Genomic DNA, 57,671 nt, shown 5'->3' with positions numbered 1-57,671 from the left:
CTGTTCTGGATGTAATTTTCTGAAACGAATATGACTAATTAAAATCATAAACCATGGAATCATACCTGGTAAAATAGATGCACTATAAACATACACGAAAATACTATCAGCACCTTTAATAAATACAGGTAAAATAACATTTAATAATGCTCCGATTAAAATACCAATTGCAATAGTTAATACTGGATAAAACGGCACACCATTTTTCATTACACGTGTAAAGATTTTAGGCATTTGCCCTTTTTGAGCAAGTGTATATATCATACGACTTGCACTAAAAATACCAGAGTTACATCCTGATAATGCAGCAGTTAATACAACAAAGTTGATTAAACCTGCAGCAAATGTAATACCAATTTTAGAGAATGTAGCTACAAAAGGACTACCAATACTTTCTAATTGACTCCAAGGGTATATTGAAACGATAACAAAAATAGCACCTATGTAAAAAATTAATATACGCCATATAACGCCATTTACAGCACTTTTAATATTCTCTTTAGGATTCTTTGTTTCACCTGCAGTAATACCAATGAGCTCAACCCCTTGATAAGAACCAATAACGATTGAAAGTGCAAAGAAGAAACCAACTAATCCATTTGGCATAAATCCACCGTGTTTCCATAAGTTAGAAATACCGATAGGATGTCCTCCATTACCAATTCCAAAGAAAATCAATCCTAACCCAGCAATAATCATTAATAAGATTGTTACCACCTTTATCATTGCAAACCAAAACTCAAATTCTCCAAACGCTTTAACTGAAGCTAAGTTTGCTACTAATAATAATACTATTGCAATCACACCTGGTATCCATTGTGGTAAATGAGGGAACCAATAATTCATATACTCACCTACGGCAATGACTTCACTCATCCCAACGACAATCCATTGGAATATATTACTCCACGCTGTCATATAGCCAGCAGCTGGATGTATGTATTCACTAGCAAATGTTGCAAATGAACCTGTTGTTGGATTTAAATAAATCAATTCTCCCATTGCTCTCATTATTAAAAATAAGAATATTCCTGCGATTAAATACGCAAAAATAACTGACGGTCCAGTCCATTTAATTGTACTTGTTGCCCCCATAAATAAACCTACACCAATTGTCCCGCCAAGCGCAATCATTCTAATTTGACGTGCACTTAGTCCCCTGTGTAATTCATTATTATCCATAAAAATACCCCATCTCTATTTGGACTAAGGTGCGATACTTTTAAACTATAGAAAATATTTATTACGTTTTCTTAGTCGACATATCCTTTACCTTATTGAAGTTATTATACTATAATTTTCAGAAAATAAAATATATTTTTTAAATTACATTGAAAGCGTTTTCATTTATTTAATTAAAATATTTTTACTTTTTTACAAAAATGAATAATTTAATATTTGTATTATTGAGTTATTTTTAGTTGAGAATCATATTACTAAATTAATATATTTAATTGATACTTTAGCAGTATGCTATACTGCTTATATAGACTTAAAGGAGTTTAACCTTATGCAGCATTTATTAAAAAAGGATATAAAAATATCTATTATTTTTGCTATTGTGTTCTTTTTACTGAACTTTTTTAGTGAACAACAGCACATGGTAAGTTCGCTTATACTACGAACGTTTTTAGCAACTTTAGCATTTTTCTTACTATACTTAATTGTATTTTCAATCTTTAATTCTGATCAACGTAAAATAAAATTTAGTATTACTTTATCTATCGCTGTTATAATCTTTTTAATTATAGGAATCGTATTATCTTCTCCAAAGTTCGGTGTTTTAATAGGAATCTGTGTAGGTATTATTGCAGGATTTATATGGGAATGGATTGAAAAAAGAAAAGGAGAATAAATATATATGTCAGTCACTATCGGTATAATATTAATTATTGTTTTATTATTTTTAAGTCTCATACCAAATTATAATGCAATGAAACAAGCTAAATCTCAAGGATCTAAAAGCACTAGATTTACCGTAATGGTAGGTATTGATGCGATTTTAATTGTTTTATTAGTCTTTACAATTATTCTAAAAATAATTATTTAATAAAAAAGGAACCTTAGAAAAAGGTTCCTTTTTACTGTTATATTGGTCGATCACTTTATAATTTGCCTTGTAACAAAAAGAAATACGCTATAAAAGCAAGTATAAGATATATCATTGATCCTAACATGAATGAACGTATACGAACTCTAAAAGGAATACGTTTATTAAATATTGGACCTAAAATAAGATTTCCTATTCCAATAATAATGGGTCCAGCTAAAAAGAAGATAATTAATTGCCACGACATTTCATTCACACATGACCCTTTTCAAAAAAACGATTTATAATTTCTTCGTTATTTAAATCTTTACCAATATATGGAATAGTTGAGAAATCTTGTGTTTGAGTCATATAATTTGTATTTACTATAACATCTAATCCAGCGCGAAAAGCAGCTGTAGCACCATTTACAGAGTCTTCAATAGCTAAACAATGCGTTGGAGAATAATTAAGCTGCTGAACCGCAGTCAAATAAAGTTCTGGCTCTGTTTTTACATATTCTACACTTTCTCTCCCAACAATAATATTTATATATTCATCTAAACCTAAACTCTTAAATACTGGAAAAATATCCTTTTTATAACTACTTGTCGCAATTGCCATAGGAATATGACGTTGCTTTAAGTATTTCATCAATTGTTTAATCGTAGGATTAATTTCTAATTGATTGCTTGTTTGATGATGTTCTTTATAAATAGTTTCTTTATTATCATTTCCAATCGTCTGTTCCAAATATTCGTGTAAATCCTTTGCTTCTCCACCAATATTTTCACGGTAAAAATCGAGTGTAATTGGTGTTGCATTATGACTAATTAGATGCTTATTAATAATATTAAATAAGTGTTGTTCAGTATCGACAATTGTACCATCAAAATCGAATACTATTGCTTTATACATGATATTTCTCCTTTAAACTTAATATTATAGGTAAGTTTAACATATTACATTAACGTTTAGACCAATATTTGGCAAGAATAGGTCCAGAAATATTATGAACAAAACTGAATACGGCTCCTGGCACTGCTGCTAGTGGATTAAAATGTACAGTTGCCAAAGACACAGCTAAACCTGAATTTTGCATTCCAACTTCAATAGAAACCGCCTTTTTGTCTCTTCTATCAAGTTTGAATACATGTGCTAAAACATAACCTAATAAATAGCCCACTGCATTATGTAAAATGACTACAATAAAAATAAGTAATCCAGTTTTAAGAATTTGTGATTTACTCCCTCCAACAACAGCCGCTAAAATCAATGAAATCGCTACTACAGAAATAATTGGTAAAATTTTAGTAGCTTCTCGAGTTACTTTTTTGGAAGCAAGTTGTAGAATGAATCCTATGATTATTGGTAATAAAACAACTTGAATGACCGACCATAGCATACTTAAAAATGATACATGTAACCACTCATGAGCAAATAAATAAATTAAAGCAGGTGTTACAAATGGTGCTAATAAAGTAGATACACTTGTAATCGCTACAGATAACGCAACATTAGCATTAGCTAGATAACTCATGACATTACTTGATGTTCCGCCAGGACAACATCCAACTAAAATCACTCCAATTGCTAACTCAGCTGGTAAATGAAATATTTTCGCAATAGTATAGGCCAAGATAGGCATAATAGTGAATTGTAAGATCACTCCGATAATAACAGACCTCGGCTCTTTAAAAACCAATTTAAAATCACTAGGTTTAATTGTCATTCCCATGCCTAACATCACAATTCCTAATAGCCATGGGACGAATTGACCAATCGTCGCTAGTTGAGTTGGAAATATAAAACCTATAATAGCAGCAATAAACATCCACAATAAAAATGTCTTAGTTGCAAATTCACTTACTTTACTTAACATGACGTCACCCTCTTATTTTAAATAATGAAATAAGAGTATCACAGGAGAAAAAGTAAAACAATAAATTTTCAGAATATTTAAAAATATTTATATTTTTATTTTTTCTTTTTTAAATAGAGTTACGAATGTATTACAAAAATATTAAATTAAAATTCATTCAAAAGTCGTAGTGATAATCATAATAAAGAGTGATACAATCAGACTGTATATGGGAACGACGTGTTTTATTTTAAGAATGATAATGACATGAAGACTACATATTATTAAGAATTGGGAGGTTCTTGCATGTGGATAGATAAATTTGAAACTTACATTCTAAACATTGTAGGTTTGCAATCAAGATCGACTAAAAGACAATTAATGAAAATTTGCAGAAATGTTCAATTTTGCGAATCATTTCAATACAACATTATTAAATATAACAATACTCCAGCCCTTGAAATTAGCTTACCTAAACAACAATTACCCTATTTCATTAGTTTTTTAAGTTTTTACCAAATTTCTATTTACCAAATTCTCTCTTCTAGAAATACACACATCTTATTGGATTCTGGACAACATTATTCTTCTTCTAAACGCTTTAATTTATGTATAGATGGATTACAAGATGCTTTTATTAAAGATAAAGTTATTGATATAATGACATATTTCTCTAATCAATATGATTTAACTTATACATTAAACAATAATTATGCTAGCGTATGTTGTAAACCAGAAATATTCTCGAAACTCATTCAGTTTATTGCTTGTCGAAATATTGATATTTTATCAGCCACATATAAAACTCGCGCATTACATAATGCACGTATTTCTTAGAGTAGTTAAAGGGTCGAAACAAAATGTTTCGACCCTTTTGGTATCTTATTTTTTATCATTTTCATCAAACACTAAGTGTTCAAATGCTTCTCGTACTTGTGGTACGGTCATTCCTACAACTACTTGTACATTCTTACCACTTTTTACAAGTCCATGTGACATTTGTTGATGTGTAAAATATGCAGTATCTTCTACTTTTGATTCGTCATTAACAGTTAAGCGTAAACGTGTTGTACAATTTGTCACATCTTTAATATTTTCTTTTCCACCTAAACCTTCTAAATAATAATATGCTTTTTCTTCATATTCATTACTAGGCTCAAAACCTGAAGTATCTGTACTATCTTCTCCTTTTTTCTCTTTATAATCTTTTTTAGAAAATAGTTTCACTTCTTCTTCAGCACGACGTCCTGGTAATGGAATATCAAATTTTAAAATAAGATATCTAAATACAAAGAAGTAAATTGCTGAGAAAATTAAACCAATAATAACTTGAGCTACATAAGTCATCCAGTGATTTTGTCCAAGTGGAATCCAGTTTGTTGCAATAAAGTCAAGTAGTCCTCCACCCATATTACCAACTACTCCAAAACCATACATGATTGTATCCATTGTTGCAGCTAATAATGCATGAATAACAAATAAGAATGGTGCAATAAATAAAAATGTAAATTCTAATGGTTCTGTAATACCAACTACAACAGCAGTTAATGTAGCAGGTATCAATAATGCAGCTACTTTTTTGCGATTTTCTTTAGGTGTTGTAGAATACATTGCTAAAGCAATACCAATTGCACCAAATACTTTACCATTACCTTGAAGCATGAAACCATAATGGAATTGATCTTTTAATGGTTTGCTACTTTCGGCAAATTGATTTAAATGTCTAAACCATTCTGCTTTTAAACCATCTTTTGCTACAACTGGACCTACTTCAATTGGTGCATAAACAAAATGGTGAAGTCCAGTAGGTATTAATACACGTTCTAAGAAATGGTATAACCATACGCCTATATAACCAGAAGCAATAATGAAGTGTTGTAATGATTCAATTCCGCTTTGAATCGTTGGCCACACTACACATGTAATGGCTGCTACTAGTAACATAACAAAGAATGAAATAGTGACTACAAATGTTAAACCTTGGAAAACACCAAGCATTTCAGGTAATTTCTTACTGTAATATCTATTATGTATCCAAGTTACAATAGCTGAAATAATGATACCACCTAAAATATTAGTATCTAATGTTGGAATACCTGCAATTGCTTTTAAACCTGTAACATTTTCAACACCCTTTTGTAAGTTTGCACCAAACGTATGTGGCCATTGCGTTAAAATGGCATTGATAAATGTATTAAACATTAAGTAACCCATTAAAGCTGCTAATGCTGCGTGACCTGGTGCTTTTTTAGCAAGTGAAATGGGTAACCCTACTACAAATACAATTTCCATGTGATTAAAGATAACCCAACCACCAGATTCAATGACTGACCAAAATTTAAACCAAAATGTGTCACTGTCTGCCAAACCACCCATTATCGTTGGGTTTTTAAATAGTGTTGCAAACCCCAATATAATCCCGAAGAATGCAAACATTAATACTGGAACTATCATTGCGCTCCCAAAACGTTTTATTGCGTTCATATGCTGCCCCCCAAATCTAAATATCATCATTAATCATATGATATTGCACTTTTTTAAGCGCTTTCTTAATATCTTAATTCTATTATAGTAAACGCTTTCATATATACAATGGCATTGACTCATTTTGAAATATTTTTGTATAATCAGTTTATATTTTCTATAGATGAAAAAATTTTCAATATTATAACTTGAGGTGTTTATATGTTATTAGATGAGAGAGTTAATGCTAACTTTGATAAATTAAATGACAATGACCTTCATATAGCTCATTTTGTTAATACACATATAGAACAATGTAAAACTTTAAAAATACAAGAACTATCACAATATACACATGCATCAAACGCAACGATTCATCGTTTCACCCGTAAATTAGGCTTTGATGGCTATAGTGATTTTAAATCTTATTTAAAATTTGAAAGTCAATCTTTACATGAAGTTCCTACCGATTCAATCAAACAATTTAAACAAGAAATTGAAACAACATTTACTTACCTAGAAAGGGTAAATTTTAACCTTATTACTGAAAAAATTGATAAAGCTACCAATGTATACTTATATGGTACTGGACGAGCTCAGAAAAATGTATCTGAAGAGGCACAACGTATCTTATTAACTATGCATAAAAATGTAATTGTATTGCATGATGAACATGAGATTAAAATGGTACTTAACTACTCTAATGAAGATGACTTATTTTTTGTGATTTCTTTATCTGGAGAAACTCACCAATTAACTGAGATTACTAATTTACTTCAATTGCGCCAACGTTATTTTATTTCTGTTACAACCATGAAAGACAATACATTAGCACAAAAGGCAAATTATAATGTTTACGTTTCTAGTCATACATTTTATTTATACAATGATATAGATTATTCTAGCTTTATTAATTATCATATCTTCTTTGAAACGCTACTAAGAAAATATAATGAGCGAAAAGAAAACGGTGAATTACAATAAATAAAAAGACCTATTAAGTAATAACTTACTCTTACTCAATAGGTCTTTTCATTTTAATTAAAGTAACATATCATTGTCCTCTACATATTGATCTAAAACTTCATTCATTCGATCAAACATTAATTCTAAACCATGTGCAGTAGAATCATGATATTCTTTCTTTTTATGTTTATATTCTAAAGCCGTTAAACGACGTTCTTTTTCTACTATAGATTGATAGTAAAAGAACATTTGCGTACCGCCTGATTCACGCTCTTCAAATTCTACTTCAATAACATCTTGACTATCGCTTAATTCTGGCATTCCAATAGTCATTTTGATATATTCATCGGATACTAATTCTTCATATTTACCTTGAATTACATTTTGTTTACCATTACGAGCATCTACTATACGATATTGTCCACCTTCATGAATATCTGCATCAAATAACTTATTTGTTCGTTGGGAGGTCATAAACCATTGCTTTAATAAGTTTATATCTGTCCAAGCACTATAAACCAATTCTGGAGAATATTTAAATAAACGCTCAATATGAATCTCAACTTGTTCATTTTCTACATTATATTTTGCCACTCATCTCACCTACTTTCACTCTTAGTTATATTTTAACGCATTTATAAATACTACCAAAATTTCAACTATCAGAAATTAAAAAAAATATAAATTTAGATGATTTTAACTTGTTATATATCATTTATTTCGTCTTAAGACGTGGAAATCTAAATACAATTGCTAGAATTCCACAAATGCCTAATAAAATTGAATAAATACAATATGGCAACATACTAAAAGGAGATATTCCAGCGACACCCGCTGCTGCAATAAGTTGAGGGCTATAGGGTAACAGACCTTGAAAACATCCAGCAAAAATATCAAGAAGACTTGCTGATTTACGAGGATCTACTTCATACTCGTCGGCAATATTTTTAGCCAATGGGCCTGACATAATAATTGAAATTGTGTTATTTGCTGTAGCGATATCCGCTACACTCACAAGACTAGCGATACCAAATTCAGCACCACGTTTCGATTTCACTTTCGATTTCACAAAATTAAGCAACCATTCTACACCGCCATTATGTTGAATAAGACCAACAAGCCCACCAATAAGTAAAGCTATAATTGCAATATCTTCCATTCCAATAATTCCTTTTGATATAGCAGTTAATAAACCTTTCCAATTGAAAGAACCATCAATAAGACCAATGATTCCAGAAAGTATAGTACCACTAATTAAAACTACGATAACATTCACACCAATGACGGCTAAAACAAGCACTAAAATATAAGGAATGACTTTCACTAAGTTATAATCATATTGCTTAGAATGATCAACATGTACACCATTTGTTAAGAAAAATAAAATGATAATTGTTAGAATTGCACCTGGTAAAACAATCCAAAAATTAACTTTAAACTTATCGCTCATTTTTGTTTTTTGAGTACGTACTGCTGCTATTGTGGTATCTGATATCATTGATAAATTATCACCAAACATCGCACCGCCTACTACTGTTCCCATCGCTAACATAGCTGAAATATCAGTTGCCTGAGAAAATCCAAATCCTACAGGTGCAAGTGCTGCGATAGTTCCAACTGAGGTTCCCATAGAGATAGAGACAAACATACAAATTATAAACAATCCTACAATAATAAAATTTTGTGGTATGAGTGATAGTCCTAAATTAACTGTAGACGTAACACCACCCATTTTTTCAGCAGTAGTTGAAAATGCACCTGCTAAGATAAAGATGAAAACCATTAGGACAATATTTGAATGCCCTGCTCCTTGGGTAAATATTTCAATCTTTTTTGAAAATTTTTCTTTTCTATTCATCATTAATGCTACAATCACAGTAATCGTTATCGCAACATTTAAAGGCATATTACTAAAATCTCCAGTAGCGATTCCTATTCCTAAAAATAATGCAATAAATAGCACAAGAGGTAGTAGTGCCCATGCATGCCCTTTATTACCTTCTCCCATATTTAACCTACTTTCATTAATACTAATTGAATTTATATTTAAAGGTACAAGATTCATGTATCATCGTCAATACAATTACATGTAAAATTCATATTATTATGATTCTGGACGTTCAATTGTAAATGTGTCTTCGAGTTTAGAATAATTATTTCCTGCTAAACGTGCTACGGGTTTAAGCTGATTAAAATCAATTTTACTATCCTCAAAATAGACATCTTCATTTATATGATACATAACAACTTCTCCTATAATTAAATCAGCACCATCATTTTTAGTACCTAATTGAATCATTTGATCTAATTTACATTCAAAACGAATATTAGCTTCTTTCACAGCAGGCGTCTGTATAATAGATGAACTGATAAGAGTCAATGATGTGCGTTCTAATTCATTGTCTTCGTATTTTAAAGGTGCAGCCGTCTCATTGATATCTTCAATATTGAATTCATCTGTAATATGCATAACAAATTCTTTTGTTTTTTCAATATTTATAGCAGTATCTTTACGCTTACCATTACTTCTTTGTGCTGCAATTGCTATCATAGGTGGCTTATTATTCACTACATTGAAAAAGCTAAATGGTGCACCGTTTAAATTACCTTTTTCATCTTCCGATGTTACAAACGCAATAGGTCTAGGTATAACTGAACCACTTAATAATTTATAATTTTGAATATCTGATAATTGATTTGGATTAATCCCTTTCATTTTTAATTCTCCTTTATAAAATAAAAAGCGAGAGATTTCTAAAAATCTCTCGCCAGTATACTTAACATTTTACTAAATTAGTCGATTTGAATACCACCAGTAACGCTATGAACTTGACCAGTTAAATAACTACCATCTTCTGAAGCAAATAATACATATGGTCCCACACATTCAACAGGTTGACCTGCACGACCTAGTGGAGTAGCTTGGCCAAATTCTGGTATTGCTGATTGAGGTTGTCCACCACTGATTTGTAAAGGTGACCAAAATGGTCCTGGCGCTACACTATTCACTCTAATACCTTTATCTCCAAATTCTTCAGAAAGACTTTTTGTTAATGAAATAATTGCTGCTTTAGAAGCGGCATAATCATGTAAAATTGCAGCAGGTTTATACCCTTGCACTGAAGATGTCGTTGTAATTGAAGCACCTGGTTTTAAATATTTAGTTGCTGCTTGAGCAGTCCAAAAAATTGGATACACATTTGTTTCAAATGTTTCAGCAAATTGTTCAGTTGTAAATCCATGAATATCATCATGATACTGTTGATGACCTGCAACAAGAGTAATGTTGTCTAAGCCACCTAATTCATTATAAGCTTGTTTTACTAAATCATAGTTAAACTGCTCATTTCTCACATCTCCAGGGATAAGCACTGCTTTTCTTCCAGCTTTTTCGATGACTTTTTTAACTTCTTGTGCATCTTGTTCTTCACTTGGTAAGTAGTTAAGAACTACATCAGCACCTTCTTTAGCATAAGCAATTGCTGCTGCACGTCCAATACCTGAATCGCCACCAGTTACAAGCATTTTATAATCTTGTAAACGACCATGACCTTCATATGATTCTTCACCACAATCTGGTTTAGGTGACATTTTATATTGATAACCTGGTGTTTCTTGTTCTTGTTTTTTATAATCAGAATCTTTAAATTTAGTTCTTGGATCTTGTGCACCCATTAAAATCATCTCCTATTTAATCACTCAATACTGGTTTACCACATTAAATAGTAATTAAATCATAATTCCAAAAATTTTCTAATAAATATTATGCTAATAATTGATAAATCAGTTCTATAAAGTAATCAGGTATTTTTTCTAAAATACGTTCATCTGGATTGTATTTTGGATGATGTAAATCATATTCGCTATTCGATCCAATAAATGCAAATACCCCTGGATGATGCTCTAATAAACCAGAAAAATCTTCTCCAATTGTATACGGATGTTCTAAATCAATTACTGTGTATCCTACTTTTTTTGCCGCTTCTTTAGCATGTTTTGTAAGCTCTACGTCATTAATAACTGCGCCTGGTAAACGTGTATAAATTAATTCAATCTCTATATTAAATAATTGTTCTAATCCTTTAGCAATGTCATGCATACGTTGTTCAATATAATCTTGTACGTCAGGTTTGAATGAACGTACCGTACCTTGAACATAAGCATTATCTGCTATAACATTCCAAGTATTACCTGAAGACACTTCTCCTATTGTAATGACAGCACTATCAAAGGCAGATAAATTACGACTAATAATTGTTTGCAAACTTGTAATTAATTGCCCTAACGCCATTACAGGGTCATTGCCTTGCTCTGGCTTGGCAGCATGAGCTCCTTTGCCATGAATTTTAAATTCAAAACGATCTACAGCAGAAGTAATAGGACCTGATTTAATGGCAAATTCTCCAATATCTAATGTTGGATAATTGTGAAATCCAATAATCGCTTGTACATCATCTAGTGCATTGGTTTTAGCCATGACTTTAGCTCCATATCCAAGTTCTTCGGCTGGCTGAAATAAAAACCTTACTCTTCCATTTAATTGTTCTTCTTCTTCTTTTAACTTGGTAGCAATAGCTAAGATACTAGCCATGTGAATATCATGTCCACAAGCATGCATCACTTCATCATTAGTAGAAGTAAAGTCTTGACTAACTTGCTCCTGAATAGGTAACGCATCAATATCAGTACGAACAGCGATACACTTTTCTCCTTGTCCTATTTCTGCTACTAGACCCGTTTCCATTGGAATGTCAATCATTTTAATATTGTATGAAGTTAATATATCTTTTATACGTTGCGTCGTTTTATATTCGTATTTTGATAACTCAGGATATTGATGAAACATGCGTCTCCATTTTACAACGTCGTTAAAACTTGTCATCAATGTCACTTCCCTTTCTCTAAGTCCAATAAAATGTTGTATAGTCTATAGTATCATAATTATCAAACTTTTCTTATAACTAAATAAGAGTAGATATCCATTACTTAGAATGGTGGACTACTCTTATCTAAAAGTTCACTTCGATTTTTAAAATAACTACTCTATAAAATGGTGAATAAAATTCGCTGCAAGTTGAGCAGTACGATGATCAATATCATAATTTGGATTAACTTCAGCAATACTAATAGAAGACGTTTTTCCACTTAATATGACGCGTTTACCTATATTAAATACAGAATGAGGATTCAATCCGAGTACAGTAGGTTCACTTACTCCAGGCGCAAATGCACTATCGATGGCGTCCATACTAATTGTAAACATAATCGTTTCATGCTGATGAATAAAACGTTCAATTTTATCTTTAATGGTTGGAGACAAATCATTTAAAATTTCATCTGCATATACATAGATAATTCCTTTTTCTTCAGCATATTCATATAAAGAACGTGTATTTCTACCTTGAGATAAACCTAAAACTAAGTAATCAATATTATCATCTTTTTCTAAAATTTGTCTGAACATTGTACCAGAATTAGATTGTACATCAGCACGCGTCTCGAAATGTGAATCGATATTAATAATGCCAATAGAAGCATCAGGATAAATGTGTCTCGTTGCTAGATATTGTGCGTATGCGATATCATGTCCTCCACCAATAAAAAAAGATTGGTGATGCTGTTGAATAACTCGAGCAGCCAAACGCCCCATTTCTTCTTGAACTTCACTTAGAGAACCTTTTGTATATTCTACATTTCCATAATCAACAAGAGATTCACATTCACTTAAATCCGGTAATTGAGCAAAAGCTTTTTTTATTTCGTCTGGTCCTTTTTTAGCACCAATTCTTCCTTCATTCAGTTCTATCCCTTTATCAACGGCATAGCCTAACAAACCTACACCAACTTTATCAAATTGATTTTCTATATTTTCTAAATTATCAAATGTGACGGTCTGAAAATGCTTGAACTGCTTAGGATCATTTTGACTATCTACTCTTCCTTTCCATAGTTTTGGATTGCTTTTACTGTACATAATAATAGATGCCTCCTAATTATTTAAGGTTACCTTAATCATATAACATATTTTATACAATCAATACCCATTTTTATTAAATTATTCACCCTTTAATTTATGATTCAGACATTAAATATTAGTTTCAAAAATTTAAAAATAATTCAATACTATTACATTTTAATGATATTTAAAATGGACAATTTATTTATCCCCTTGTAATATGTATAATATTAAGAAAAGAATATATATATGGTTACCCTAATGGAGGTTACATACATGAAGACGAAACGTATTTCAGGATTTCAATGGGCTTTAACAATTTTTGTATTTTTCGTTGTTACAATGGCATTGTCTTTAATCCTGCGAGACTTTCAAGCATCTATTGGTATTAAACGTTTTGTGTTTAGTATTAATAATTTAGCGCCTTTTATTGCTGCAATAATTTGTATTATTGCATTTAAAAATAAGCGTACTCAACTAGCTGGTTTGAATTTCTCTATTGATATTAGAGTTATTGAACGTATAATACTTGCGTTAATTTTGCCACTCATTATTTTTATTATTGGAATGATGAGTTTCAATAGATTTGCTGATAGTTTTATTTTATTACAAGCCAATGATTTATCAGTATCTGTATTTACAATTATTGTTGGTCATATTTTCATGGCTTTCTTTGCTGAATTTGGATTCCGTTCATATTTACAAAATATTGTTGAAAGTAAAGTCAATACATTTTTTGCTTCAATCATTGTAGGTTTAATGTATTCTATTTGGACTATTAACACAACATATGGAATGCAATATGCAGGTTATCACTTCTTATATACATTTATGTTTTCAATGATTGTCGGTGAATTAATTAGAGCAACTAAAGGTCGTACGATTTATATTGCAATGCTATTCCATGCTGCAATGACATTTGCTCAAGTATTCTTATTTAGCGAAGAAACTGGTGACTTATTCTCTATGAAAGTCATTGCTTTAAGTACTACAATTGTTGGTATTATTTTCATTCTTTTAAGTTTAGTCATTCGCTTTATCTTATATAAAACAACAAACCAATCATTAGATGAAGTAGAACCTAATAATTATTTAGACCATGTAAATGATGACACAGATGATTCAAATAAGACATCTAATAGTGAATTGGACAAAAAAGAAACGTTACATCAATCGTTACAAGAAAATAATGTGACTCATACACAGACTAATGAATCTGAAGTCCAAGACGGTGATCATCATTTAAAATCATCTTCTAAATATGCAGAAGATAGACGCTCATCTGTAGTGGATGATGTAAAAGAAGAAATCAATGATATCAATAAATCTAATAAATAAAAAGAGAGGAACTTAAACATGTTCCTCTCTTTTTTACTTCTTATTAATTACTTTAATTCCTTCTTGAGTGCCAATAATCGCTTGTGTTGTCATATCTAAAAAATAACCTGTTTCTAGCACACCTGTGAGATGAATTAAAAATTCATGTAATTGATAAGGATCTATCTTACTTTTTAATTCACAGTCTAAAATATAATTTCCATTATCTGTAATAAATGGTATATCCTCATTCATTCTTCGTTCGACTGAGATATCATGATATGCTTCAATTTTTTTAGATACAAGTAACCAGTTAAATTTATCAACTTCAATAGGTAATTTGAAGGTTTCACCTAAGTAATTTACCATTTTACTTTCGTCTGCTAAAACGATAAATTTTCTTGCCATTTCATCAATGACTTTCTCTCTGAATAAGGCACCTCCGCCTCCTTTAATAAGGTTTAAATCTGAATCAATTTCATCTGCACCATCAATAGCTAAATTTATATAAGTAATATCATTAATATCAACCACATTAATATTATATTGTTTAGCAAGAAATTCACTTTTATTAGATGTACATACACCTGTAACATTTAAATTATCTTGTTGAATACGCTCTGCAATCTTAGGGATCAATAGTTCAATTGTACTTCCTGTTCCAATTCCAAGAATCATATTATCTTGAATTTGAGCCACTGCATCATCTGTCGTCATTAATTTGAGTTCTTTCGCATCCTTCATCGGTACTATAACTCCTTTTCATATACTCATTTATTATTTTACACTAGCCTTTTTAAAATACCTAGGTCTATTTTACATTCATTTAATTTATCAAAAAAATTTTTATACTTTTTAAAAATATAGTAAAATAACAGATATTATAAAAAAGGAGAGCATAACATGATTCCGATATATGCTATTTCAACTGGTAAAATTGAAACTTTAAACTATGATCAAAAACGTCCAATGCATTCTGCTTTAAATAAAACAATGTTTTCTGGAAAAATGTGGTTATCTTATACAGGGTTCAGTGAGGATGAACAAGCTTATAAAGACCATGGTGGTCCACACAAAGCTGTTTGTTGTTTTAGTAAGGAAAATTATTCAATGTATAAAAATGATATTAATATACTACCTGATTATGCAATGTTTGGTGAAAATTTAACTCTCGTTGACCTTGATGAAAATGATGTGTATTTTGGAAATCAATATCAATTAGGAGAGGCAATTGTAGAAGTTTCTGAAATACGAGAACCTTGCTGGAAGATTCAAAGAAAGTATGGTATTAAACATTTAGTTAAGCGGATGTCATCCTCCGGTAAAACAGGATTTTATATGCGTGTTTTAAAAGAAGGTTATGTGCAGCAACAAGATCATTTATTACTCCTTAAAACTGCCGAATCTCCTACACGCTTATCTGTTCAAAATTTGAATGATATTTATTATAATGACCGCGAAAATATAGACCGTTTAAATCAAGCCATTAATAATCCTTACTTATCTCCTAAACGTATTGAAAAATTGAAATTATTAAAAGAAAAAGCAATGAATAAATAAAAACATACCTCTATCACTTAATGTCATAGTGGTATGTTTCTGAATAAAAATAAAGTTATTTTTCTGAAATATGATATATTGTCTTCGCATAAAATGGAACATTAGCTTTTAGAATTGATTTAGCTTTATTACCCTCATTATTAATATCATTAGGTAAGTATTGTGTTTCTACCGCTACACCTGAATGAGGTTTATAAATATTAAAATCACTCTTCCATTCTGATGTATCGTTAAAAGTAAAAATCACTATATTAGTCATTGTTGTTTCTACATCTAACGCAAACTCGTTATTTTCAACGATAAGACGATGATGACCAATATCAAATGGATGATCGAGTCCTTTATTAAAATGGATTTGTTCTTTAATTTGTTTATCTTCAGAATTAAAAATATCTTGAAATTGAATAGGACGATGATTAAATCGTTCTAATAAATCAATAGGTTGTTGACTGGAAATAAGATGATTCTGATCAATAGGATACATTTTTAATTGTTCACTTATTATAGAGTGATTATCAATGACATTATTATCTCTATTTAGATTAAAGTACACATGATTTGTAGGATTGAATAATGTATCTTCATTTGATGTTGCTTTATATTCAATCGTCCAGCGATGTTCAACATCATATGTATGTATAACCTTAATCATCATATCTCCAGGATAACCATCCTCTTTTGATTGTATCTGAAGTTTAAATATAACTTTAATATTTGTTATATTATTTTGTATTTCATAATCAAACAATCGTCTATCTAAACCATTACTACCACCGTGAAGTTGATTAGTCATTTCATTTGCTTCTAATTGATAATATTTGTTGTTTAAATTAAAAGAAGCATTTTCAATACGTCCTGCATATCGACCAATAGTAGCTCCAAATTTATATGGATTTTCGGGGTAAAATTCATCCGCTTCTACCTTATTACCTAACACAATATTATTATCATGATATTTCCAACAAACAATTCGTGCTCCATAGTTTGTAAATACAATATACGTATCGTCATTATCTATTTTAATTAAATCTATACCATGATTTTGATTCTCTACTTCAACTATCATTACTTACGTCTCCCTCTCAACACGCTTGATCAGGCTCTATTTGGTAAAATCATTATTAATACGCCAATAATGCATACAACAGCACCTAAGACATCATACTTATCTGGAATTTGTTTATCAAATACAAATGACCATATGATACTCATTATAATAAACACTCCACCATATGCTGCATAGACACGTCCATAGGTTGGAAACACTTGAAATGTAGCAATCACACCATATAAGACAAGTACTAGTCCACCAATACATCCTAACCAACTTGATTGCCCTTCCCTTAACCACAACCAAATTAGATAGCCTCCACCAATTTCACAGAGACCTGATAATACAAAAATAAAAATTGAATATATCATTTGTTTATTCACCAACTTTTGAAAAGTTAGTTTCATTGTAGCAAACTGCTTTAAATTTCATCTATTACTTTTAAACTTTGACTTTATCATCAATACATATTGTTACACTTTTTTAATTAATATTCCATAGGTTTTATATAAATTTAAAAATGTAAACGTTATCTATTAGATGTTTTTTGATTCTCTATCAATGCATTTAATATTTTCTAACTCTATCATTTTCCACTATAATAAAATTATTAAAAAGTTTAGACAAGCATCCAAATGATTCATTTAAAGAAAGAGGTATTTATATTGGACTTTGTAAATAAACCAACAATTGAAACGGCTAAATCTTTATTAGGCGTTAAAATTAGTTATCAAGATCATACACAAACTTATAGTGGCTATATCGTCGAAACAGAAGCTTATTTAGGTTTTAAAGATAAAGCAGCACATGGATTTGGTGGGAAACAAACGCCTAAAGTCACTTCTTTATATGAACGTGGCGGAACCATATATGGCCATGTTATGCATACGCATTTACTTATTAATTTAGTAACACGTGAAGAAGGTATCCCAGAAGGTGTCTTAATACGTGCAGTTGAACCTGAAGATGGTATCGAAGGTATGAAAATCAACCGAAATAAATCTGGTTTCGAACTTACAAATGGTCCGGGAAAGTGGACTAAAGCATTTAATATTCCTAGAGCAATAGATGGTTCAACAATTAATCAATGTTGTTTATCTATTGATGTAAAGAATAGAAAATTTCCTAGAGAGATTGAAGAAAGTGCACGTATAGGTATCCCAAATAAAGGTGAATGGACAGAAAAACACTTAAGATATACTGTTAAAGGAAATCCATATGTCTCTAGAATGAGAAAATCCGATTGTCTATTACCAGAAGAAACATGGAAGTAACACCTCATTCAATAAAAAATCGCTTTTGAAAAGGTCGTCCTTCTTCAAAAGCGATTAATATTATCCACGTTCAACTTTTAAATGTCTTTGCTCTATCCAAGACATTAACTTACTATCAAAAACAATTTTACTTTGTTTTAAATCATTAATATCTTTAGCATCTAGCATTGTCATAATAGATTTCATATGGTCTATAAATGATTCTACATATTCAATGGTACTAGTAATACCAGCATGTTCAACTTGATTTAAAAATGGACGTGACATGCCAACAGCTTTTGCACCTAAAGCTAAACTTTTAATTGCATCTAAAGGTGTTCGTAATCCACCACTTGCAAATACATTTAGTTTATTTTGATAACTTATACTTTCAAGTAATGATTCTACAGTCGATTGGCCCCAATTTGAAAGGTAATCCATGTCTTTATTTGAACGACGCTCATTTTCTATTGTGACAAAATTAGTGCCACCTTTTCCACTCACATCTACATACGTTACGCCTATATTTACTAAAGATTGTAGTAATTCTTTACTCATGCCAAATCCTACTTCTTTAATGATAACAGGTACACTTACGCGTTGAACAATTGCTTCCACATTTTCTAACCATGTCGAGAATTCTCTATTCCCTTCTGGCATCACTAATTCTTGTGGTGCATTCACATGTACTTGTAAAGCTTGTGCGTCTAATAATTCAACTGCTTTAACAGCTTTATCTACTGGTACATCTGCCCCTACATTACTAAATATAATGCCTTCAGGGTTTGTTTTACGTACAATGCTGAATGATTCAGCCATCTTAGGATTTCTTAAAGCTGCATGCGTAGATCCTACAGCCATAGCTAAGCCTGTTTCTCTAGCAACGACTGCTAACTTTTCATTAATTGTCTTAGTCCAATCACTTCCACCTGTCATTGCATTAATGTACAAGGGAAATGTCATATCAAAATTTGAAGTATGACTCGTTAAATCCACTTGATTCACATTGATATTTGGAATTGAATGATGTACAAACCTCATACGGTCAAAATCTGATTGAGGGACATCTTGTTGTGCCATTGCAATTTCTACATGTTCATTTTTTCTTTGCTCTCTTTGGATATCTCTCATGTAACAACCTACTTTCCTTAAACTATGTTCTATATTAAAACCACTTTTTCTTTTTAAAAAAGAGAATTAATGCAATTGAAATGAGTAACATTATAGTTAAACAAATAAAATAACCATAGTGCCATTTTAACTCTGGCATATATTCAAAGTTCATTCCATATACGCCTACTATAAATGTTAAAGGAGAAAATATAACTGACACGAGTGTCAATACTTGCATAATACTATTCATTCTAAACGAAGAATAAGATTCAAAATTTTCTCGAATTTCATTTGTCATTTCTTGAGAGGTTCTAATAATATTATTTTGTTTAATAATATGATCATCAATATGTTGAATATACATTGAATGTTTATAATCTACAATTAAGTTACCTTCAGTCTTAATTGTATTCACAAGTTCTTGCATTGGGAATAATACACGTTTTATTTTTATAAGATTAGAACGTAATTGAAAGACATTATCCATTACTTTTTTACTATGTGTATCATCTACATGCGCGTCTTCAAAGTTGTATACCTCATCTTCAATGGTATAAACAAAATCAAAATATTTATCTACCATCATATCAAGGATATGTATAACGATATCAGCACAATCTAAATCTGGATCATGTTTACGAGCATTCATCTTGACAACTTCCATTAACGATTCAAAATGATGTTGATGATAAGTAATTAATGTTTTTCCGTCTAGAAATACGTTCAATGCTATAGGAGTAAAATTATCTTTATGCATACTATGAAATACCATGTATTGGTAATCATCATAAGATTTATATTTAACTCGTGGTACCCCTTTAATAGCATCTTCTAATTCTAAATAGTTAAAATTATAGTTTTCAATCAAAAAATCATTTTCTTCGGATGTTGCATCTTCAAAATCCAACCACACAATAGTAGCATCATTAGGTACATCACTGCTTTGTTCAACTTGAGTTAGTGGTTCGTCCTTAGTTTGATATCGAATAATCATGGTCATCTTTCTGTTTCCTCCTATTTAACCATACGGTTATCATTCTACCATGAATTAAATATTGTGTATGTGTTATTTTATGTTAGTAAAGTATTTTTATAAAATTTTAAAGAAGGGATAAAATATTATGAACTATCCATTTATTATTCATAAGAGTGTAGTATCTTCTCAAGTCGATTTTAACCAACATATGCATGATGCAGAATATAATTCAGTTTTCAGTGAAGTTATTAGTGAATTTAATCATTATAATGGTTTATCATTAAAAGAAAGAGAAGCGCTTAATTATACAACATTTACAGTCGAAGAACATACAGCATATTTAAAGGAATTACACTTCGAAGAATCGTTTTCAGTTCGTGTTCGTATTTATGATTATGATGAAAAACGTGTTCACTTCTTTTTAGAATTATTTAAAAATGATGAAACTTTAGCTGCAACAAGCGAAATAATGATGATGGGTATTAATCGTTTAACACGCCGCCCTGCTTCTTTCCCCGCACATTATAAATCTAATATCCAAATATACTATGATTCTCAATATGATAAGCGTTGGCCTAAATCATTAGGACATCAAATCGGCATTCCAAAGAAAGGAGAGGCATAATGACAGACACTATTTCTGAAATCTTAGAAAACACACTATTTGATCTTAGTGACACACTTAAAATGCATTTGATTGAATTAAATGAAAACCGTTCATTATTTATGAATGGACCAAGTCAAGAGCTCATTCAACGATCATTTAATATCAGTTTTTACCAAGGACAAAAACAAGCGATAGAAGCATTAGATAGAGAAATTAAAACGACTACGGATGAAAATGATTTAATTGCTAATCTAAAAAGACATTCTCAAGACGTTGAACAACAACTTTTAAATGTAATAGAGTTACATACTACAACTTATGAATCCAAAGAAAACTTAAGCTTGGCACAATCTCTCGATACTTATTATCATTGTAAAGGTCAGCATGATATTATTAGTGAATTATTATTGCAAGTCAATAAATACTCAATATAAAAATATAGGACTAAAGTAAAATCTAATTCGATTCTACTTTAGTCCTTATCATTATTCACGAATTGCCTTATTAATTTGTTTAATTACCTTATGAGATTCATGAATTGGGAATAACGCAAAGTCATGAAACATTTTTGGATACTCAAAAAATTGTATAGATTGGTTATGCGTTTCCAATTCATATGCCAAACGTTGCATATCTGGATAATAAATTTCCTTACCCCCGCCAAACATTATAATTGGTGGTAATCCTTGTTTTATTCCATATATCGGAGAAATTAAAGGATTTGATAATGGTTCTTTATCACTCCACACATTCATTATGTTTTGAAGTCCTTGAATATTCACAAAACGATCTTTTTCAACCAAATCTTCAGTAATTTGAGGATTTGTCATTGTTGCATCAAGCATTGGAGAAATTAAACATAGTTTATATGGTAAAGGTTTGCCATTTTCTACTAATTGTTGTACATAACTCAGTGCAAGTGCTCCACCAGTTCCATCACCCATAATAACAATGTTTTCATTATTAACTTCACTTAATAACGATTCATATACATTATTAATTGCTTTAAATGTATCTTTAAGATGAAACTCTGGTGCTTTAGGATATATCGGTAAAACGACCTCATATAAAGTGTTGAGTGCAAGTTTGTCCATTAATCTCCAATGGAATGGAGAAGGTTGTAATGTGTTGTATCCACCATGAATATACAAAATTTTCTTTTTAGTTTCGTGACGAAAATTAAATCTAAACACTTGCATATCTCCTAAAGATAATTTATCAAGATTTGCTTTCACATTTAAAGTTGGAGGTTGCTTATGTTTCGCTCTATTAATATCTTTTCTACGCTCCATAAACGATTCAAATTCGTCTTTACTCTTAAACTGAATTGAGCGATTATGTAGTAAATATTTATTAACAATTCTATTTACCATACGTGTTTTCATAACATTTTACCTACCTTATAAATTTGTAAAATTAATCAAACTTTATTACAGACAGCTAAAAAAACGATATAATACTATTTATATGATTAAAAATGAGCAATCTAGTTCATATAATTGCCTATTACACATTAAATTCAGTATAAATGAGTCAACTATAGAAAACAAATGAATGACGGCAAAGGAGTAATAATAATGCAAAACCCTAATAGATATCAAACAAACCGCCCCCCATATGCTCGTGTTAACCAACAAGCTTATTATGGTAAAAAGAAAAATTCGTGGATAAGTTTAATTATACATATCATCATTCTTATACTTGTAGGGATTACTTGTTATAGCATGTATAAACAACCTATTCTAAATTTTGTTCTTGCAAATCAAGCGATTGATTTCTCTGAGATTAAAAATTTTCAAAATACAACTACTCAGATTGGACCACTCAATATTAATATTAGTGAAGTCGCTAACTTACAAGGTGTAATCGATAAATTTATTCTAGCCTTTAATATATTTTTCGTTTTATGTATTGGCAGCATGATTATTTCAATTTTAACCATTGTATTTAATAGAACGATTTTAAAAGTGATTAATTTCATCATTATCGCTGTTGCGTTAATGATTGCTTTTTCCTTTAGTTATACAATTCAAATGTTAGGAAAGCAAATCTCTCAGAACTTGCATCACTTTTTCTTAGATTTACCACCAAATCAAATTATTACTGAAGCAGATGCTATTCACAATGCACTGATCTTACTTTCAAGTAGTTTAGCGTTATTATTTATAAGCTTTTTCTTTAGAAATCGTCATCCTAGAATCAAATAGAAATGTAATCTCATTTTATATTTAATAAAATAAAAAAAGGTATTGAACGTTTTATATGTCCAATACCTTTTTTATTTATTAAAATTTATTACTTTCTTTACTCATCAATCTCTCATGTTCAGCTTCAGCACCTTTTTTACCTTTTAAGAATAAACTTAAAATGAATGCTAAGACACTTAATGCTGTAGCAATCCAAAACGCATCATTGATACCTTCAATTGAGGCTAATTTATTTACATAAGTCAAGATAACTTGTAATGCGCCTTGTTGACCTCCATATTGCGTTGCCATTTCACGTACATGATCTTGAATGACTGGATTAGTTTTATCTAATTCAGTTGCAAATGCATTAAGATGATTTGTAGATTGAGTTGTCATTACAGTAACAAGAATTGCAGTACCAATTGAACCAGCTAATTGTCTCATCGTATTTAAGAACGCATTACCATGAGAAATTAAGCGAGGTGGTAAAGCATTGATAGCTGCAGTCATTAACGGCATCATAACAAATGCCATACCTAGCGAACGTATTACATAAATACTCATAATATGAAGATAAGAAGTATCCATATTCAGTTTTGTTAATTCATATGTTCCGTAAGTCATCACTGCAATACCGAATAAAGCAAGTGGTTTAAGACCAATAGTATCAAGTAATTTACCAGCAACAGGTCCTAATACACCCATTAATAATGAACCTGGTAATAATAGTAAACCAGAATCTAATGCTGAGAAACCACGTAAATTTTGAAGATATAATGGTAATAAAATCATACCTCCAAATAAACTCATCATTACTACCATATTTATAATAGTAGTAAGCGTGTATGTTGGTGATTTTAGCACTTCTAAATTAAGCATTGGTGCTTTCATTGTTAATTCACGAATAGCAAATAAGATGATGAACACAACACCAATTATAAACATTATAATGATTTCAGTTGAACCCCATCCTTTATTACCAGCTTCACTAAAGCCATATAATAAAGCACCAAATCCAATTGTACTATATACGATACCACGATAATCTGCTTTGGGATTGATTGTTTTTTGATAAATTTTGAACCATGCTAATCCAAATAAGAAAGCAAGTAATCCTAAGATAAACATCATATAGAACATAACATTCCAATGATAATTTTGGACGATGTAACCAGATAATGTTGGTCCAATCGCTGGAGCAAGAATCATTGCGATACCCATTGTTCCCATTGCCACACCACGTTTTTCAGGTGGGAAAATAGTAACAATTACATTAGATCCTAATGGCATTAATATACCTGCACCAATTGCTTGTAAAACACGTCCTCCCATCATAATTGGGAAGTTAGTTGAAATACCACAAACTAATGAGCCGATTGTAAATAATAAAAGCGCTATTAAAAATAGCTTACGATATGAATACTTATTAAATAAAAACGCACTTATTGGTATTAAAATACCATTTACTAACATGAATCCTGTCATCAACCATTGCCCAGTTGAAGCAGAAATATTGAACTCTGTATTAATTCTAGGTAAAGCTACATTAAGTAATGTTTGGTTTAAAATTGCGATAAACATACCAAACAACATAGCAGCTAAAATTTTACCTCTTGTAATCCCTGCACCGAAGACAAAATCTTGTGTTTGGTCTTTTATACGTTCGTTCACACGTCCTTCTTGGGAATCAGGATTAATAGGTTCATAAATAGAATCTTTGGAAAGATGTTGATTATTAACATCTCTATCATTATGGTTTACTGTATCTTCAGCATGAGCATTGTGTTGTTCATCGTCTGAGTAGTGTAAGGAATATGAAGTTTGCTTTTGCTCAGGATGAATTTGTTCTGAAGATGAATCTTGTTGCTCTTGTTCTTCTTCAAAATGATTTTTTCTTTTATCATTATTGATATCGTTATCTTCCTTATAATGAGATTGATCATTATTAAAGTAACGTTTTTTCTCTTCACTGATCTGAGAAGATGATGCATTCTTTGCATCGTTATTTTGTTCTAAGTCACTCATTTTAAATTTAGATGGATTATTTTGACTCTTAGATTCTTCATTTACTTGTTGTCCCTTTGATTGATTTAACTTAGATTTATTACGTGATTTCAACACGAATAAATTAATTAAACCAACTAAAATGACCGCTGCAACGATATATCCAATAATGAAGGTCACTGTCATTTTATGACCTCCTTAGTCTTTATGGATTTTAACTTCAGCGTTCATTCCAGGAACAACATTTTTAGATGGTTGTGAATCTAAAGAAATTTTCACAGGAATCACTTGTGAAACTTTAGTATAGTTACCGTCACTGTTTGATGATGGCATTAATGAGAAACTATTTGCAGTTGCTTTTCCGATTTCTTTAATTTTACCATCGATTTTAGAATCTTGACCGTCGATTGTTACATCAACTTTATCGCCTTTTTCAATGCTGCTTAAATCATTTTCATCGATATTAGCTGTAATGTATAAATCATCTAAATTATATGCATAAGCAATTGGTGAACCTGCTTGAGCGATAGAGCCTTCCATTCCATCAGTTTTAGCAATTGTACCATCTTGTGGCATTTTAATTTTTTGATCTTGAGTTTGACCATCTTGACCTTGAGCAGTTACTTCTGCCACTGTGTCACCTTTTTTCAATTTATCGCCTTGTTTTGCGTCAAAAGATTTAATTTGTCCAGATGCTGGACTCGCAATTTTAATTTGATTGCCGTCAACTTTAGCGTTATCAGTTGTTACATAGCTAGTTGCATTATGATAGAAATAAAATCCAACTACTCCGATAATAACTAAAGCAACGATAGTAATGATATTGATTAACACCATTTTCTTCATTGAACTTTCCTCCTATTTGCTTTTAAAAATCACTTTATATATTATAAAGACATATCAATAAAAAAAACACCAACAAAACTTAAAAAATTGTCGGTTATTCTTTTTAATTTAGGTGACATACATGAAATTAAAAGCGAAATATAAAATTATAATAAGTATGATCGATTTGCTAGAAGATTATCCTTTCGAACAAATTTCAATTAAAATGATATGTGCAAAATGTAAAATTAATCGTTCAACCTTTTATGATAATTTTCAGGATAAATACGACTTATTGTCTACAATCCAAAGTTACCATTTAAATAAGTATGAAAAATTATTAAAAGCACTTTCTAATAATTTTCACAATATAAAAAAAGAGCCTGAAAAAGTATTTAAGTTCTTCCATATTATTCTCAAATATATATATAGAAAGAAATCTTTTTTTCACGCTATTTTTATCTCAAATCCAAATAGAAGTTTAGTTATGGACTACTTAGATATTACCAAGAAATATTACGATAAGATTTTAACTGAAAATGAAACTTTAATTCAAAATAGAGAGCTTTTTATTTCTTATACAATTAGCGGTCAAATTGGAGTAATTCTTTACTGGCTAAGAAGCGGTTGCCAAGAAAGTCCTAAAGAAGTAGCAAATTCTTTATTATCCAATACAATTAAGTTACAAAGATAATAAAGAAGAGAGCAAGACAGAATCAAATTAAATTTTGTTTTGCTCCCTATTTATTTATCTTTTTGTTTTAAACACTTTAAAATTAATAAGGTGTAAAATAATAAGGATCACAATTGCACTAATAATGATTGTTAGATAAGGTGTACTGTTATATTCCCCTTTTACATTTACCAAAGGTGTAACAATACCTCCAAATAAAAATTGCACAAGCCCTAATAAACTCGAAGCACTACCATTACCAGTGGTACTTTCCTCCATCGCAATAGAAAACCCTAAAGTAGCTACACCTGTAACTGGAGCTACTAATGTTATAAAACCAATCACTAAAAAAATGAATGGTCCATGTTGGATGAGCGTTAACGAAACAATACATACACCAATAATTTGGATACATGTCAATAACCTTAAAAGTGTTTGCGTATGAATATAATCTACTAGTTTTCCTGTTAATTGACTAGAGATGATTAATGTTATTCCTATTCCAGCAAACATCCAACTAAAATGCAGTGGGGATACACCATAAATTTTTTGAACTAAAAACGGTGAAGCAGAAATATAACTAAACAATAAAATAAATGAAACACCTTGTATTAGCATGGGTAGTACAAATCGTGGTGTACCTAATAAGCTTTTAAAATTCTGAAATATCACTTTGATACCACTGCTATCTCTATACTCTAAACTTAAAGATTCTGGTATTTTTGTTAGGCTTCCCATTATCATTAATATACCGAAGATAGTTAATATAACAAATACGACTCTCCAAACTGCTACACTTAAAATGATACCTCCAAGCGCAGGCGCAATAACCGGTGCAACACCATTAACTAACATTAATAAAGATAGAAATTTAGTTAATTCATTACCTTTATATAAATCACTTGCAATGGCTCTTGAAATAACTGCCGCGCCTCCCCCGGTAATACCTTGTAAAAGTCTTAAGATAATCATAAGCCATATGTTATGAACAAATATGATTCCGAGACTTGCAAGAGTAAAAATGGTCATAACGATAATTAAAGGTTTCTTACGCCCCACACTATCGGAAATCGGTCCTACAAATAAATTACCAATTCCAAGACCAATCATAAAAAACGATAGTGTCAATTGAGCATTAGCTGTCGTAGTGTTAAAATCATTTTTCAATTCAGGTAAACCAGGTAAGAACATATCAATCGCTAACGGTCCTATAGCAGTCAACATACCTAGAATAATAATAAATAACAAGGAATGCTTATCTTGGTTATGTCTTTGTTCCATTTAAATATTCTCCTTAGAATCTATTTAATGTTTATGATTTGTAATATTCCATTATCTTTATCTTCTTCTATTTCATAAGTGACATATTCTATTTCTCCGCGTTGATTAATTTGTTGTACTTTAGCTTTAATAATATCTCCACTTTGAGTTGCACTTAACAACTGTGAGAATTCAAAATGCTTTGAATCACTTAAATGATTTTTTATATCTATATATGCATCAGACTTATTTTTTAGAAATGGACTTATTATCTCAAAATTTTGTTGATTAATAGCATAATTTAGCGCATAGGTATATTGATTAAAAAATGGTTCTAACGTAACTCTAAGTATGTTTTCTTCTTCAGTTTTCTTTGAAACATAATCAGAAATTTTATCTTCATCAAAATCTAGTATTGCACTATTAATGTTTCCTAAATCTTTTGCTTTTATTGTTTTACTTGTAGACGTAAATGTTTTGTCTTTAACCATACCTGTAGCTGAAACACTAATGTCTTTATTTTGAGGATATGGACCATATATTTTTGATGCATCATATTTCATTTCTTTATCATTAATAGTTACTTTCAATGTATTTTTATCTAAGTCACTTTTACCCTTTAATTTAACTTTAAGTGAAGCTTCGTTAAAGTTCTCATTAACCTCCACAGTATTTCCTTTAGCATATCTAAAATCAAATTTCATTTGACCTGTAAAATGACCATATTCTGTGTCTTTTTCAGCATCGATAGCATAAACACCTGGAATGTATTTACCAATAGAAGTTGCTTGATTCGCCTTTGCATGAATGACTCTACGTTTTCCACCAGCTTTAAATTCATATTTTGTATCTATTTTCGGCTTAACAATAACAGTTTTTGTAGGTGGTCTATAACTCATATTATTAAAGATTAAAAAACGCGTTCCATTTTTACTAATTTTTAATACATTTTTATCTGTTTTTGTTTGTATATAGGCAGAATCATGATTACTTTTATTTAATTTATCTGTTGTGTGTTTGACATCATGAATAAATTTCATCATTCCAACTTCATCTTTAATATATTGAATATAAACACTTGCTTCTTCATCATCTACAGGAACATCTTTAGTACTAATTAACGTAGCTACTTTTTGAGCATCGTTGTTATCAATTGCGTTTACAAGAATTTTGGTTTGAGCTTCGGGAGAATTGAAATTTTTTAATAGTATGAAAACAATACCAATTAAAATAATAATGAAAGTTATAATGACCCAAGGAATAAACTTTTTAAATTTTAAATTAGATTGTTCTGATTGAGAGGACGATGTTGCTTTATTTTTTTCTTTAGGTATCATATTTCCGCAATTAGAACATTGCCTATCACTTTTATTTAATTCTTGTCCACAATAAGGACATTGTTTCATTTTGTCATCAACTTCCTCTCATAAGATGCAATGTCATTTATATTTTTCACACAAATATTATAACTCTTTTTTCTTGAGGAGATAATTTCCGATTAACGTTTATTTTACCTTAGCATTAAAATGCTTCACACGTTCATCTATAATATAAAGCACACTCAGAGCTTTTTCTATATCCTTACTAGATAAGTCTTTAACCATATCATTCACAATTTGACTTATAATTTCGTTATTTTCTTCCGTATATTGGCGCCCTTTCTCTGTTAAAACAATATACTTTAAGCGTTGATCTATTTTATTGTTAGGCTTCTGTAATGCAACAAAGTCACTTTCTATTAATTTTTTTATACGACGACTTACTGCCGCTTTATTAACCCCTTGTTTTTCAGTAATTTCCGTTATAGATAAAGCTTGATGATGACTGAGTAATCGTAGTACATTCGATTGTTCAGTAGAAACACCATATTTTACTTGTTGATCTTTTAAAAGTTTAGACGTTAATGTATTTGTCTCATCTATGAAATGTTTCATAAATTCAATATGATTTTTTGAGATTCTACTCATTACAAATCTCCTTACTTAAATAATTTCATATATTGTGCAGTTAATTTTTATACTCTGTTAAATAATATCAATAATTTTCCACGTTGAAAACAAATAGAAAAATATAATAGTTGCTAAATTGTGACCCTTTCATTACATTTAAATATATAAATAGATATGAGGTTATCAAATATGCTAGCAATCATTTTATTATTTATTGTTTTAATTATTATCCTAAGTGTTTTGTTTAATATAAGACACTTTATCTCTCTTTCTTTTTTTATTACAAGCGTGATATTATGTTTCACCATTAGTCTCATTAATATCATGACCATGACCCTACCAACTGGATTGTTTATATTAATTATCATTTCTACCATCGGTTTGCTTGTCAAACATTCTCATCTATTCAAAATTAAAAAAGGAACCTGTTTCTTAAATAAAATGTTTCGTAGATTAATAAATGGTGTCTTATTTATTGGTATATTTATATATCTTAGTACAATACCATTACCTATTTTAAATGGCATGTTTTTATGGATTGCTTTAATTTTATTTAGTGCTTGTTACGCTTTCATTATATATTTAATTTTTTCTTCTGCATTTGAACGTGCTAAAACCCATAAACAATATGATATGATTCTTATACTTGGCGCAGGTATATTCAATGAAACAGTCACTCCTATGCTAGCCTCTAGACTGGATAGAGCTTTAGAAATCTATAAAGTACAGTCGCATAATTGCAATATATTGGTAAGTGGTGGTCAAGGTCCTGACGAACCAATTTCAGAGGCCTTAGCAATGAAGAATTATCTCATTAAATGTGGTGTATCATCTTCTTCAATATTGATGGAATCACAATCAAGCAGTACATATGAGAACTTTTTATATTCTAAATCTTTCATTAATACATCGTTTGAAAATGTCCCTAGTATTTTATGCGTGACGAGTCAATTTCATATTTTAAGAGCCTTACGTTTTGCACAAAAGTTAAATATAAAAATAATAGGATTAGGAAGTTCAACGCCTTATCATTTTCTAGATAAAGCGCTCTTACGAGATTTTCTTGCACTTATATATCAATATAAATTACTTTTGACTTTGTATTTAGTCGGAGTATTTATAGCGTCAATTTGGATATTACTTTAATATACAAAAAGTCTGGATCATTTTCTTATATGATCCAGACTTTTCCATAGTATGAATACTATTCACTTTTTAATTAAGTATTTTGCCGTCTTCTAATTTTACAACGCGATCAGCATAGTCAAATAATCGCTCGTCATGTGTAATCATAATACCTACCATCTGTTCAGATTTTATACGTTCCTTAATCATCTCTACTACTTTCGTAGCACGACTTGCATCTAAACTTGCTGTTGGTTCATCTGCAAGAATGATTTTAGGATTATTTGTAAAGGCACGCATAATTGCTACACGTTGCTTTTCTCCTCCTGATAACATATGTGGAAATGCATTCAAACGATCTTTGAGACCAATTTCTGTTAATAAATATTTAGCATTTGAAACGGCTTCTTTTTTATTTACTCCCGCTTCCTTAGCAATAACAGTGAGTTGTTCTTCAACCGTTAGATAAGGCACAAGATGTGACGCTTGAAAAATAAAACCAATATCATTAAGTCTTAATTCTGTACTATTTTTATAATTTGAATATAAGTCATGACCTTCATATAATATCTTACCATCAGTAGGTGTTAACAACCCACCTAATATATTTAATAATGTCGATTTACCTGAACCTGATGCACCATTTAAAATAATAAACTCTCCTGGTTGAACTTCTAAATTAATATCTTTTAATACTTTTGTCTTCGCTGAACCTTCTCCAAATGTTTTACTAATATGTTCGAGTTTTAATGTCATTATTCCATACCTCCAATAGCATCAATTGGATCCACTTTTACTACTTTGATAAATGATAGTAAGGCACCGATAAATCCTACAATAAGAAAAATAACAATCATTAATAAAATTGTACCGTAACCTAAATAAAATGGCATCGTAACTGGCATAATTAAACTTAATATTAAAATAAGTACTGTGGCTAAAATAACACCAACCATGGTAGTTAAAATAATCTCTATAATTAATGAGCTTAATAAATGTCTCGTTTTAATACCTACTGCTTTTAATATACCTATTTGTGAGATTTTTTGAATGGTCATAACATAAAAAAATGCACTTAATACAATTGCTGTAATCACGAACAAACTAATGATCATTAAATTCAATGGCATTTGTTCTGCTTGGTAACTTGCAATGTTATCAGTCAATGTTTTTTCACTAACAGTTGTTACATTAGAAATATCATTAATTCTATTTTTATCTTTTTTACTTAATTCTTTAACTGGGTAGAATGTAGAATAATTTTTATTAAGTGCTTTAAAATCTGAATGATTCATCATAACCATTGAGCTATGAGAATACATTGTATCTTCAATAATACCACTTACTTTATAAGCTTCTTTATGACCTTTAAACTTAATCATATCTCCTTTTTTTACATCTTGTCCCGTTAATTTATCATTTATTGCAACTTCATATGAATGATTAGGATAGCGACCTTCTTTTAAAGAGGGACGATCTTCTTTAGAAGTAGAGAACGTAAGAATATCTTGATCTTGTTGTTTTAATTTTAATGTTTGTGGTCCAAGATGTGTTGCTTGTTGATTTATAATATCTTCTATCTTATTTTGTTGATTTGAATCAAGTTGTGATTTTTCAATTTTAGGTTCTTTCATTTTTTCAATAATATATGTTTGTGCATTTTGATTATTTAAAAATGACACATTTTCTCTCGCTAAACCTTGAGCTAAACCATTAATAAATAATACCATACTCCCTAGTAAGAAGATGATTAGCATAATTAATATATATCGAAACTTATAAAATTTTATTTCTTTCCAAGCTAAATTCATTTCTTTTTCCTCCCTATTTATCTTTATTAAACAGTATAGAGAGTAAATATGAACTGAATATGAACAACAAAGAAAATTGTCTTAGATTTTAAAGATTCGTATAATAATTAGAAAAGGAGCGAAAAGTAAATGATAAAATGTTTAATTGTAGATGATGATCCAAAACTCTTGCATTACGTTTCTAAACATTTAGAAGCGGATCATATAAAAACCGTGACACATTCGAGTGGAGAACAAGCATTAAAATATCTTAATCATCATCGCGTGGATATCGCAGTTGTAGATATTATGATGACAGGTATGGATGGATTTGAATTATGTCAATTATTAAAAGATCGCTATCAATTACCAGTTATTATGCTAACAGCACGAGATGCATTAAGTGATAAAGAACGTGCATTTGTCAGTGGCACAGATGACTATGTAACTAAACCTTTTGAAATTAAGGAATTATTATTTAGAATTCGTGCCGTTTTGCGTCGTTATCAAATTAATACGCAAAATAAGATTGAAATAGGAAATGTCATTTTAAATGATGAATTTATGGAGGTGAGTGTAGCATCTAAAAAAATGAATCTTCCTACTAAAGAATTCCAACTCCTATTTTTATTATGCACTCATCCAAGACAAATTTACACAAGAGAGTCTATTATTGAAAAAATTTGGGGTTTCGATTATACAGGCGATGAAAGAACAGTAGACGTTCATATTAAGCGTTTAAGAACACGGTTAAAAAAATTAGAGGCAACTATTGAAATTCAAACAGTAAGAGGCCAGGGATACAAGGTGAATAAAGATGTTTAAAACACTATATAGTCGCATTGCAATTTATACTATTACTGTGATTATTTTTAGTGCATTAGTTAGTTTTTTCATTGCAAATATACATTATCATTTCAATCTCAAAGAAAATAATGACACTAAAATTATGCGTACGTTAAAAGAAGCTCGTACTTATGAACATCAACTTCCTTCAAAATACGTAAAATCTTATTTTCAACATTTAGGACAAATGAATTATCAAATCGTTACCGTCGATAAACAAGGACAAAAAACATTTTATGGTGAACCTTTTAGAAAAGATACACTGTCCTCATCATCTATTAACCAAGTTATGCGTGGTCATGATTATCACGGTATAAAAAACAAACCTTTTGAATTATTCGTGACAGGTTTCTTTGATAATGAAACTGATAACACTGTGGGCATAAGATTTTATGAAGACCATGAACCTATAGCAGTATTTATGCGACCAGATATAGGTAAAACATTCGGCGAGTTTAGAATATTTTTATTGGTATTACTTATTTTCTTATTGCTGATATCTATTTCACTTGTTATTGCTTCAACATACTCAATCATTAAACCTATTAAAAAGTTAAAAATGGCGACCGAACAATTAATGAATGGGAATTTTGAAACACCCATTTCTCATACCCGTCATGATGAAATTGGAACTTTACAGTTTCGTTTTGATACCATGCGTCAGTCATTAAAACAATTAGATGACATGCGTCAACATTTTGTTCAAAATGTTTCACATGAAATTAAAACACCTCTTACACATATTGAAAGACTATTAACTGAATTACAATTTGCGCATTCAGAAGATGAACGTCATAGCTTAATCAATGATATTCATTTAGAAATTACACGTCTTAGTAACTTAATAAAAGAACTACTATTACTATCTGAATTAGATAATGCGAATCACTTATCTGTTGACGATAATTTAGAATTATCTTCACTCATTACTGATATCATTCGACATGAACAATACACGATTGATGATAAATCATTGATGTTATTATCTGATATGCATAAAATATATTTTCAGGGAAATCGTCGCCTTTTACATCAAGCATTTTCGAATCTAATTCAAAATGCTATTAAATATTCAGATATAAATGGCATTATCGATATTACTTTGAATCAAGAAAATAATCATATTATGTTTGCGGTCACAAATGAAGGACAAACTATTTCTAAACAAGCGATACCACATCTATTTGATCGTTTTTATAAACTCAATGCTAGTGATAATAGTAATGGTTTAGGACTAGCAATTACTAAGTCCATCATTGATTTACATCACGGTAAAATATGTGTATCTAGTGATTCTAAAAATGGCATGACATTTAAAATTCTATTTCCGCATATCCTATTTTAACTTAATCGAAAAAACAGGCAGTGTTAAAAATGACACTACCTGTTTTTTCGATTATTTCACATTTAAATATTTTCTTACTTCTTTATTTACTGCGTTATAAACTTCTTCGTGCTCATTAAGTTTAAGTCCGTATGATGGGATCATCTCTTTAATTTTTGGAATCCAAGCATCAAATTCATTTTTGTAACAGCGTTTTAATACATCTAGCATGATATCGACAGCTGTTGAAGCTCCTGGAGAAGCACCTAATAATGCTGCAAGTGATCCATCATCAGAAGTAATGACCTCTGTACCAAATTGTAAATTTCCTTTACTATCTTCTGTATCTTTAATCACTTGAACACGTTGTCCAGCAATAACAACTTCCCAATCTTCGTCTCTAGCATTCGGTAAAAAGATTCTTAAATCATTCATTCGATCTTTATGACTAAGCATTAATTGAGAAACTAAGTATTTAGTTAAATTAAACTCTTTAACTCCTGCTGTTAACATCGTCACAATATTATTCGGTTTAACAGAACGAATTAAATCTAAATTGGATCCTGTTTTCAAAAATTTAGGTGAGAAGCCTGCAAACGGTCCAAATAATAGAGATCGTTCTCCATTTACAAATCGTGTATCTAAATGTGGTACAGACATCGGCGGTGCTCCAACATCTGCTTTACCATATACTTTTGCATAATGACGTTCAATAACGTCTTTGTTTTTACAACGTAAGAAAAGACCACTTACTGGGAAACCACCTACATGTTTAGACTGCTTAATTCCAGTTTTTTGTAGAAGTGGAAGACTTGCTCCTCCAGCACCAATGAACACAAACTCAGATTCAAACGTGTGAATTGTATTAGACTTCAAATCTTTGACAGTCACTTTCCAATAACCATTATTTAATCTTTCAATATTTTGAACTTCTTGATGATACGTAACATCTACTTTATGTTCTTTTAAATTAGAAATTAATTTTTTAGTGAGTGCTCCAAAGTTTACATCTGTACCAGTTTCATCCCGAGATAATGCAATAGGAACGGGTGATGTTCTACCTTCTACCATTAACGGCACCCATTCAACAATTTTATCTCGATCTTCTGTGATTTCCATTTTTTGAAATAAAATATTTTCTTTTAAAGCTTTTACACGTTTTTTCAAAAAGTCTACGTTTAAAATACCTTTAACAAAGCTCATATGTGGCACAGATTGAATAAAATTACCTGGATGTTCTAGTTGACCAGTTCTAACTAGATAAGCCCAAAATTGTTTAGATACTTGGAACTGTTCATTAATTTTAATTGCTTTTGTTACATCAATACTGCCATCTTTATTTTCTTTTGTATAATTTAATTCACATAGAGCTGAATGTCCTGTTCCAGCATTATTCCATACATTAGAACTCTCCTCACCTGATTGTTCCAATTTTTCGAAAATTTTAATTTCTTTTTCTGGAGATAAGTCTTTTAGTAATGTTCCTAATGTTGCGCTCATTATTCCGCCACCGATTAAGATGACATCTGTTTTGCTATGTTCTATACTCATAACAACCCAGTCCCCCTTTTATAATCACATCTTCAGTCGAAATAAACACGACCATTTTTAATTTAAAACGCTTTCTTTTATCGATAAAAAAATAAATATTAATTTGACGTTAAAAGCGTAAATAAAATTTTAATTACTATAGTAATTATATACATAATTTCTCTTTGAAAAAAGTATTTACACGAATTATCACATTATTTTATCTCTATTTTCAAAAATATTTTAATTTTATTATAAAGCTTACAATATTTATACAGTTGGTTTATTACATGCTATAATTTTTATAATATTATTAATAACGAGGTACAATCATGAAATCATTTACTTTTTTAATGCATAATATATACGCCTTAGGTGGCACAGTTAAAGCAATGACTGAATTAGCAAATACCTTAGCGGACAAAGGTCATAACGTTGAAATTATCTCTGTTTTTAGAGCTAAAGATATACCTTACTTCAAACTTAATTCTTCTATTAAAATAAAACACTTAGTTGATTATAGACTAAAACCACAAAATGTTATTTCTATCTTCATGAATCGACTTAATAAATACACTCCTTTAATAAAGCCTATCTACCTTTCAAAACATGAGCCTGGTTTAAATCAATTCTCGAAGTATATTGAACATAAACTGATACGTGCAATTAATGATATAGATACCGATGTACTCATTGGTACAAGAGCAAGTTTTAATATATTTATTTCTAAATATTATCATGGACATGCAATAACAATAGGTATGGAACATATGAATTTAAATGCCTATCCCAAAGCGTATCGACAAGAAATATTAGATGCTTATCAACATCTAGACGCGCTAACCACTTTAACTCATACTGATAAAAACCATTATGAATCATTCATTGAAACACCTGTATATGTCGTTCCTAATATTATTCGAACTAAAAAATTAAATCTACCTAAAAAAAATATTATTTTAAGTGCCGGACGTCTAGAATATGAAAAAGGTTATGATATTTTAATCGAAAGTGTCCAACTCATTAAAGATACGCTTAGACAGAAAAACTATAAAATCGAGATTTATGGTGAAGGTCAAGAACATCAAAATTTACAAGAAACTATTAATCATTACCAGCTTAATGACTTAATAACCATACATCCAGCCACTCAACACCTTAATGAAAAATTGGCACAAAGCCGAATGACTGTCGTTCCTTCACGAAATGAAGGGTTTGGAATGGTCATATTAGAAGCAATGGCTCAAGACAATATTGTTATTAGTTTTAAAGATACACTTGGACCTTCACAACTGATTCAACATAATAAAAATGGTTATTTAGCAGACTATGCGAATGCACAATCATTAGCAAAATATATTAATCTTGCTATTCAAAAGAGAACGCATTCAGAAAATATGATTAAATCGAGTCATCAAACTCTTGAACATTATTCTCCAGATAAAATTTACGATTATTTTTATTCTATTTTCAAATAAAAAAGGATTGCAATCGGAATTCTCCGAGTTGCAATCCTTTTTATTATAACTACATAAACATTGATAAAATAAATGTCCAAATACAGATAAATATCAATAAAGCAACACTGTATTTTAATGTCATTTTAAGTAATTCTGATTCTTTACCCACTTGTTTTACAGCTGCTGTTGCAATCGCAATTGATTGTGGAGATATAAGTTTTGCAGCCACACCACCAACAGTATTCGCTCCAACAAGTAACGGTGCACTTGTACCAATTTGTTGGGCAACTGAAGCTTGAATTGGTGCGAATAATGAGTTGTTATTTACAACAGAACCAGTCATGAACACACCAATCCATCCTAAGATTGGAGATAAAATTGGGAACACGCCGCCTGCTTTTGCGATACCTTGACCCATTGCAGCACTTAAACCACCATATGTAGTGATTTTAGAAATTGCTAAAATGAAACAAATAGTTAAAATTGGTAACCATAGTTCTTTGAATGCTTCTACGAACAAACGTCCTGCATCACCGAAATTAACTTTTTTAGACATTAAAACTGTAATAATAATTGTAAGTAAAATGGCTGTACCAGTTTGACCAATAAAATTAAAACTTAATGTAATAGGTTTATGTGCTACATCACTGTATGTTCCTGGTAAATTAAAGTTAAATACCAATGCTGATAAAGGACCATTTGGTGCAAATAAGTTTTTAAAGAATGTTGCACTCCAAATCATTACAATTACAGTTAAGATAATGAATGGGCTCCATGCATATAAAATTTCTTTACCACTATGTGGAGTAACTGCTTCTGGTTTAACATCTTTTTGTATTCTAAAAATATTTTTAGGTTGGAATTTTTTAGAGAATACTGCTAACACACCCATAGTCACTAATGGTGGAATGATGTCAGCTAATTCTGGACCAACAAATACTGTAATTAAGCCTTGTAATACTGTATAAGTAATTGAAGCTACTAAAATTTGTGGTAATGTTTCCTTAATACCTTTAAAACCATCAATAATAAAGATTAATAAGAATGGAATAATAAAGTTAATAATTGCTAAAGTAAGTGTAGACACTTGAGACACGCTCATTGCTTCAACATGTCCTGGTAAATGAAGTGTATTCACAATACCAACTGGAATACCAATTGCACCGAATGCACCTGAAGCAGCGTTGGCAATTAAACATAACATTGCTGCTTGTAAAGGTTTAAAACCTAGTTGTGCAAGTAATAATGCACAAATTGCAATTGGCACACCGAAACCTGCAGCACCTTCTAAGAAGCCATTAAAAGCAAAACCAATTAATAATAATTGAATACGTTGGTCTTGTGAAATGCTCATAATGCTATCTTGAATTGTACTAAATTGACCAGATTCTTGAGTCGTTTTATATAATAAAACGGCCATAATAACGATATAACCAATTGGGATAATACCTTGATAGAATCCTTCTATTACACCACCTGTAGCAATACCACCAGGTAATTTAAAGAATGGCAATGCAATAAGTAAAGTAACTACTAAAGTAGTGATTGCTGCATAAATCCCTTTCATTTTAAACACAGTTAAACATAACAAGAATAAAATGATTGGAATTGCTGCAATTAAACTAGATAACGCTAAGTTACCAAAAGGGTTAAAAGAATGTACTAACATAGTTTAAACGCTTCTTTCCTTAATATTTTATTATATTGATGAATTATCTAGCTAAACAACTAAAAATTCACTTTTCTAATTTTAACAGGTATTCACAAAAATTAACATATTGTAATCAAGTTAAAATTAGAATATTACACTTTTTATTTTTGTGAATATTTTCACAAAAATAATATAACATTTCTTATCACAATTGACAATACTGTAAAAATAATTTATGTCAACAATAGTAGTAAGATCTATTTGAATTTTCATAAACATATGATTTTATATTATCATTCATGTAAATATGAATTTTTTAAAAGTGCATGGTAAAATAAAAATATGAAATTTAGGAGTTAAAGGATAATGCATAATGATTAAACAAATAAATATATCTAATATGTCACATCTAGATATACAACTTAATAAAGCTAAATCTGCAGGGTATTCACATTTTATCCCCTATTCTAACGAAATAAAAATTAATCAAGACATGCTTAATGCTGTCTCATTAGGTGAACATTCTATTGCGGTTGATTACACAATCCATGGTGTTTATCTTAATGATTGTCGTTATTTTGGGAATGATAAATTAAGTTTTCTCGCTTGGATGAATAACATTAATCATTATCCAAATATCATTTATAATATTGATACTGCGCTGATTTACCTTTCAAAATATCAAATTCAATCTATTATGGATCTAGCAGTCATCACTATTTTAAAAAATGAGATTGATATAGATGGACATGTGGTTTTTGATTTTATTGAGGAATTACAGACATCTAGTTCATTTTGGAATTCGTTAGATACAAGAGAAATTAAAATTGCCAATCACTTTGATTTAAATAAACTAGCTTATATCCACGGCCATTCGATTCCATTTCCTAAATATAAGCATCCATTAGCTGACGAAACTCTTCGTTTTGCTGATAGCTGGCTTGTAACAACAAAATTTAAATTACCTAAATGGATGTACAATAAAATTCATCAACGTGCGATTCAAAATCATAAAAAACTAAGTTATGTCTATACTAAAGATACATCTAAATTGAAAAATCATGTCGTATTTTTAGGATTCGATTATGGCTATAGAGGTAACTCTAAATACCTTTTTAATTACTTTGTAAAACGAAATCCAACAACAGAAGCTTATTACATTACAGACGATAGACATGGACCGTATTTCCTTCCCATTGATGCAGAACATAATAAAGAACTTATTGAAACTGCTAAAATTGTAGTTATTGAAAGTTATATGCCTGAAGCATATCAACCTAATGGTACAGTCATTCAATTATGGCATGGTACGCCTATAAAAGAATTATTTTTAGATAGTAAAGAACCCTATCAAAATCAAAATATTTATAATTACAGAGCAAGAAAATATAATAAATGGAAACACCAATCATATGTCTTATTAGATTCAAAAGCTTCAGAAGGTTTATTTGAGACTGCTTTTCCTAATGAAACGGTTCAATTTCTTCCTTTTGGTTATCCAAGAGTAAGTTATTTACTAAACTATAAAGATAATCAAAATCAGCAAAGAAAAATACGTGAAAAATTAAAACTTAATCATACAAAACCTGTTTTATTATATGCGCCAACATGGCATAAAAATACAGAATCATTTACACCTTTAACGATGACACCAGAGTTACTAGAAAAATACTATGTGATATATAAGGGGCATATTGAAGGTGATGATGCTATTCCAGAAGGTGTCATTGAGGCTCCTATAGATATCGAAACACAAGACTTAATCTTAATATCAGACATCGTACTTACTGATTATTCTTCTATCATTTTTGATGCCTTAACTATTGATAAAAAAGTTTGTTTATATACTCCTAATCACAAAGAATATAAAGAAGAACGTGGCGTCTATATTGATGTGCTGAACAGTCTAGCAAAAGTTTGGTACACAAACGAAGAAATGTTACTAAATCATTTAATACATGATACGATTCCTACCATTCACCGACATGCACTTATAAATCATAATAATCAATCTCTAAAAAAACTAACTCAACTTATGAGAGATATTTTAGATAAATAATAAAGCACTAAGAGGACAGAACTTTTCTGTCCTCTTAGTGCTTTATTGTGTTATTTTAAATTTCTTTTTCCATAATTAAATCCATGTCTATTACATTACCATTAATAAAGTCATGGTGTCCTGTAATTTCAAATCCTTGCTTTTTATAAAAGTCAATGGCAGAAGGATTATTTTCCCAAACACCTAACCATATTTTTGATTTATTATACTCCCTTGCTTTATCAATAGCTAATTGAATAAATTGACTTCCTCTTCCTCCACCTTGGTAATCCTTATCAAAATAAATGCGTTGAATTTCTAAATATTGATCACCTTTTGGTTCAGTTTGTGTTTCATTAATATTTAATTTTAAATAACCAGCAATCTCATCATCTACCTTATAGAAATAGTGAAATGATTGATGATGTTCGATTTCTGATAATAACTTCGTTTCATTATAGTTTTCTTTAAAAAATTTTTTAAAGTTTTCATCAGTATAACTACCTTTAAAAGTATCATAAAACGTTTTTTCTGCAATTTTTCTTAACTCACTTACATTATCTTTTTTAATTTCTTCAATTTCTTCTTTCATATTTTCCCTCTTTTTATTGTACTTATTTTTCTCAAAACCAGATAATATCTTATTCCTTATCAAACACATTTCAAACACTATATTAAATTATTTTTTTATAAATTAAAATATGTATTGATAATAATTATCAATAAGTATAAAGTAAAGATAGACTATATTAAAGTGAGGTGTTTAAGATGTTTCATGAGTTATTTATATTAGGCATTGCTGGACCTACCAGTTTAGTCATTATTAGTATTGTTGCATTAATTATTTTTGGTCCTAAAAAATTACCACAATTTGGTAAAGCGATTGGCAGTACTTTAAGAGAATTTAAGTCTGCAGCTGAACACATTGATTCAGATGAGGTGGAGGCAACACCCAGTAAACATTCTAAACAACAGCGAGACAAATCAAACTAGTTCGACCTTACTCGAACACTTTGAAGAATTAAGGCGACGTTTAATTAATATACTTATTTCATTTTTAATTACTTTGCCGTTAGTATACATATCATCTAAATGGTGGATCACAACTTTTGTTTACCATATTAAACGCACTCAAGTTGTTTTACATACTTTTTCATTCACTGAAATGATTCAAATCTATATACTAATCATTAGTTTTGTAACTTTGTGCTTAGTTCTTCCTATTATTTTCTATCAATTATGGGCATTTATATCACCAGGGCTTCATCAACGTGAACGTTTTTTTATTTATAAATATAGTTTATTATGTACTGCGTTATTTATCATTGGTGTCGGTTTCGCCTATACTATCGGATTTCCATTAATTATAAAATTTTCATTAACATTATCGAAAACAATGTATATTCAACCAGTGATTGGTTTTAATGCTTATTTACATGAATTAATAAGGTGGTTATTTATATTTGGTGTCGTCTTTCAATTACCTATGTTTTGTATGGGACTAGTTAAAATGGATGTAATAGATATTAAACAATTACACCAATATCGCAAATATATTTATTTTACTTGTTTCATTATTGCTAGTATTCTTGCACCACCAGATATCACTTTGAATCTATTTTTGACTTTACCACTCATTATTTTATTTGAAATAAGCATTCTTTTAACTAAAATAACTACTCGACATTAATGAATTCGAATCAAATGCAAAAGTCTCAAACGAGTAAATTAATCTACTCGTTTGAGACTTTATTTTCAATTTAGATATGATGCTTTGTTTTAGTATGTTTTAAAGTGAAATAAGCAATTAATAGTATATAAATTAATTGTGCACTCATCGTTTCAATACTTGGATAAAAACCAATGATATTAAGTGTTGGAATATGCTCAATACTATGTTGTGTTATCATTCCAAGTAATTGTAATTTTTGAATACTAATTCCTAACATTTTAAATGCCATAATAAATATTAAAATAGAAAGTACTCTAAAAATAAAATATATAGGTATCAATCGTATAACTGTTTTGAATAACAATGTAAATATGCTTAATATAACAATGGCTAGTATAATTCCTATAACAAAATCTAAAGTTTTTATACTTCCCATCATTCCCATATAAAAGATAATGACTTCAACGCCTTCTCTCAAAACGGATATTAATCCAATTGTACCTAATAATGCTAAGTTTCGATTACTTATTGCATGGTGATACATTTGTTGAATCATATCATTCCATCGCTTAGCACTTGAACGTCTATGCATCCATATACCCACAATATACATTAAAACAACTGCTATTATTCCTAGTGCTGCTTCCATACCTTCACGTATTAATCCATTATTTCCTAGTACTTGAATAAAGATAAGTGCTAATGCGAGACTTAAAATCAAACCTAATATAGCGCCACCAATGACACTTGTTGTTCCTTTAGTGTCTCTAACATTTCTTGTCATAGTTGTTAATGTCAATATGATTAATAATACTTCTAATCCTTCACGTAAAAATATAATCATTACATCTATGGATGAATATGCGTCTTCACTTACAGTATCTTTAATTTCAGAATTTATTTTTATTAAACTTTCTTTAATACGATCTTTATTACTACTATCTAAAATACTTTGATAATATGGAATTTTATCTTCAATTTTTGTATATAAACTACTGTTTTTAGTTTGAATTTTGCCTTCAACATAAGGCCATATTTGTATAAATTTAGTCAGTGCCTCATCTGATTGTTTTAACTGATGACTCTCGATACCTTTGATTGCTTTCTCTAATTCAATATTAAGTTGGGTAACTTTATATTGATTTTTTTCAGTATTGGATTGCTTTTTATCAACAGTATCAATACTTGTTTTAAATGTCTTCCAAGCATTATCTACTTTTTTTATGTCTAATGGTTCTTTTTGAATAGCTACACGTAACTGCATCAAGTACACTTCTATTTGTCCATATTTATTTTCATCATAATTTCTGATGGTCGTTTCATGTTTTTTCCAAATTTGATTTAACATATTATTAATAGACTGTAATTTTGATCTATCTTTATTTTTTACAGCTTCTTGCATGATATTATCTTTTGCGTTAATTTGTTTTTTTAAATTTCTAATATCTTTATCAATATCATCAGTCGATACAGAACTTTCGTAAACGATGAGAGATTTTGTTAACTCCGATAACGAGTCGATTTGTTTATTTGTAGTCGTTGCTTGATCAATCATATGAAGTTTCGATTTAACATCTTTTCCTTCTTTATTTCCTTTAATATTTAAAGACATTATTTTATGTTTTACTTCATTCAACACGTTTTGTTTTTCGTTATAATTTAATTGTTTGTGCTCTAATGTCGATTTCGCATCAGAGATAGCTACATACGCATCATTTAATTGACTATCATTTGCAACACTAACTGAAGTCAATGAAAACAAACGTGTAATAATGATTAAGAGAGTAATTATCGATATCTTAACTAAATAGTGTTTCACCGATATAGCCTCCCTTTTGTATCCCTGGTAATACAAGAAATGATGCAGAACCTCGATGTGTGATATATTCGTTTAATTTATCATTGTGTCCTAAATTATTTTGAATATCGATAAACTGTTGAATAGATTTTTGGAAACAAATAAACATGAGTCCAGTATCTAAGTCACCTGTTTTAGCATTTGTACCATCATTATAATTATATGCTCTACGTTTAATAGAAGTTTTTACTTCACGAGCTAAACGGGTATGCGCATTCTCATCGATAATATACTTACCCTTATTATTTTTAGCCTTTAAATCAATATTATCGAATTCTTTCTTACCTGTTAGAGGGGCACCTGTAGAACGTTTACGACCAAATGTTGCTTCTTGCTCTTCTAATGCAGTACGATCCCATGTCTCAATATGAATTTGGATTCGTCTTATAATGCAATACGTCCCATTTTCTGCCCATCCATTATCAATAAATACATATTTTTTTAAGTCGTTATTGTTTCGTGGATTAACTGTACCATCTTTAAATGCCATCAAATTTCTCGGTGTTTCATTTTTTTTAGTAGAAATAAAACCATGTTGTGACCAGCGAATTTTAATGATGTCTCTAAAAGGTCGTATTAAGTTATGTATGGCATGAAAAGTAACTTGAGGATCATTTGAACAAGCTTGAATCATAATATCTCCATCACTATACTCTTCATCTAATTGATCATTAGGAAAATGAGGTATATCTCTAAAATCAAATGGAATTTTAGATGATAATCCTATTTTTTTCAAAAAAGACTTACTCACGCCATATGTTAAAGTGAGTTTGCTAGCATCTAATCCTATTGATTCACCAGTATCTACAGGTGGTAATAGTGTATTGTTACTATTTTCCCTAATAATAGCACCGTCAGTCATACTAACAGACATTTGAGTCCATTTTTTAAACATATCTTTAATTAATGTTTGATCTTTGGACTTTAAATCTAATGCAATGAAATTACAATTTTTTTGAGTTGGTGTAATAATACCAGCTTGAATATGTCCATAAAATTCATATGAATCGTTTTCTTCACTTTCAGGAGTATCAAACATAGATTTAAACGAAAAGATACTGCCTACACTACTTGCTCCAATAACAGCACCAGCACTTCCTATCCCTAGTAACTTTAAAAATGAACGTCTAGTCATTTGAGGATGATTTTTATGATTTATATTACTCATTCTGTAACCACAGCCATTTTACTTAATGGTTCTCCTAGTGAGTTAACTGCATCTGATAAAGCTTTTCTATCTTCTTTAGTTACTGCACTATAATCTTTATAACCATCATTATTTTTATATTTATCAAGTAATTGATTCACTTTATTAAAATTATCCTTAATTGTAGAACTCAATTTTTTGTCTTTCTTTTCTAATTCAGGTTTAAATAATTCATAAATTTTTTGAGCCCCTTCGATATTTGCTTTAAAATCATATAAATCGGTGTGAGAGTATACCTCTTCTTCTCCAGTAATTTTTGATGTAGATACTTCATTTAATAAATCCACTGATCCTTGTAGCATTAACTTAGGTGTAATATCTAATGTATCTACTTTAGCATCTAATTCTTTAGCATCTTTTAGTAATTGATTAGCATCCTTCTTAGTCATTTCATCTATTTTATTTTCTTGATAAAGAGATTTTTCAATTTTATGATACCCTGTCCACTTATCTTCTTTTTTCTCTTCTTTCATATCAGCTAGGCGGGCATCGATTTTAGGATCTAAATCGCCAAACGCTTCAGCTACGGGTTCAGAACGTTCATAATACATGCGTACTTTAGGATACAAAGATTTTGCTTTTTCAATATCATCTGCTTTTATTGCAGATACAAATTCTTCAGTTCCTTTTAAAAACTGATCTAACTGTTCATTTGTATATTTTCTATATTCTTTAGCTGCTTTCTGTAATGCTACTTTATTCTCATTTGTAGATTTTTTTGAAGTTTTCTCATTAGCATTATCGTGATTATTATGACCACAAGCTGTTAATAGTAGTGATGATGTTAGTAAAATAGTTGGTAATTTCTTCATAATAAATTCACCTCATTAAAATTTAGTGATTATCTTTTGATGTTAAATATTTTAAAATGTATATTCTCTACATCTAAATTTTAAAATTACAGTTTTATATCTCTATCAACATGATTATTATCAAGTGATAATCATTATCAGTAAAATTATATATTTATGCTGTTTTACTGTCAATATAATTATTTTTTTATCAAAATATAGACTATTTTATATTTAATTTATATAAACTTTTTAACTTAATGACTCGTTTAAAATGTGGTATGGTTATTTAGGATATGCAATTAACATCTAATTTTTTATTTTTAAGGAGTACGATTTTATGAGTGTAAATTTCAAAGCGTTTATGGTTGAAAAAGATAATGATGGCACTGTCACAAGTGATTTCAAAGATTTATCAATCAATGATTTACCTGAAGGTGAAGTTTTAATAAAAGTTCAATATTCTGGTATTAATTATAAAGATGCCTTAGCTACTGTTAAAGATAGTGGTGTACTTAAATCATATCCAATGGTTCCTGGAATTGATTTAGCAGGTACAGTTGTAGAATCTGATGATCCTACAATCGAAAAAGGTGAAGAAGTTATTATTACTGGCTATGATTTAGGTGTCAATCATTACGGCGGATTTAGTGAGTATGCCCGTGTTAAATCAGATTGGATTGTTAAATGTCCTGAAAATCTAACACTTGAAGAAGCGATGATTTATGGGACTGCTGGTTACACAGCTGGTTTAGCAATAGAAAAATTAGAAAAAGCAAACTTTATGACACTTGAAGGCGATAAAGTACTTGTACGTGGCGCTTCTGGTGGTGTTGGCTCTTTAGCTGTAATGATGTTAAATGAACTTGGTTATAAAGTTGTAGCAAGTACTGGAAATAAAAAAGCTACGAATAAATTAAAAGAATTAGGAGCAAGAGAAGTTATCGATCGTATTTCTGAAGATAGTAATGAAATATTAGGAAAAAGAACTTGGCAAGCTGCTATTGATCCTTGCGGTGGTCCTGGAACACCTTATATAGCAAAGCATCTAACAAATGGTGGTGGTGTTGCATTAATTGGTATGACTGGAGGTAACCACTTTGAAACTTCAGTATTTCCATTTATTCTTCGTGGTGTAAGCGTCGTTGGACTTGATTCAGTTATGACACCAATGAAATTACGTCAACGTGTATGGAGAAGATTAGCAACTGATTTAAAATCTAATAAATTACATGAAATTAAAAATACAATTGCTTTTAAAGATTTAAAACATTCTATTGAGACAGTACTTAATCATGAGAACGCTGGAAGAATTATTATAGATTTTGAAGCATAGTTCATATTTATTTAATAAAATAGAGCAAGAAACCCAGTTTATAGTGGTTTCCTGCTCTTTATTTTTAAAGATACTAAGTTATATCTTTTTTATCTTTTATTCTTGTTATTTTTTTGTTTTTTTCTACGATTTTTTAATACTAATCCTAGACCAACTAACAGTGTCATTAATTCAATCTCTAATTGAATAGATGTACTTTCTGAACCAGTATCAGGTAATCTATGTGATTTAGATAAATGACTGTTATTAGATTGAATACCGTCAACATTTGATTGATTTTGATTATTGTCTTTATTGTTATGACTTAAGATGTTTTCAATTTTATCAATATCAAGCATATTCAATTTGTCCATTAATTGTTGGATAATTGAACCGATATCATCAATATGTGATTTATCAATTTCTTTTAACGTATCACGTCTAAGTTTTTCAAGATAATCAATTAATTTAGCTTTTTGTTCATCTGTTAAATCTTTGCGTGCTTTAATTTCTTTAATTTTATTATCTATTAACGCATTAGTAATTTCTTTTGCAACAATTTTCGCTATATTATCTTTGCCCTCTTTAAGTTTACGGTTAATTTCATTGATGTCATTGGCGTTATCAATGTTTTCAAGCGCTTTTTGTAAAGCTTTATCTATTTCAGCTACCACTTTTTGTTTCTGAGCATCAGTTAAGTTAGAATTATTTAGAATTTCTTGATGTTTTTTATTAGCAAAATCAATAATTTCTTGTTTAGCCAAAGTTTTAGCATCAATTAATGCTTTTAATTTATCGATTTCTTTTTGAGTATTATTTTTAATCTTATTAAGGTCTGTTAATGTAGTTGCATTATTAATCTGACCTTTTGCATTTTCAAGAAGACGCTCTAATTTAGATTTAAGTTTTTCTTTATCTTCTTTAGAAAGGTTAGGATTGTTGTCAATTTCATCTTTCAATCGGTTAACTTCATTTTCTAACTCTTCTAAAGCTTTTTGTTTAGCTAATTCAACTTGATATTTTCCATCTAAATCATATTTTGCTTTTTTAATATCTTGAATTAATTTATTAATTTCTTCAAGTGATGCATTTGTACCAATACCTTTATTTATTAAGTCTTCAGCTTTTTTAATAAGTTCATCGTAAGCGGATTTTTTATCTGGTGAAGCTTCTGAATAATTAACAGAATGTTTGATATCTAAATTATCAGCTATTTCATCAATTAAATGTTTCATAGCTTTATCCACTTCTTTAGCTTTATTAATAATTATATCTAAATTATCACGTGAATTTTCATTATCTATCATATTGTTAAACGCATCTTTTTGCGCATTGTTCAAATGTTTTAAGCTTTCCAATATGTGTTTAACATTATTTATAGCATTTTGTAATTTTTCTACACCATTTAAATTATTTTTAGCATCAATTATCTTATCTTTAAGTTGATTTATCACGTTAGGATCAATAATAGGATTTTTTGCATCATTAATTAGTTTTTCAGCTTCTTTTAGAGCATCATCATAGGTATCTTTTTTATCTTTATCTCCATCAGTATAATTAATACTTGCTTTGACTTTATCTTTTTCAGCGATGTTTTCTTTTAATTGTTTCATCGCATCATTTAATAAATCAGTATTATGTTTAATATTTTCTAATTCATCAGAAGTTGTAGAAGCTTTTGTCTTTTCTATTAATTTATCCTTTTGAGCATCTGTTAAATCAGTTTGTTGTTTAATTTTTTTAATAATAGCATCATAATCTAATATTAAGTCATGTTTAGCTTGTTCAAGTTCATCTTTAGCACGTTTCACATTTTCGATAGTTTTATTAATTTCATCAACTGTTGAAGTTGGGTTATCAATAACTTTTTGTGCATTAGCTAATGTATCTTTTGCTTGGCTTAATTTATTTCTATAATTTTCAACAGAATCACTAGTCATATTTTTAGTTTCAGGCACCTGATTAATGCTTGTTTCTAAATTGTTTTTAGCATTATTCAATAAAGTTTTGTCTGGAACTAAATCATGTTTAGCTTGTTTTAATGCAACTGTAGCTTCATTTACTTTAGCTATTGCTTGCGCAATTTCCCCAGATGTTGCATCGTCATTTTCAATCACTTTTTGTGCATCTCTGCTTACTTGTTCTGCCTCTACTTTCTTAGCTTTATAATTATTCGCAGTTACTTCTGTCATTCCTGGTGTTGGATCTTGTTCTGCCGTTGCTTCATCAAGTTGGCGTTTCGCTTCCACTAATCTACTGTTATTTTCTTTGTCGTGAAGTAAACTAATGGCATTGTCTAACTTAGGTTGTACCGCATCTATTTTTGCGATAGCTGCTGTCACTTGGGCTGGTGTCGCATTGTCATCATGAATCACTCTATCTGCTTCTGTTTTTGCTGCTTCAAGTTCATCATGGATTTTAATCATTTCATTATTGTATGCAGTCACACTCGCTGGTTTTTTACCTTCGAAAACACCATAATAAATCAGTATATTTCTCACTCTTTCAAAACACTATTAAATCAACGATTATAACCTTATAAAATTAAAATTCACATTCATACCTTTGCCCTTACCATCAAAATTATGCCCTTTTTTCGCCCTTTTTAAATTGTAACAATAAAAAAAGCACTACTTAAATAGTAGCGCCAACACTTTATAAAACTTGTCCATATGTGATTGATTGTATAAATATGAAAATAACTTTGATAAGTGCAATATTATAGATCATTGTTTTTAATAGTTGTGGTTCAACTGAACTAAAACCATTATTCTTAGGGATATAAGCACTTATCAAAGCATAGTGTAGTAAAATAGCAGGAATATGCCTATATTTATTATAATTAACTATTCGGTAAATAGGAAGATTAGAATAAAATAGACACATTATAAAATATAAAATCTTTTTTCTTTCTGTTCTTCTTAGATTGTTTATTATTCAACTCTTATTATTCTTTATATCTTCAATTTTTTCTTCAATATTTCTCAATCTTTCATATATTTTTTTATTATAATTGATATTTTCTGTCTTTTTAACTTTTGTAGTTAAAATATCGTATATTAACCAAAACATTACAAAAAAAAGAACTCGCCCATATGAAATGAACATTAAGACTAGTAAAAAACAATTTAAAATATTCGAACTATATAAAATTCCATCTAATAAAGAATTAATTATATATGTAAACGAACATAGCAATCCTATAACTATATACCTAAATGAAATTAAGTAATTTTTTTTACTTAATTTATCTAAACCTCCGCCATTGATAAATGTTGGATACATTAATGCTAATGTAATATACATGCTAATAAATATAGAAGCAATGTTCACTAAAATATCATTTTTATTTTTTATAATAGTCTTTAAAAAATTTGTTACATTATTGTCTAAACCGAAAATTAATACTAATAATATAAATAACCCGATAGTTATAACAATGAGATATTTTTCAATACAAGCTAAGATTTTCATGTAAATACCTCTTTTATAAATTATTTTAAAAATTATAAACTCTCTCGCTATAATTTAGTTCTTCTAAAAGCTGATTTACTTTTCTATTTAACAGATCATAATGATTATTTCTATAATCATTTTCAACCATGTCAACTATATATTCCCATCCATCCAAATCTTCATTTCTATCAATTTCAGAGGTATATTGCCCATAATCACTTAAGTTAACTGTTGTTGTTTTTCCGTTAACAGGTTTATATCTTACATTAAATTTTGAAAAATTTTCGTTCAAATGATTTTGTAAGATTAAGTCTATAAAAAACATCATAACTTCTTGATCTAAATGATTATCAGCTAACCTACCATTACTTATTTTTATATCTGCTATATTTCCTCCATCATTTCGTAAAAAGTTATTAACTGCATTTATTAATTCTATTATTGGAGTTAAATCATTATTTCCATTTAGGTCATTTAACATATTTAAATTATTTTCCCTACTAAAACTTGCTTCAATATATTTAATTTGTTCAGCATTTCTTAATTCATTGAGATTAAAATTTTTTTCGATGGGAAGTAATTTCAATTCCCAAAATTCTTCATTATCGTCTCTAAGAAAAGAAGATAAATAATTTTCAATTTTGGTTTTTCTTGGTCCAAAATGGTTATATTCATACATAAACAAATGATTTACATTACAGTAATATATGGAGATAGGCTCAATAATATCATAATCAATATCATCTAATCTTTCCGTGCCTTTTTCGCCTTGTTTTGGCTTTTTATCTCTATATCTACCCATACAAAAATAACCATCATTTACGTCGTTTTTTTCTAATTGGTTTCTATACTGAATAATAGAATAAAGTTCATTATCAATTTCAACTCCTCTATTGTTTATATTTAAATTAATAATATAATTAATTAAATCAGTAACAGATGTTGTGGTTGGCTCATCATTACAATATATAATAGGTACATAAAAATTCACTTTTCTTGTCATTTCCCCTTAACCTCTTTCATGTGTAGTTTTTATATTATTATATATTTAGTTGCACAAAATAAAAAGATAATATCTAAAAAAAGCAGCCAATATCGGGGAAGACATTAGCTGCAACTACACACTTATATTATAACTTATATGAGTTGAATAACCTAATATCATAAACTTTCATACTTAACTATTTATAAATATCCTATCATCATTTAACTTCACAGATGGCACTATTCTTCTATCTACACCATTCTTCACTAACATTAAATTAAAAGACAGTATAATGCTTAATCGTTCTGCTGCATTTAATTCATTCCATATCGTTATTTCCTTATCCGTCATTAGATCAGTATATTGTATATTTTCATCAATAGAATACATAGTTATTATAAAAATTTCACATTTAACTTCTTTATAAGTTTCTTATATATACAAAAAGACCAGCTCAATGCTGATCTTTTATTTTTATTCTATCCTATTCATAATAACTTAATAATTGTTCCCAACTAACTTCTATACCAGCCTCTTTTAGTTTATCTTTTCTTTGTTCATATAAAATTTCAAGTAATTGTTTATAATCTTTACCATAATGAATAAGTTTATGACAATTACTACATAAAGAAACTATATTAGCCTCTACATCTAATGAATTTTCAAAATCTTTATGATTACTTAATGGAATTAAATGATGTGGCTCAGTGTATGTTATTTCTGGATCAGCTTTTCTAGCAAATACAAAATGTTCTTTTTCGCCCTTTTCTTTATTAACACCTTCACATTTAAAATTAGCTAATTTTAGTGCATTTTTAGCAACTTTAATATCTCTAGGATACTTAGTGCCACTTGAAGTAGTTACTAACTCTTTTTTGGCTCTTGGCTCATTTTTAATATGAGTATCTGCATTTTCTGCCAAATTCTCATCACTATTGATCGCCTCTAATTCGCGTTCGTCTTGTTTGTGTTCGTTTAACTCATTTAAATCAATATCTAATATAGATAATTTATTTTGTGTTTTATTATCATTGATTAAAATCGTTTCACTTAAGATATACTCTAGCATTTTAGTATTTGCTACAAATAAATAACCTTGTTTTCCTTTATGCTCTTTATTTAAAGGGCCATTTTCTTTCGGCTGTAATGTAAATAACTTATCTCTATGATCAGTCATATCAATAGGATGAGGAATAACTAAATATTCGCAATCTACTTTCCAGCCTTTTTCTTCCCAATCAGTTTCAAAAGTACTTGGTTTATTATCCTCATAAACATCTGCCTTTGCTACACTTATAGCTTTAATTTGTTTGTTGGCACAATGAATAATAATGTCATTTTTGTTGATTTCTGCCATTAAACTCCAGTGTCCAAATTTTTGCCCCTTTTTGTTTTCTTTTGGCGCCCAAAGAAAGCCACCTTCACTTTCTTGTTTATAAGTTTTGTTTTGAAAAACAAAAAAGATATTTCTTGAATTATGTACTGTTGTATTTTCTTTAGCCATATTATCACCTTTTGACATTAGTTTTTTACAACTTAATATTATCAAAATAAGGTAGCACTTTCTAATAATTTTAAAATATTATACGCGCCTTATGTTATATTTTAATCAAAATATAAACCACATTGCTAAATCGACAAGCTGGTTAACGCTGCAATCCTAATTTAGGACTGCACTCGTGTATTAATATATTCCTAAATCGTGAATGTGCTTATGTATCGAAGCCGTTGCTGTATTCACTTACCTAACGTTGCAAGTTGCGACATATGGGGGAACGTTTTGTTCACTCATCTATGGGGTAGCGTTTCACGACCCCATGAATAAGGGGGAACGTTTCGTTCAGTCCTTATTTAGATCAACTAATAAAAGGCGTCGTGTTTCTCTACTCCCTTTTATATATGACTGAATGAATTGTTCATGCAGCTACCGTAAAGAATGGTTACGTTAGTATAATACAAACGTAATTGTATTAATAGAAGCGGCTGTATGTTAATATAAGTTATAGATAACATTACTTTCATTGAAACTTAGTCTTACTAGTCACGTACTAGTGAGACTTTTTCGCATACAAAAAGGGGCTTTACGCCCCTAAAGAGTTATGCTATTTATGAAAGCTTTTAAAATGTCGAGATTGCCTAAGCATACAGTATTTTTTGGAGAAGAAATACTTAACGGAAAGGAAAGAGTCGTCAGTTAGGCAATCTCTAATATTATTATTACACACTAATTTTTATTTAGCCACACTATTATAATAAAAGTTATTGATTTGTATGTACAAATGTAATAAAAACGTTTCACTCCTTACTTTTCATCTACACTCTCACTTAGTCCGTCATAAGCTAAGTTGAGAGTGCTTTTTTATGCAAAAAAGAAGCTAACCAATTAAGGCTAGCTCCTATGTAGTCTAGGTAGAGTAAAAACTCTATGTATATAAGGATATTCGAGATCATTAAATCTCTTTTGCTATTATCTCATTATTTATATATTTGTCTACAATAAAATAAAAAGCTATGCCCAATGGACATAGCCAAGAAAAAATGACTCACATATAGAAAAATATAGAAGTGCTTCATAAGGGAACAACTTCTAATGTCATTATACGCATTAAATTTATTAATTGTCTACAATTTTTATGATATCTATACATTATTTACATACTTACTCCTCACATTTAGGGAATGGAATTCGCTATTAGATCATTTTGTTGCTGTGTACTCAAGTTGAATACGCAACTATCAGTAATTATTTATCCTCTTTTTTCCTTTCTTCTCTTACTTAATTTATATATCAAATAAATAACTACAACCGTAATCGAAAATAAGTCAAAAGACGATAAAAGTGATTTATTAAAAGATTGATTTATCCCAAAGAAGCGGATTAGAAATAATAAAATTGATTGTATTATTAAAGCAAAGAAAATATTAATGACTGGTTTATCTTTAATGAAGTTATACACAATATAAGCCACACAAACAATAGTTATGATTAACATTAAAGCTTTTGCCATTGCTAATACTCCTTTTTAACTTTACATTAGCATATCATTGTATTATTTGTATTTTAATAGTTTCATTGCTCAAATTTAGATTGTGAGGTTCACTCCGTGAGATCGTAAATCATAAACGTGTGCTGCGTTGCCATTTTGACTACGCAGAGAAGCCACAAATGGCTTTTCTGAAGTACTAAACTAGTACTTCAGATTAGATAACCAACATGCCTGTTTTCTATTTATATTCTATTGAGCCGACATTTCGGCTTTGTTCGTCTTAATTTTAGAGAACGAATATTTTCGTTTTCTAATGCACTAACTTGGTGCGTCAGTTATTAATTTGATTAATAAGCTCACATTTGAGCCGGTTAAAAGAAGCGGCTAATAAGTTTACATTGGGACTGGTTAAACCATTTCCCTATTTTAAGGTACTGCTTACAAGCGGACTTTTAAGTACGGTTGTAACTGTATGAAATGTAAAGTTTTGACAAGTTATAAATAAAAAGACTGCACCCAAAGGATACAGTCATTTTAAAGGATACTCGATTTTGAGTAGTAATTTCAGTAGCTGTATTTATTATCTTATAAAAGCCTCTAATTGTAAATAGAAAACGCTTACTTTTTATAACTAAAAAATAAGAACACTCAAATATGTATATCTTACTTATTTCTTTTTCTTAAGAGTTTTAAAGACTAGAACTAAAATTAAGAGTATTAAAGCAGCAGTGAGAACTGATCCCATTTATATTCCCCCCTAGATACCTTTAAATTAGATACTAACAAACTAATCCCTTAATTAAAACTAAATATACAAAATAAAGGGTACTGCAAAATACCAATACCTTAATTATTTATTAATAAAAAGCACCTACTCAAAATTGAGTAAGTACTATTTTTGTAATCATTCTTTAATCTTCTTCTGGCACATCATCAATGAATATTGGCGTAGTGATTTCTATTTCTTGTTTTTCAGTCCACATTCTATAACGTTTGCCTAATAACTCTGCTGCTTTTATTCTATCTTTTGCACTAGGTCGTATTGTTTGGATTTCTTGCATACCGTCGCCCACATATACCAATATTTCTTCTTTTTCTTCGCCTCTAAGCACTCGTGTTAAGTAACGCATGATTTCATCAGTTTCTGCTATGCTTTCTTTTTGAATAATTTCTAAGTTGTCATCTATATATTTATTTATACTCACATTTTCCAACAATTTTATCGCATTACCTCGTGCATAACTTACACTATAACCCGCATTTACTGCCGATTGATAGGCGTTGCCAGTTCGAATATATTCATCAGCGAATTGTTTTTGTTTTAGCGTTAATGACTTCATTTTATCCCTCCTAACAAATTATCGCCTACTTTATTAATCTTGTTAAATAACGCATAACTCCGTATTTCCCGGTCATATTATCATTCTTTATTTCTTCTAAACGCTCATGTATATAGGATTTCACACTAGCATTTTCCAATAATTTCAAAGCATTATCTCTTGCGTATACTTCACTATATCCCACTTTTATGGCTGAATAATAAGGATTACCCGTTTCTATATACTCTTCCGCAAAACGTCTTTG

The 57,671-nt window shown here is 29.7% G+C and carries 56 protein-coding genes (1 of these 56 only partly in view); 19 read left to right on the top strand and 37 right to left on the bottom strand.

Annotation, left to right across the window (positions count from 1 at the left end; genetic code table 11):
* Positions 1 to 1,182, bottom strand: partial view of an amino acid permease gene (locus tag HMPREF2881_RS10730; RefSeq protein WP_002488730.1) — the 5' portion only. It extends 207 nt beyond the left edge of the window; the window shows 1,182 of its 1,389 coding nt (coding positions 1-1,182); the start codon lies at positions 1,180 to 1,182; the stop codon falls past the left edge of the window.
* 328 nt (positions 1,183 to 1,510) lie between these two features.
* Here HMPREF2881_RS10730 and HMPREF2881_RS10725 point away from each other — a divergent pair, with 328 nt between their 5' ends.
* Positions 1,511 to 1,855 (top strand): hypothetical protein, encoded by a 345-nt coding sequence (locus tag HMPREF2881_RS10725; protein ID WP_002448336.1) that lies wholly within the window; start codon positions 1,511 to 1,513, stop codon positions 1,853 to 1,855.
* A gap of 6 nt (positions 1,856 to 1,861) precedes the next feature.
* Positions 1,862 to 2,050, top strand: coding sequence for a hypothetical protein (locus tag HMPREF2881_RS10720; protein ID WP_002448560.1), 189 nt, complete (start codon positions 1,862 to 1,864; stop codon positions 2,048 to 2,050).
* A gap of 55 nt (positions 2,051 to 2,105) precedes the next feature.
* On the opposite strand, the gene HMPREF2881_RS10715 is transcribed toward HMPREF2881_RS10720, so the two are convergent.
* From HMPREF2881_RS10715 to HMPREF2881_RS10705, 3 genes are read right to left on the bottom strand one after another with little or no spacing between them, the layout of a single operon-like run.
* Positions 2,106 to 2,297: a hypothetical protein gene (locus HMPREF2881_RS10715; RefSeq protein WP_002448619.1), complete on the bottom strand. Its 192-nt coding sequence runs from the start codon at positions 2,295 to 2,297 to the stop codon at positions 2,106 to 2,108.
* A gap of 5 nt (positions 2,298 to 2,302) precedes the next feature.
* Positions 2,303 to 2,947 carry an HAD-IA family hydrolase gene (locus HMPREF2881_RS10710; protein WP_002488814.1) on the bottom strand — a complete coding sequence of 215 codons (645 nt, stop codon included), beginning with the start codon at positions 2,945 to 2,947 and terminating at the stop codon, positions 2,303 to 2,305.
* A gap of 49 nt (positions 2,948 to 2,996) precedes the next feature.
* On the bottom strand, positions 2,997 to 3,911 hold the full coding sequence (locus HMPREF2881_RS10705; protein WP_002488728.1) for a bile acid:sodium symporter family protein: 915 nt from the start codon (positions 3,909 to 3,911) through the stop codon (positions 2,997 to 2,999).
* Between the two features lie 285 nt (positions 3,912 to 4,196).
* Here HMPREF2881_RS10705 and HMPREF2881_RS10700 point away from each other — a divergent pair, with 285 nt between their 5' ends.
* A complete protein-coding gene (locus HMPREF2881_RS10700; RefSeq protein WP_002454979.1) occupies positions 4,197 to 4,727 on the top strand; it encodes a hypothetical protein in 531 nt (176 codons plus the stop codon).
* Positions 4,728 to 4,772: 45 nt separating this feature from the next.
* Here the strand turns inward: HMPREF2881_RS10700 and HMPREF2881_RS10695 are convergent, their stop codons facing one another.
* The gene (locus tag HMPREF2881_RS10695; RefSeq protein WP_002488820.1) at positions 4,773 to 6,374 is read right to left on the bottom strand and encodes an alpha-glucoside-specific PTS transporter subunit IIBC; all 1,602 of its coding nucleotides are present in this window, start codon (positions 6,372 to 6,374) and stop codon (positions 4,773 to 4,775) included.
* A 201-nt stretch (positions 6,375 to 6,575) separates the two neighbouring features.
* Here HMPREF2881_RS10695 and HMPREF2881_RS10690 point away from each other — a divergent pair, with 201 nt between their 5' ends.
* A complete protein-coding gene (locus HMPREF2881_RS10690) occupies positions 6,576 to 7,337 on the top strand; it encodes a MurR/RpiR family transcriptional regulator (RefSeq protein WP_002488786.1) in 762 nt (253 codons plus the stop codon).
* A gap of 57 nt (positions 7,338 to 7,394) precedes the next feature.
* On the opposite strand, the gene HMPREF2881_RS10685 is transcribed toward HMPREF2881_RS10690, so the two are convergent.
* From HMPREF2881_RS10685 to hutG, 6 genes are all read right to left on the bottom strand, one after another.
* Positions 7,395 to 7,913: an SRPBCC family protein gene (locus HMPREF2881_RS10685; RefSeq protein ID WP_002448616.1), complete on the bottom strand. Its 519-nt coding sequence runs from the start codon at positions 7,911 to 7,913 to the stop codon at positions 7,395 to 7,397.
* A 121-nt stretch (positions 7,914 to 8,034) separates the two neighbouring features.
* Complete coding sequence (locus HMPREF2881_RS10680; RefSeq protein WP_002488813.1) at positions 8,035 to 9,327, bottom strand: Na+/H+ antiporter NhaC family protein; 1,293 nt, start codon at positions 9,325 to 9,327, stop codon at positions 8,035 to 8,037.
* Between the two features lie 96 nt (positions 9,328 to 9,423).
* Complete coding sequence (locus HMPREF2881_RS10675) at positions 9,424 to 10,035, bottom strand: flavin reductase family protein (protein ID WP_002488732.1); 612 nt, start codon at positions 10,033 to 10,035, stop codon at positions 9,424 to 9,426.
* 77 nt (positions 10,036 to 10,112) lie between these two features.
* Entirely contained in the window at positions 10,113 to 10,994 is an 882-nt protein-coding gene (locus HMPREF2881_RS10670) for an SDR family oxidoreductase (protein WP_002488817.1), read from the bottom strand.
* Positions 10,995 to 11,082: 88 nt separating this feature from the next.
* Positions 11,083 to 12,201 (bottom strand): amidohydrolase, encoded by a 1,119-nt coding sequence (locus tag HMPREF2881_RS10665; RefSeq protein WP_002488744.1) that lies wholly within the window; start codon positions 12,199 to 12,201, stop codon positions 11,083 to 11,085.
* 156 nt (positions 12,202 to 12,357) lie between these two features.
* The gene (hutG, locus tag HMPREF2881_RS10660; protein ID WP_002488819.1) at positions 12,358 to 13,293 is read right to left on the bottom strand and encodes a formimidoylglutamase; all 936 of its coding nucleotides are present in this window, start codon (positions 13,291 to 13,293) and stop codon (positions 12,358 to 12,360) included.
* Positions 13,294 to 13,551: 258 nt separating this feature from the next.
* Here hutG and HMPREF2881_RS10655 point away from each other — a divergent pair, with 258 nt between their 5' ends.
* Positions 13,552 to 14,613, top strand: coding sequence for a peptidoglycan release complex CPBP-like subunit SdpC (locus tag HMPREF2881_RS10655; protein WP_002488800.1), 1,062 nt, complete (start codon positions 13,552 to 13,554; stop codon positions 14,611 to 14,613).
* A gap of 33 nt (positions 14,614 to 14,646) precedes the next feature.
* On the opposite strand, the gene HMPREF2881_RS10650 is transcribed toward HMPREF2881_RS10655, so the two are convergent.
* Positions 14,647 to 15,336, bottom strand: coding sequence for a ribose 5-phosphate isomerase A (locus tag HMPREF2881_RS10650; RefSeq protein WP_002448572.1), 690 nt, complete (start codon positions 15,334 to 15,336; stop codon positions 14,647 to 14,649).
* 159 nt (positions 15,337 to 15,495) lie between these two features.
* Here HMPREF2881_RS10650 and HMPREF2881_RS10645 point away from each other — a divergent pair, with 159 nt between their 5' ends.
* A complete protein-coding gene (locus HMPREF2881_RS10645) occupies positions 15,496 to 16,152 on the top strand; it encodes an MOSC domain-containing protein (RefSeq protein WP_002488720.1) in 657 nt (218 codons plus the stop codon).
* Positions 16,153 to 16,207: 55 nt separating this feature from the next.
* On the opposite strand, the gene HMPREF2881_RS10640 is transcribed toward HMPREF2881_RS10645, so the two are convergent.
* Entirely contained in the window at positions 16,208 to 17,218 is a 1,011-nt protein-coding gene (locus tag HMPREF2881_RS10640) for an aldose epimerase family protein (protein WP_002448396.1), read from the bottom strand.
* A 29-nt stretch (positions 17,219 to 17,247) separates the two neighbouring features.
* A complete protein-coding gene (locus HMPREF2881_RS10635; protein ID WP_002448475.1) occupies positions 17,248 to 17,574 on the bottom strand; it encodes a YnfA family protein in 327 nt (108 codons plus the stop codon).
* 294 nt (positions 17,575 to 17,868) lie between these two features.
* Between HMPREF2881_RS10635 and HMPREF2881_RS10630 the strand changes: the two genes are divergently transcribed.
* Positions 17,869 to 18,477 carry a DNA-3-methyladenine glycosylase gene (locus HMPREF2881_RS10630; protein ID WP_002448554.1) on the top strand — a complete coding sequence of 203 codons (609 nt, stop codon included), beginning with the start codon at positions 17,869 to 17,871 and terminating at the stop codon, positions 18,475 to 18,477.
* Between the two features lie 60 nt (positions 18,478 to 18,537).
* Here HMPREF2881_RS10630 and fni read toward each other — a convergent pair whose 3' ends face one another.
* Positions 18,538 to 19,587 carry a type 2 isopentenyl-diphosphate Delta-isomerase gene (gene fni / locus HMPREF2881_RS10625; protein WP_002448337.1) on the bottom strand — a complete coding sequence of 350 codons (1,050 nt, stop codon included), beginning with the start codon at positions 19,585 to 19,587 and terminating at the stop codon, positions 18,538 to 18,540.
* Positions 19,588 to 19,621: 34 nt separating this feature from the next.
* On the bottom strand, positions 19,622 to 20,569 hold the full coding sequence (gene corA / locus HMPREF2881_RS10620) for a magnesium/cobalt transporter CorA (RefSeq protein ID WP_002448410.1): 948 nt from the start codon (positions 20,567 to 20,569) through the stop codon (positions 19,622 to 19,624).
* Between the two features lie 121 nt (positions 20,570 to 20,690).
* Here corA and HMPREF2881_RS10615 point away from each other — a divergent pair, with 121 nt between their 5' ends.
* Both HMPREF2881_RS10615 and HMPREF2881_RS10610 read left to right on the top strand, forming a co-directional pair.
* The gene (locus tag HMPREF2881_RS10615; protein ID WP_002448563.1) at positions 20,691 to 21,170 is read left to right on the top strand and encodes a thioesterase family protein; all 480 of its coding nucleotides are present in this window, start codon (positions 20,691 to 20,693) and stop codon (positions 21,168 to 21,170) included.
* Positions 21,170 to 21,586 (top strand): hypothetical protein, encoded by a 417-nt coding sequence (locus HMPREF2881_RS10610; protein ID WP_002448421.1) that lies wholly within the window; start codon positions 21,170 to 21,172, stop codon positions 21,584 to 21,586. Before HMPREF2881_RS10615 ends, HMPREF2881_RS10610 begins: the two co-directional genes overlap by 1 nt.
* A 51-nt stretch (positions 21,587 to 21,637) precedes the next feature.
* Here the strand turns inward: HMPREF2881_RS10610 and HMPREF2881_RS10605 are convergent, their stop codons facing one another.
* Entirely contained in the window at positions 21,638 to 22,537 is a 900-nt protein-coding gene (locus HMPREF2881_RS10605) for an alpha/beta hydrolase fold domain-containing protein (RefSeq protein WP_002488799.1), read from the bottom strand.
* A gap of 192 nt (positions 22,538 to 22,729) precedes the next feature.
* On the opposite strand from HMPREF2881_RS10605, the gene HMPREF2881_RS10600 reads away from it, so the two are divergent.
* Positions 22,730 to 23,359: a hypothetical protein gene (locus HMPREF2881_RS10600; RefSeq protein WP_002448359.1), complete on the top strand. Its 630-nt coding sequence runs from the start codon at positions 22,730 to 22,732 to the stop codon at positions 23,357 to 23,359.
* 78 nt (positions 23,360 to 23,437) lie between these two features.
* Here HMPREF2881_RS10600 and HMPREF2881_RS10595 read toward each other — a convergent pair whose 3' ends face one another.
* On the bottom strand, positions 23,438 to 25,531 hold the full coding sequence (locus HMPREF2881_RS10595) for a DHA2 family efflux MFS transporter permease subunit (protein ID WP_002488803.1): 2,094 nt from the start codon (positions 25,529 to 25,531) through the stop codon (positions 23,438 to 23,440).
* A gap of 12 nt (positions 25,532 to 25,543) precedes the next feature.
* Positions 25,544 to 26,191, bottom strand: coding sequence for an HlyD family secretion protein (locus tag HMPREF2881_RS10590; protein ID WP_002448529.1), 648 nt, complete (start codon positions 26,189 to 26,191; stop codon positions 25,544 to 25,546).
* Positions 26,192 to 26,312: 121 nt separating this feature from the next.
* Between HMPREF2881_RS10590 and HMPREF2881_RS10585 the strand changes: the two genes are divergently transcribed.
* The gene (locus tag HMPREF2881_RS10585) at positions 26,313 to 26,864 is read left to right on the top strand and encodes a TetR/AcrR family transcriptional regulator C-terminal domain-containing protein (protein WP_002448470.1); all 552 of its coding nucleotides are present in this window, start codon (positions 26,313 to 26,315) and stop codon (positions 26,862 to 26,864) included.
* A 54-nt stretch (positions 26,865 to 26,918) separates the two neighbouring features.
* Here the strand turns inward: HMPREF2881_RS10585 and HMPREF2881_RS10580 are convergent, their stop codons facing one another.
* The 3 genes from HMPREF2881_RS10580 to HMPREF2881_RS10570 all read right to left on the bottom strand — a co-directional run bounded on the left by HMPREF2881_RS10580 (position 26,919) and on the right by HMPREF2881_RS10570 (position 30,070).
* A complete protein-coding gene (locus HMPREF2881_RS10580) occupies positions 26,919 to 28,124 on the bottom strand; it encodes a putative multidrug effflux MFS transporter TcaB (protein WP_002448360.1) in 1,206 nt (401 codons plus the stop codon).
* A gap of 20 nt (positions 28,125 to 28,144) precedes the next feature.
* On the bottom strand, positions 28,145 to 29,509 hold the full coding sequence (locus HMPREF2881_RS10575) for a membrane-associated protein TcaA (protein WP_002448446.1): 1,365 nt from the start codon (positions 29,507 to 29,509) through the stop codon (positions 28,145 to 28,147).
* 99 nt (positions 29,510 to 29,608) lie between these two features.
* Positions 29,609 to 30,070, bottom strand: a complete 462-nt coding sequence (locus HMPREF2881_RS10570; RefSeq protein ID WP_002448483.1) for a MarR family transcriptional regulator TcaR — start codon at positions 30,068 to 30,070, stop codon at positions 29,609 to 29,611.
* Between the two features lie 171 nt (positions 30,071 to 30,241).
* Here HMPREF2881_RS10570 and HMPREF2881_RS10565 point away from each other — a divergent pair, with 171 nt between their 5' ends.
* Complete coding sequence (locus HMPREF2881_RS10565) at positions 30,242 to 31,198, top strand: YdcF family protein (protein ID WP_002454961.1); 957 nt, start codon at positions 30,242 to 30,244, stop codon at positions 31,196 to 31,198.
* A 69-nt stretch (positions 31,199 to 31,267) separates the two neighbouring features.
* Here HMPREF2881_RS10565 and HMPREF2881_RS10560 read toward each other — a convergent pair whose 3' ends face one another.
* Together HMPREF2881_RS10560 and HMPREF2881_RS10555 are read right to left on the bottom strand one after the other, a co-directional pair.
* Positions 31,268 to 31,933 carry an ABC transporter ATP-binding protein gene (locus HMPREF2881_RS10560; protein WP_002448319.1) on the bottom strand — a complete coding sequence of 222 codons (666 nt, stop codon included), beginning with the start codon at positions 31,931 to 31,933 and terminating at the stop codon, positions 31,268 to 31,270.
* Entirely contained in the window at positions 31,933 to 32,988 is a 1,056-nt protein-coding gene (locus HMPREF2881_RS10555; protein WP_002448471.1) for an ABC transporter permease, read from the bottom strand. The genes HMPREF2881_RS10560 and HMPREF2881_RS10555 overlap by 1 nt, the downstream gene beginning before the upstream one ends.
* Before the next feature lie 129 nt (positions 32,989 to 33,117).
* Here HMPREF2881_RS10555 and HMPREF2881_RS10550 point away from each other — a divergent pair, with 129 nt between their 5' ends.
* On the top strand, positions 33,118 to 33,792 hold the full coding sequence (locus tag HMPREF2881_RS10550) for a response regulator transcription factor (protein ID WP_002448578.1): 675 nt from the start codon (positions 33,118 to 33,120) through the stop codon (positions 33,790 to 33,792).
* Positions 33,785 to 35,158, top strand: a complete 1,374-nt coding sequence (locus tag HMPREF2881_RS10545) for a sensor histidine kinase (RefSeq protein ID WP_002488771.1) — start codon at positions 33,785 to 33,787, stop codon at positions 35,156 to 35,158. Before HMPREF2881_RS10550 ends, HMPREF2881_RS10545 begins: the two co-directional genes overlap by 8 nt.
* A gap of 51 nt (positions 35,159 to 35,209) precedes the next feature.
* On the opposite strand, the gene mqo is transcribed toward HMPREF2881_RS10545, so the two are convergent.
* Positions 35,210 to 36,688 carry a malate dehydrogenase (quinone) gene (gene mqo / locus HMPREF2881_RS10540; RefSeq protein WP_002448361.1) on the bottom strand — a complete coding sequence of 493 codons (1,479 nt, stop codon included), beginning with the start codon at positions 36,686 to 36,688 and terminating at the stop codon, positions 35,210 to 35,212.
* 311 nt (positions 36,689 to 36,999) lie between these two features.
* On the opposite strand from mqo, the gene HMPREF2881_RS10535 reads away from it, so the two are divergent.
* Positions 37,000 to 38,145: a glycosyltransferase family 4 protein gene (locus HMPREF2881_RS10535; protein WP_002448466.1), complete on the top strand. Its 1,146-nt coding sequence runs from the start codon at positions 37,000 to 37,002 to the stop codon at positions 38,143 to 38,145.
* A gap of 49 nt (positions 38,146 to 38,194) precedes the next feature.
* Here the strand turns inward: HMPREF2881_RS10535 and HMPREF2881_RS10530 are convergent, their stop codons facing one another.
* Positions 38,195 to 39,796: an L-lactate permease gene (locus HMPREF2881_RS10530; RefSeq protein ID WP_002448432.1), complete on the bottom strand. Its 1,602-nt coding sequence runs from the start codon at positions 39,794 to 39,796 to the stop codon at positions 38,195 to 38,197.
* Positions 39,797 to 40,151: 355 nt separating this feature from the next.
* Here HMPREF2881_RS10530 and HMPREF2881_RS10525 point away from each other — a divergent pair, with 355 nt between their 5' ends.
* Positions 40,152 to 41,837, top strand: coding sequence for a CDP-glycerol glycerophosphotransferase family protein (locus HMPREF2881_RS10525; protein WP_070653777.1), 1,686 nt, complete (start codon positions 40,152 to 40,154; stop codon positions 41,835 to 41,837).
* Positions 41,838 to 41,892: 55 nt separating this feature from the next.
* On the opposite strand, the gene HMPREF2881_RS10520 is transcribed toward HMPREF2881_RS10525, so the two are convergent.
* Positions 41,893 to 42,408, bottom strand: a complete 516-nt coding sequence (locus HMPREF2881_RS10520) for a GNAT family N-acetyltransferase (RefSeq protein ID WP_002448607.1) — start codon at positions 42,406 to 42,408, stop codon at positions 41,893 to 41,895.
* Between the two features lie 176 nt (positions 42,409 to 42,584).
* Between HMPREF2881_RS10520 and HMPREF2881_RS10515 the strand changes: the two genes are divergently transcribed.
* Positions 42,585 to 42,809, top strand: a complete 225-nt coding sequence (locus tag HMPREF2881_RS10515; protein WP_002448537.1) for a twin-arginine translocase TatA/TatE family subunit — start codon at positions 42,585 to 42,587, stop codon at positions 42,807 to 42,809.
* Complete coding sequence (tatC, locus tag HMPREF2881_RS10510) at positions 42,751 to 43,506, top strand: twin-arginine translocase subunit TatC (RefSeq protein WP_227967776.1); 756 nt, start codon at positions 42,751 to 42,753, stop codon at positions 43,504 to 43,506. Before HMPREF2881_RS10515 ends, tatC begins: the two co-directional genes overlap by 59 nt.
* A 70-nt stretch (positions 43,507 to 43,576) precedes the next feature.
* On the opposite strand, the gene HMPREF2881_RS10505 is transcribed toward tatC, so the two are convergent.
* From HMPREF2881_RS10505 to efeO, 3 genes are read right to left on the bottom strand one after another with little or no spacing between them, the layout of a single operon-like run.
* On the bottom strand, positions 43,577 to 45,307 hold the full coding sequence (locus HMPREF2881_RS10505) for an FTR1 family protein (protein WP_002488812.1): 1,731 nt from the start codon (positions 45,305 to 45,307) through the stop codon (positions 43,577 to 43,579).
* Positions 45,288 to 46,514 (bottom strand): iron uptake transporter deferrochelatase/peroxidase subunit, encoded by a 1,227-nt coding sequence (efeB, locus tag HMPREF2881_RS10500; RefSeq protein WP_002488776.1) that lies wholly within the window; start codon positions 46,512 to 46,514, stop codon positions 45,288 to 45,290. Before efeB ends, HMPREF2881_RS10505 begins: the two co-directional genes overlap by 20 nt.
* Positions 46,511 to 47,365: an iron uptake system protein EfeO gene (gene efeO, locus HMPREF2881_RS10495; RefSeq protein ID WP_002448388.1), complete on the bottom strand. Its 855-nt coding sequence runs from the start codon at positions 47,363 to 47,365 to the stop codon at positions 46,511 to 46,513. Before efeO ends, efeB begins: the two co-directional genes overlap by 4 nt.
* Positions 47,366 to 47,684: 319 nt before the next feature.
* Here efeO and HMPREF2881_RS10490 point away from each other — a divergent pair, with 319 nt between their 5' ends.
* A complete protein-coding gene (locus tag HMPREF2881_RS10490) occupies positions 47,685 to 48,680 on the top strand; it encodes an acrylyl-CoA reductase family protein (protein WP_002448474.1) in 996 nt (331 codons plus the stop codon).
* Positions 48,681 to 48,769: 89 nt separating this feature from the next.
* Here the strand turns inward: HMPREF2881_RS10490 and HMPREF2881_RS10485 are convergent, their stop codons facing one another.
* The 7 genes from HMPREF2881_RS10485 to HMPREF2881_RS10450 form a co-directional block, all read right to left on the bottom strand.
* Positions 48,770 to 51,160, bottom strand: a complete 2,391-nt coding sequence (locus tag HMPREF2881_RS10485) for a DUF1542 domain-containing protein (RefSeq protein WP_070653776.1) — start codon at positions 51,158 to 51,160, stop codon at positions 48,770 to 48,772.
* A 436-nt stretch (positions 51,161 to 51,596) separates the two neighbouring features.
* A complete protein-coding gene (locus HMPREF2881_RS10480) occupies positions 51,597 to 52,133 on the bottom strand; it encodes a hypothetical protein (RefSeq protein ID WP_070653775.1) in 537 nt (178 codons plus the stop codon).
* 25 nt (positions 52,134 to 52,158) lie between these two features.
* Positions 52,159 to 53,118: a DUF6731 family protein gene (locus HMPREF2881_RS10475; protein WP_070653774.1), complete on the bottom strand. Its 960-nt coding sequence runs from the start codon at positions 53,116 to 53,118 to the stop codon at positions 52,159 to 52,161.
* 466 nt (positions 53,119 to 53,584) lie between these two features.
* Positions 53,585 to 54,604, bottom strand: coding sequence for an HNH endonuclease (locus HMPREF2881_RS12120; RefSeq protein ID WP_242267351.1), 1,020 nt, complete (start codon positions 54,602 to 54,604; stop codon positions 53,585 to 53,587).
* A 1,243-nt stretch (positions 54,605 to 55,847) separates the two neighbouring features.
* Positions 55,848 to 56,108, bottom strand: a complete 261-nt coding sequence (locus HMPREF2881_RS10460; RefSeq protein ID WP_070653772.1) for a hypothetical protein — start codon at positions 56,106 to 56,108, stop codon at positions 55,848 to 55,850.
* A gap of 890 nt (positions 56,109 to 56,998) precedes the next feature.
* Positions 56,999 to 57,427 carry a terminase small subunit gene (locus tag HMPREF2881_RS10455; protein ID WP_054105285.1) on the bottom strand — a complete coding sequence of 143 codons (429 nt, stop codon included), beginning with the start codon at positions 57,425 to 57,427 and terminating at the stop codon, positions 56,999 to 57,001.
* A 25-nt stretch (positions 57,428 to 57,452) separates the two neighbouring features.
* Positions 57,453 to 57,671, bottom strand: a 219-nt coding sequence (locus HMPREF2881_RS10450; protein ID WP_070653771.1) for a terminase small subunit, incomplete at its 5' end; no start/stop codon positions are given.

The organism is Staphylococcus sp. HMSC057A08 (assembly GCF_001812925.1).
GTDB classification, from domain to species: Bacteria; Bacillota; Bacilli; order Staphylococcales; family Staphylococcaceae; genus Staphylococcus; species Staphylococcus hominis.
Note: the sequence above shows the minus strand (reverse complement) of the source record. Positions and strands in the feature narration are given on the sequence as shown.

Excerpts from the sequence above, each read along its gene's own strand:
- HMPREF2881_RS10585 (WP_002448470.1), top strand. The coding sequence starts at position 26,313 with ATGAAATTAAAAGCGAAATATAAAATTATAATAAGTATGATCGATTTG.
- HMPREF2881_RS10635 (WP_002448475.1), bottom strand. The coding sequence starts at position 17,574 with ATGATATATTCAATTTTTATTTTTGTATTATCAGGTCTCTGTGAAATT.
- HMPREF2881_RS10690 (WP_002488786.1), top strand. The coding sequence starts at position 6,576 with ATGTTATTAGATGAGAGAGTTAATGCTAACTTTGATAAATTAAATGAC.
- HMPREF2881_RS10670 (WP_002488817.1), bottom strand. The coding sequence starts at position 10,994 with ATGGGTGCACAAGATCCAAGAACTAAATTTAAAGATTCTGATTATAAA.
- HMPREF2881_RS10535 (WP_002448466.1), top strand. The coding sequence starts at position 37,000 with ATGAAATCATTTACTTTTTTAATGCATAATATATACGCCTTAGGTGGC.
- HMPREF2881_RS10605 (WP_002488799.1), bottom strand. The coding sequence starts at position 22,537 with ATGAAAACACGTATGGTAAATAGAATTGTTAATAAATATTTACTACAT.
- HMPREF2881_RS10455 (WP_054105285.1), bottom strand. The coding sequence starts at position 57,427 with ATGAAGTCATTAACGCTAAAACAAAAACAATTCGCTGATGAATATATT.
- HMPREF2881_RS10515 (WP_002448537.1), top strand. The coding sequence starts at position 42,585 with ATGTTTCATGAGTTATTTATATTAGGCATTGCTGGACCTACCAGTTTA.
- HMPREF2881_RS10475 (WP_070653774.1), bottom strand. The coding sequence starts at position 53,118 with ATGACAAGAAAAGTGAATTTTTATGTACCTATTATATATTGTAATGAT.
- HMPREF2881_RS10530 (WP_002448432.1), bottom strand. The coding sequence starts at position 39,796 with ATGTTAGTACATTCTTTTAACCCTTTTGGTAACTTAGCGTTATCTAGT.
- HMPREF2881_RS10680 (WP_002488813.1), bottom strand. The coding sequence starts at position 9,327 with ATGGGAGAAGGTAATAAAGGGCATGCATGGGCACTACTACCTCTTGTG.
- HMPREF2881_RS10545 (WP_002488771.1), top strand. The coding sequence starts at position 33,785 with ATGTTTAAAACACTATATAGTCGCATTGCAATTTATACTATTACTGTG.
- efeO (WP_002448388.1), bottom strand. The coding sequence starts at position 47,365 with ATGAAGAAATTACCAACTATTTTACTAACATCATCACTACTATTAACA.
- HMPREF2881_RS10555 (WP_002448471.1), bottom strand. The coding sequence starts at position 32,988 with ATGAATTTAGCTTGGAAAGAAATAAAATTTTATAAGTTTCGATATATA.
- HMPREF2881_RS10645 (WP_002488720.1), top strand. The coding sequence starts at position 15,496 with ATGATTCCGATATATGCTATTTCAACTGGTAAAATTGAAACTTTAAAC.
- HMPREF2881_RS10520 (WP_002448607.1), bottom strand. The coding sequence starts at position 42,408 with ATGAAAGAAGAAATTGAAGAAATTAAAAAAGATAATGTAAGTGAGTTA.
- HMPREF2881_RS10570 (WP_002448483.1), bottom strand. The coding sequence starts at position 30,070 with ATGAGTAGAATCTCAAAAAATCATATTGAATTTATGAAACATTTCATA.
- efeB (WP_002488776.1), bottom strand. The coding sequence starts at position 46,514 with ATGAGTAATATAAATCATAAAAATCATCCTCAAATGACTAGACGTTCA.
- HMPREF2881_RS10490 (WP_002448474.1), top strand. The coding sequence starts at position 47,685 with ATGAGTGTAAATTTCAAAGCGTTTATGGTTGAAAAAGATAATGATGGC.
- HMPREF2881_RS10650 (WP_002448572.1), bottom strand. The coding sequence starts at position 15,336 with ATGAAGGATGCGAAAGAACTCAAATTAATGACGACAGATGATGCAGTG.
- HMPREF2881_RS10460 (WP_070653772.1), bottom strand. The coding sequence starts at position 56,108 with ATGGCAAAAGCTTTAATGTTAATCATAACTATTGTTTGTGTGGCTTAT.
- HMPREF2881_RS10715 (WP_002448619.1), bottom strand. The coding sequence starts at position 2,297 with ATGTCGTGGCAATTAATTATCTTCTTTTTAGCTGGACCCATTATTATT.
- HMPREF2881_RS10705 (WP_002488728.1), bottom strand. The coding sequence starts at position 3,911 with ATGTTAAGTAAAGTAAGTGAATTTGCAACTAAGACATTTTTATTGTGG.
- HMPREF2881_RS10550 (WP_002448578.1), top strand. The coding sequence starts at position 33,118 with ATGATAAAATGTTTAATTGTAGATGATGATCCAAAACTCTTGCATTAC.
- HMPREF2881_RS10725 (WP_002448336.1), top strand. The coding sequence starts at position 1,511 with ATGCAGCATTTATTAAAAAAGGATATAAAAATATCTATTATTTTTGCT.
- corA (WP_002448410.1), bottom strand. The coding sequence starts at position 20,569 with ATGACCATGATTATTCGATATCAAACTAAGGACGAACCACTAACTCAA.
- HMPREF2881_RS10580 (WP_002448360.1), bottom strand. The coding sequence starts at position 28,124 with ATGGAACAAAGACATAACCAAGATAAGCATTCCTTGTTATTTATTATT.
- HMPREF2881_RS10655 (WP_002488800.1), top strand. The coding sequence starts at position 13,552 with ATGAAGACGAAACGTATTTCAGGATTTCAATGGGCTTTAACAATTTTT.
- HMPREF2881_RS10480 (WP_070653775.1), bottom strand. The coding sequence starts at position 52,133 with ATGAAAATCTTAGCTTGTATTGAAAAATATCTCATTGTTATAACTATC.
- HMPREF2881_RS10525 (WP_070653777.1), top strand. The coding sequence starts at position 40,152 with ATGATTAAACAAATAAATATATCTAATATGTCACATCTAGATATACAA.
- mqo (WP_002448361.1), bottom strand. The coding sequence starts at position 36,688 with ATGAGTATAGAACATAGCAAAACAGATGTCATCTTAATCGGTGGCGGA.
- HMPREF2881_RS10610 (WP_002448421.1), top strand. The coding sequence starts at position 21,170 with ATGACAGACACTATTTCTGAAATCTTAGAAAACACACTATTTGATCTT.
- HMPREF2881_RS10600 (WP_002448359.1), top strand. The coding sequence starts at position 22,730 with ATGCAAAACCCTAATAGATATCAAACAAACCGCCCCCCATATGCTCGT.
- tatC (WP_227967776.1), top strand. The coding sequence starts at position 42,751 with ATGAGGTGGAGGCAACACCCAGTAAACATTCTAAACAACAGCGAGACA.
- HMPREF2881_RS10560 (WP_002448319.1), bottom strand. The coding sequence starts at position 31,933 with ATGACATTAAAACTCGAACATATTAGTAAAACATTTGGAGAAGGTTCA.
- HMPREF2881_RS10720 (WP_002448560.1), top strand. The coding sequence starts at position 1,862 with ATGTCAGTCACTATCGGTATAATATTAATTATTGTTTTATTATTTTTA.
- HMPREF2881_RS10665 (WP_002488744.1), bottom strand. The coding sequence starts at position 12,201 with ATGACAAGTTTTAACGACGTTGTAAAATGGAGACGCATGTTTCATCAA.
- HMPREF2881_RS10575 (WP_002448446.1), bottom strand. The coding sequence starts at position 29,509 with ATGAAACAATGTCCTTATTGTGGACAAGAATTAAATAAAAGTGATAGG.
- HMPREF2881_RS10695 (WP_002488820.1), bottom strand. The coding sequence starts at position 6,374 with ATGAACGCAATAAAACGTTTTGGGAGCGCAATGATAGTTCCAGTATTA.
- HMPREF2881_RS10640 (WP_002448396.1), bottom strand. The coding sequence starts at position 17,218 with ATGATAGTTGAAGTAGAGAATCAAAATCATGGTATAGATTTAATTAAA.
- HMPREF2881_RS10710 (WP_002488814.1), bottom strand. The coding sequence starts at position 2,947 with ATGTATAAAGCAATAGTATTCGATTTTGATGGTACAATTGTCGATACT.
- HMPREF2881_RS10700 (WP_002454979.1), top strand. The coding sequence starts at position 4,197 with ATGTGGATAGATAAATTTGAAACTTACATTCTAAACATTGTAGGTTTG.
- HMPREF2881_RS10615 (WP_002448563.1), top strand. The coding sequence starts at position 20,691 with ATGAACTATCCATTTATTATTCATAAGAGTGTAGTATCTTCTCAAGTC.
- HMPREF2881_RS10595 (WP_002488803.1), bottom strand. The coding sequence starts at position 25,531 with ATGACAGTGACCTTCATTATTGGATATATCGTTGCAGCGGTCATTTTA.
- fni (WP_002448337.1), bottom strand. The coding sequence starts at position 19,587 with ATGAGAGATATCCAAAGAGAGCAAAGAAAAAATGAACATGTAGAAATT.
- HMPREF2881_RS10565 (WP_002454961.1), top strand. The coding sequence starts at position 30,242 with ATGCTAGCAATCATTTTATTATTTATTGTTTTAATTATTATCCTAAGT.
- hutG (WP_002488819.1), bottom strand. The coding sequence starts at position 13,293 with ATGTACAGTAAAAGCAATCCAAAACTATGGAAAGGAAGAGTAGATAGT.
- HMPREF2881_RS10590 (WP_002448529.1), bottom strand. The coding sequence starts at position 26,191 with ATGAAGAAAATGGTGTTAATCAATATCATTACTATCGTTGCTTTAGTT.
- HMPREF2881_RS10675 (WP_002488732.1), bottom strand. The coding sequence starts at position 10,035 with ATGAAAGGGATTAATCCAAATCAATTATCAGATATTCAAAATTATAAA.
- HMPREF2881_RS12120 (WP_242267351.1), bottom strand. The coding sequence starts at position 54,604 with ATGGCTAAAGAAAATACAACAGTACATAATTCAAGAAATATCTTTTTT.